The sequence below is a fragment of the Mesorhizobium sp. WSM4840 genome, assembly GCF_055811755.1.
The window spans coordinates 1-54,110 of the sequence record NZ_JBVVQD010000034.1 but is presented as its reverse complement, the minus strand read 5'-3'; the positions used below and the strand labels follow the sequence as shown (position 1 = coordinate 54,110).

General features: G+C 62.4%; 57 protein-coding genes (1 of these 57 running past the window's edge). 23 read left to right on the top strand and 34 right to left on the bottom strand.

The window, feature by feature from the left end:
• Together AC0L3I_RS30930 and AC0L3I_RS30925 are read left to right on the top strand one after the other, a co-directional pair.
• Positions 1-871 carry the 3' portion of an FAD binding domain-containing protein gene (locus tag AC0L3I_RS30930; RefSeq protein WP_473529439.1) on the top strand. 122 nt of this gene lie to the left of the window's left edge, so 871 of the gene's 993 nt are visible here — the last part of the coding sequence; the start codon falls outside the window, past its left edge; its stop codon occupies positions 869-871.
• A 779-nt stretch (positions 872-1,650) separates the two neighbouring features.
• The gene (locus AC0L3I_RS30925; RefSeq protein ID WP_473529438.1) at positions 1,651-2,916 is read left to right on the top strand and encodes an Ig-like domain-containing protein; all 1,266 of its coding nucleotides are present in this window, start codon (positions 1,651-1,653) and stop codon (positions 2,914-2,916) included.
• 248 nt (positions 2,917-3,164) lie between these two features.
• Here the strand turns inward: AC0L3I_RS30925 and AC0L3I_RS30920 are convergent, their stop codons facing one another.
• Complete coding sequence (locus AC0L3I_RS30920; protein WP_023797634.1) at positions 3,165-3,416, bottom strand: DUF6074 family protein; 252 nt, start codon at positions 3,414-3,416, stop codon at positions 3,165-3,167.
• Between the two features lie 71 nt (positions 3,417-3,487).
• Here AC0L3I_RS30920 and AC0L3I_RS30915 point away from each other — a divergent pair, with 71 nt between their 5' ends.
• Positions 3,488-3,673 carry a hypothetical protein gene (locus AC0L3I_RS30915; protein ID WP_473529437.1) on the top strand — a complete coding sequence of 62 codons (186 nt, stop codon included), beginning with the start codon at positions 3,488-3,490 and terminating at the stop codon, positions 3,671-3,673.
• Positions 3,674-3,676: 3 nt separating this feature from the next.
• Here AC0L3I_RS30915 and AC0L3I_RS30910 read toward each other — a convergent pair whose 3' ends face one another.
• On the bottom strand, positions 3,677-4,546 hold the full coding sequence (locus AC0L3I_RS30910; RefSeq protein WP_473529436.1) for a LysR family transcriptional regulator: 870 nt from the start codon (positions 4,544-4,546) through the stop codon (positions 3,677-3,679).
• A gap of 64 nt (positions 4,547-4,610) precedes the next feature.
• Between AC0L3I_RS30910 and AC0L3I_RS30905 the strand changes: the two genes are divergently transcribed.
• Positions 4,611-4,937 carry a DUF1127 domain-containing protein gene (locus AC0L3I_RS30905; protein WP_473529435.1) on the top strand — a complete coding sequence of 109 codons (327 nt, stop codon included), beginning with the start codon at positions 4,611-4,613 and terminating at the stop codon, positions 4,935-4,937.
• A gap of 11 nt (positions 4,938-4,948) precedes the next feature.
• Entirely contained in the window at positions 4,949-5,092 is a 144-nt protein-coding gene (locus tag AC0L3I_RS30900; RefSeq protein ID WP_473529434.1) for a hypothetical protein, read from the top strand.
• Between the two features lie 5 nt (positions 5,093-5,097).
• Here the strand turns inward: AC0L3I_RS30900 and AC0L3I_RS30895 are convergent, their stop codons facing one another.
• On the bottom strand, positions 5,098-6,018 hold the full coding sequence (locus tag AC0L3I_RS30895) for a LysR substrate-binding domain-containing protein (RefSeq protein ID WP_473529433.1): 921 nt from the start codon (positions 6,016-6,018) through the stop codon (positions 5,098-5,100).
• 140 nt (positions 6,019-6,158) lie between these two features.
• Between AC0L3I_RS30895 and AC0L3I_RS30890 the strand changes: the two genes are divergently transcribed.
• Entirely contained in the window at positions 6,159-7,037 is an 879-nt protein-coding gene (locus tag AC0L3I_RS30890; protein ID WP_473529432.1) for an NAD(P)-dependent oxidoreductase, read from the top strand.
• A 59-nt stretch (positions 7,038-7,096) separates the two neighbouring features.
• Here the strand turns inward: AC0L3I_RS30890 and AC0L3I_RS30885 are convergent, their stop codons facing one another.
• The 7 genes from AC0L3I_RS30885 to bglB form a co-directional block, all read right to left on the bottom strand.
• The gene (locus tag AC0L3I_RS30885; protein ID WP_473529431.1) at positions 7,097-8,179 is read right to left on the bottom strand and encodes an ABC transporter ATP-binding protein; all 1,083 of its coding nucleotides are present in this window, start codon (positions 8,177-8,179) and stop codon (positions 7,097-7,099) included.
• Positions 8,180-8,187: 8 nt separating this feature from the next.
• Entirely contained in the window at positions 8,188-9,240 is a 1,053-nt protein-coding gene (locus tag AC0L3I_RS30880) for a carbohydrate ABC transporter permease (protein ID WP_473529430.1), read from the bottom strand.
• Positions 9,237-10,262 carry a carbohydrate ABC transporter permease gene (locus AC0L3I_RS30875; protein WP_473485430.1) on the bottom strand — a complete coding sequence of 342 codons (1,026 nt, stop codon included), beginning with the start codon at positions 10,260-10,262 and terminating at the stop codon, positions 9,237-9,239. The genes AC0L3I_RS30880 and AC0L3I_RS30875 overlap by 4 nt, the downstream gene beginning before the upstream one ends.
• 15 nt (positions 10,263-10,277) lie before the next feature.
• Positions 10,278-11,540: an ABC transporter substrate-binding protein gene (locus AC0L3I_RS30870; RefSeq protein WP_473485431.1), complete on the bottom strand. Its 1,263-nt coding sequence runs from the start codon at positions 11,538-11,540 to the stop codon at positions 10,278-10,280.
• 82 nt (positions 11,541-11,622) lie between these two features.
• Positions 11,623-14,148: a hypothetical protein gene (locus tag AC0L3I_RS30865; RefSeq protein ID WP_473529429.1), complete on the bottom strand. Its 2,526-nt coding sequence runs from the start codon at positions 14,146-14,148 to the stop codon at positions 11,623-11,625.
• On the bottom strand, positions 14,145-14,981 hold the full coding sequence (gene kduI / locus AC0L3I_RS30860) for a 5-dehydro-4-deoxy-D-glucuronate isomerase (protein ID WP_473529428.1): 837 nt from the start codon (positions 14,979-14,981) through the stop codon (positions 14,145-14,147). The genes AC0L3I_RS30865 and kduI overlap by 4 nt, the downstream gene beginning before the upstream one ends.
• A complete protein-coding gene (gene bglB, locus AC0L3I_RS30855; protein WP_473529427.1) occupies positions 14,978-16,057 on the bottom strand; it encodes a beta-galactosidase BglB in 1,080 nt (359 codons plus the stop codon). The genes kduI and bglB overlap by 4 nt, the downstream gene beginning before the upstream one ends.
• A gap of 129 nt (positions 16,058-16,186) precedes the next feature.
• Between bglB and AC0L3I_RS30850 the strand changes: the two genes are divergently transcribed.
• Positions 16,187-17,230 carry a LacI family DNA-binding transcriptional regulator gene (locus AC0L3I_RS30850; protein ID WP_473529426.1) on the top strand — a complete coding sequence of 348 codons (1,044 nt, stop codon included), beginning with the start codon at positions 16,187-16,189 and terminating at the stop codon, positions 17,228-17,230.
• A gap of 38 nt (positions 17,231-17,268) precedes the next feature.
• Here the strand turns inward: AC0L3I_RS30850 and AC0L3I_RS30845 are convergent, their stop codons facing one another.
• Together AC0L3I_RS30845 and AC0L3I_RS30840 are read right to left on the bottom strand one after the other, a co-directional pair.
• Positions 17,269-17,814 (bottom strand): flavin reductase family protein, encoded by a 546-nt coding sequence (locus AC0L3I_RS30845; protein WP_473485436.1) that lies wholly within the window; start codon positions 17,812-17,814, stop codon positions 17,269-17,271.
• A 67-nt stretch (positions 17,815-17,881) separates the two neighbouring features.
• Positions 17,882-19,039: an LLM class flavin-dependent oxidoreductase gene (locus AC0L3I_RS30840; protein ID WP_473529425.1), complete on the bottom strand. Its 1,158-nt coding sequence runs from the start codon at positions 19,037-19,039 to the stop codon at positions 17,882-17,884.
• A 139-nt stretch (positions 19,040-19,178) separates the two neighbouring features.
• On the opposite strand from AC0L3I_RS30840, the gene AC0L3I_RS30835 reads away from it, so the two are divergent.
• Together AC0L3I_RS30835 and AC0L3I_RS30830 are read left to right on the top strand one after the other, a co-directional pair.
• Entirely contained in the window at positions 19,179-19,856 is a 678-nt protein-coding gene (locus tag AC0L3I_RS30835) for a GntR family transcriptional regulator (protein ID WP_473529448.1), read from the top strand.
• A gap of 9 nt (positions 19,857-19,865) precedes the next feature.
• Entirely contained in the window at positions 19,866-20,990 is a 1,125-nt protein-coding gene (locus AC0L3I_RS30830) for a Gfo/Idh/MocA family protein (RefSeq protein ID WP_473529424.1), read from the top strand.
• Positions 20,991-21,184: 194 nt separating this feature from the next.
• Here the strand turns inward: AC0L3I_RS30830 and AC0L3I_RS30825 are convergent, their stop codons facing one another.
• The 7 genes from AC0L3I_RS30825 to AC0L3I_RS30795 form a co-directional block, all read right to left on the bottom strand.
• The gene (locus tag AC0L3I_RS30825) at positions 21,185-22,243 is read right to left on the bottom strand and encodes a 3-carboxy-cis,cis-muconate cycloisomerase (RefSeq protein ID WP_473529423.1); all 1,059 of its coding nucleotides are present in this window, start codon (positions 22,241-22,243) and stop codon (positions 21,185-21,187) included.
• A complete protein-coding gene (pcaG, locus tag AC0L3I_RS30820; protein WP_192355342.1) occupies positions 22,240-22,854 on the bottom strand; it encodes a protocatechuate 3,4-dioxygenase subunit alpha in 615 nt (204 codons plus the stop codon). The genes AC0L3I_RS30825 and pcaG overlap by 4 nt, the downstream gene beginning before the upstream one ends.
• Positions 22,854-23,612 carry a protocatechuate 3,4-dioxygenase subunit beta gene (gene pcaH / locus AC0L3I_RS30815; RefSeq protein ID WP_473529422.1) on the bottom strand — a complete coding sequence of 253 codons (759 nt, stop codon included), beginning with the start codon at positions 23,610-23,612 and terminating at the stop codon, positions 22,854-22,856. The genes pcaG and pcaH overlap by 1 nt, the downstream gene beginning before the upstream one ends.
• Complete coding sequence (gene pcaC / locus AC0L3I_RS30810; RefSeq protein WP_473529421.1) at positions 23,609-24,013, bottom strand: 4-carboxymuconolactone decarboxylase; 405 nt, start codon at positions 24,011-24,013, stop codon at positions 23,609-23,611. Before pcaC ends, pcaH begins: the two co-directional genes overlap by 4 nt.
• Positions 24,010-24,810 carry a 3-oxoadipate enol-lactonase gene (gene pcaD / locus AC0L3I_RS30805; RefSeq protein WP_473529447.1) on the bottom strand — a complete coding sequence of 267 codons (801 nt, stop codon included), beginning with the start codon at positions 24,808-24,810 and terminating at the stop codon, positions 24,010-24,012. Before pcaD ends, pcaC begins: the two co-directional genes overlap by 4 nt.
• A gap of 5 nt (positions 24,811-24,815) precedes the next feature.
• Positions 24,816-26,708: a bifunctional sugar phosphate isomerase/epimerase/4-hydroxyphenylpyruvate dioxygenase family protein gene (locus AC0L3I_RS30800; RefSeq protein WP_473529420.1), complete on the bottom strand. Its 1,893-nt coding sequence runs from the start codon at positions 26,706-26,708 to the stop codon at positions 24,816-24,818.
• Between the two features lie 85 nt (positions 26,709-26,793).
• Positions 26,794-27,480, bottom strand: coding sequence for a TetR/AcrR family transcriptional regulator (locus AC0L3I_RS30795; protein ID WP_473485444.1), 687 nt, complete (start codon positions 27,478-27,480; stop codon positions 26,794-26,796).
• A 176-nt stretch (positions 27,481-27,656) separates the two neighbouring features.
• Between AC0L3I_RS30795 and AC0L3I_RS30790 the strand changes: the two genes are divergently transcribed.
• The 6 genes from AC0L3I_RS30790 to AC0L3I_RS30765 all read left to right on the top strand — a co-directional run bounded on the left by AC0L3I_RS30790 (position 27,657) and on the right by AC0L3I_RS30765 (position 32,777).
• On the top strand, positions 27,657-28,565 hold the full coding sequence (locus AC0L3I_RS30790; protein ID WP_473529419.1) for a shikimate dehydrogenase: 909 nt from the start codon (positions 27,657-27,659) through the stop codon (positions 28,563-28,565).
• Between the two features lie 48 nt (positions 28,566-28,613).
• Complete coding sequence (dctP, locus tag AC0L3I_RS30785) at positions 28,614-29,600, top strand: TRAP transporter substrate-binding protein DctP (RefSeq protein WP_473529418.1); 987 nt, start codon at positions 28,614-28,616, stop codon at positions 29,598-29,600.
• 74 nt (positions 29,601-29,674) lie between these two features.
• On the top strand, positions 29,675-30,193 hold the full coding sequence (locus tag AC0L3I_RS30780) for a TRAP transporter small permease (RefSeq protein WP_473529417.1): 519 nt from the start codon (positions 29,675-29,677) through the stop codon (positions 30,191-30,193).
• Positions 30,190-31,500, top strand: a complete 1,311-nt coding sequence (locus AC0L3I_RS30775) for a TRAP transporter large permease (protein WP_473485448.1) — start codon at positions 30,190-30,192, stop codon at positions 31,498-31,500. The genes AC0L3I_RS30780 and AC0L3I_RS30775 overlap by 4 nt, the downstream gene beginning before the upstream one ends.
• Positions 31,497-31,931, top strand: coding sequence for a type II 3-dehydroquinate dehydratase (locus tag AC0L3I_RS30770; protein WP_473529416.1), 435 nt, complete (start codon positions 31,497-31,499; stop codon positions 31,929-31,931). The genes AC0L3I_RS30775 and AC0L3I_RS30770 overlap by 4 nt, the downstream gene beginning before the upstream one ends.
• 9 nt (positions 31,932-31,940) lie before the next feature.
• Complete coding sequence (locus tag AC0L3I_RS30765) at positions 31,941-32,777, top strand: 3-oxoadipate:acetyl-CoA acetyltransferase (RefSeq protein WP_473529415.1); 837 nt, start codon at positions 31,941-31,943, stop codon at positions 32,775-32,777.
• A 243-nt stretch (positions 32,778-33,020) separates the two neighbouring features.
• On the opposite strand, the gene soxR is transcribed toward AC0L3I_RS30765, so the two are convergent.
• Entirely contained in the window at positions 33,021-33,455 is a 435-nt protein-coding gene (gene soxR, locus AC0L3I_RS30760; protein ID WP_029350281.1) for a redox-sensitive transcriptional activator SoxR, read from the bottom strand.
• 86 nt (positions 33,456-33,541) lie between these two features.
• Here soxR and AC0L3I_RS30755 point away from each other — a divergent pair, with 86 nt between their 5' ends.
• Together AC0L3I_RS30755 and AC0L3I_RS30750 are read left to right on the top strand one after the other, a co-directional pair.
• Entirely contained in the window at positions 33,542-34,264 is a 723-nt protein-coding gene (locus AC0L3I_RS30755) for an SDR family NAD(P)-dependent oxidoreductase (RefSeq protein ID WP_473529414.1), read from the top strand.
• On the top strand, positions 34,261-35,295 hold the full coding sequence (locus AC0L3I_RS30750; RefSeq protein WP_473529413.1) for an S-adenosylmethionine:tRNA ribosyltransferase-isomerase: 1,035 nt from the start codon (positions 34,261-34,263) through the stop codon (positions 35,293-35,295). Before AC0L3I_RS30755 ends, AC0L3I_RS30750 begins: the two co-directional genes overlap by 4 nt.
• Before the next feature lie 206 nt (positions 35,296-35,501).
• On the opposite strand, the gene AC0L3I_RS30745 is transcribed toward AC0L3I_RS30750, so the two are convergent.
• Both AC0L3I_RS30745 and AC0L3I_RS30740 read right to left on the bottom strand, forming a co-directional pair.
• On the bottom strand, positions 35,502-35,756 hold the full coding sequence (locus AC0L3I_RS30745; protein WP_128180888.1) for a nickel-binding protein: 255 nt from the start codon (positions 35,754-35,756) through the stop codon (positions 35,502-35,504).
• A 25-nt stretch (positions 35,757-35,781) separates the two neighbouring features.
• Positions 35,782-38,865, bottom strand: a complete 3,084-nt coding sequence (locus AC0L3I_RS30740; protein ID WP_473529412.1) for an ATP-binding protein — start codon at positions 38,863-38,865, stop codon at positions 35,782-35,784.
• Positions 38,866-38,985: 120 nt separating this feature from the next.
• Between AC0L3I_RS30740 and AC0L3I_RS30735 the strand changes: the two genes are divergently transcribed.
• Complete coding sequence (locus AC0L3I_RS30735) at positions 38,986-39,192, top strand: hypothetical protein (RefSeq protein ID WP_473529411.1); 207 nt, start codon at positions 38,986-38,988, stop codon at positions 39,190-39,192.
• A 171-nt stretch (positions 39,193-39,363) separates the two neighbouring features.
• Positions 39,364-40,302 (top strand): carbon-nitrogen hydrolase family protein, encoded by a 939-nt coding sequence (locus AC0L3I_RS30730; protein WP_473529410.1) that lies wholly within the window; start codon positions 39,364-39,366, stop codon positions 40,300-40,302.
• A 122-nt stretch (positions 40,303-40,424) separates the two neighbouring features.
• Here AC0L3I_RS30730 and AC0L3I_RS30725 read toward each other — a convergent pair whose 3' ends face one another.
• Positions 40,425-41,009, bottom strand: coding sequence for a GNAT family N-acetyltransferase (locus AC0L3I_RS30725; protein ID WP_473529409.1), 585 nt, complete (start codon positions 41,007-41,009; stop codon positions 40,425-40,427).
• Between the two features lie 460 nt (positions 41,010-41,469).
• On the opposite strand from AC0L3I_RS30725, the gene AC0L3I_RS30720 reads away from it, so the two are divergent.
• The gene (locus AC0L3I_RS30720; protein WP_473529408.1) at positions 41,470-42,189 is read left to right on the top strand and encodes a DUF899 domain-containing protein; all 720 of its coding nucleotides are present in this window, start codon (positions 41,470-41,472) and stop codon (positions 42,187-42,189) included.
• A gap of 225 nt (positions 42,190-42,414) precedes the next feature.
• On the opposite strand, the gene AC0L3I_RS30715 is transcribed toward AC0L3I_RS30720, so the two are convergent.
• Together AC0L3I_RS30715 and AC0L3I_RS30710 are read right to left on the bottom strand one after the other, a co-directional pair.
• Complete coding sequence (locus AC0L3I_RS30715) at positions 42,415-42,831, bottom strand: GFA family protein (RefSeq protein ID WP_473529407.1); 417 nt, start codon at positions 42,829-42,831, stop codon at positions 42,415-42,417.
• A 22-nt stretch (positions 42,832-42,853) separates the two neighbouring features.
• Positions 42,854-43,324 carry an SRPBCC family protein gene (locus tag AC0L3I_RS30710; protein ID WP_473529406.1) on the bottom strand — a complete coding sequence of 157 codons (471 nt, stop codon included), beginning with the start codon at positions 43,322-43,324 and terminating at the stop codon, positions 42,854-42,856.
• 106 nt (positions 43,325-43,430) lie between these two features.
• On the opposite strand from AC0L3I_RS30710, the gene folP reads away from it, so the two are divergent.
• Positions 43,431-44,264, top strand: coding sequence for a dihydropteroate synthase (folP, locus tag AC0L3I_RS30705; RefSeq protein ID WP_473529405.1), 834 nt, complete (start codon positions 43,431-43,433; stop codon positions 44,262-44,264).
• Positions 44,265-44,417: 153 nt separating this feature from the next.
• Here folP and pqqE read toward each other — a convergent pair whose 3' ends face one another.
• Genes pqqE through pqqB form a run of 4 tightly spaced genes read right to left on the bottom strand, consistent with a single transcriptional unit; the run spans position 44,418 to position 47,522 of the window.
• Positions 44,418-45,539, bottom strand: a complete 1,122-nt coding sequence (gene pqqE, locus AC0L3I_RS30700) for a pyrroloquinoline quinone biosynthesis protein PqqE (RefSeq protein ID WP_473529404.1) — start codon at positions 45,537-45,539, stop codon at positions 44,418-44,420.
• Complete coding sequence (gene pqqD / locus AC0L3I_RS30695) at positions 45,536-45,832, bottom strand: pyrroloquinoline quinone biosynthesis peptide chaperone PqqD (protein ID WP_473529403.1); 297 nt, start codon at positions 45,830-45,832, stop codon at positions 45,536-45,538. Before pqqD ends, pqqE begins: the two co-directional genes overlap by 4 nt.
• Positions 45,829-46,587 carry a pyrroloquinoline-quinone synthase PqqC gene (gene pqqC, locus AC0L3I_RS30690; protein ID WP_473529402.1) on the bottom strand — a complete coding sequence of 253 codons (759 nt, stop codon included), beginning with the start codon at positions 46,585-46,587 and terminating at the stop codon, positions 45,829-45,831. The genes pqqD and pqqC overlap by 4 nt, the downstream gene beginning before the upstream one ends.
• On the bottom strand, positions 46,584-47,522 hold the full coding sequence (gene pqqB, locus AC0L3I_RS30685) for a pyrroloquinoline quinone biosynthesis protein PqqB (RefSeq protein ID WP_473529401.1): 939 nt from the start codon (positions 47,520-47,522) through the stop codon (positions 46,584-46,586). The genes pqqC and pqqB overlap by 4 nt, the downstream gene beginning before the upstream one ends.
• A gap of 220 nt (positions 47,523-47,742) precedes the next feature.
• On the opposite strand from pqqB, the gene AC0L3I_RS30680 reads away from it, so the two are divergent.
• Complete coding sequence (locus AC0L3I_RS30680; RefSeq protein ID WP_165848570.1) at positions 47,743-47,880, top strand: hypothetical protein; 138 nt, start codon at positions 47,743-47,745, stop codon at positions 47,878-47,880.
• A 57-nt stretch (positions 47,881-47,937) separates the two neighbouring features.
• On the opposite strand, the gene AC0L3I_RS30675 is transcribed toward AC0L3I_RS30680, so the two are convergent.
• From AC0L3I_RS30675 to AC0L3I_RS30660, 4 genes are all read right to left on the bottom strand, one after another.
• Complete coding sequence (locus AC0L3I_RS30675) at positions 47,938-48,495, bottom strand: PQQ-dependent catabolism-associated CXXCW motif protein (RefSeq protein ID WP_473529400.1); 558 nt, start codon at positions 48,493-48,495, stop codon at positions 47,938-47,940.
• Between the two features lie 10 nt (positions 48,496-48,505).
• Positions 48,506-49,369 carry a quinoprotein dehydrogenase-associated putative ABC transporter substrate-binding protein gene (locus AC0L3I_RS30670; protein WP_473529399.1) on the bottom strand — a complete coding sequence of 288 codons (864 nt, stop codon included), beginning with the start codon at positions 49,367-49,369 and terminating at the stop codon, positions 48,506-48,508.
• Between the two features lies 1 nt (position 49,370).
• Complete coding sequence (locus AC0L3I_RS30665) at positions 49,371-49,895, bottom strand: c-type cytochrome, methanol metabolism-related (RefSeq protein ID WP_473485471.1); 525 nt, start codon at positions 49,893-49,895, stop codon at positions 49,371-49,373.
• Positions 49,896-50,075: 180 nt separating this feature from the next.
• Positions 50,076-51,977, bottom strand: coding sequence for a methanol/ethanol family PQQ-dependent dehydrogenase (locus tag AC0L3I_RS30660; RefSeq protein WP_473485472.1), 1,902 nt, complete (start codon positions 51,975-51,977; stop codon positions 50,076-50,078).
• Between the two features lie 674 nt (positions 51,978-52,651).
• Here AC0L3I_RS30660 and AC0L3I_RS30655 point away from each other — a divergent pair.
• Entirely contained in the window at positions 52,652-53,005 is a 354-nt protein-coding gene (locus AC0L3I_RS30655) for a hypothetical protein (protein WP_473529398.1), read from the top strand.
• A gap of 61 nt (positions 53,006-53,066) precedes the next feature.
• Here the strand turns inward: AC0L3I_RS30655 and AC0L3I_RS30650 are convergent, their stop codons facing one another.
• Positions 53,067-53,777, bottom strand: coding sequence for a quinoprotein dehydrogenase-associated SoxYZ-like carrier (locus AC0L3I_RS30650; protein ID WP_473529397.1), 711 nt, complete (start codon positions 53,775-53,777; stop codon positions 53,067-53,069).
• Positions 53,778-54,110 lie beyond the last annotated feature (333 nt).

Below are 54,110 nucleotides of genomic sequence, written 5' to 3'. Positions count from 1 at the left end.
CTTGATGAAGGAAGGGATTTTGGCGCCGGCGCGGCTTGTCAATCTGAAGACCACCCGCGGCCTCGACGAGATCTACACGGAAAACGGGCTGACGCTCGGTGCGCTGGTGACGCTCGATCGCATCGACAAGGATCCGCGGATCCACTCGCGCTACGTGGCGCTGTCGGACGCCGCCGCCCATGCGGCGACGCCGCAGGTCCGCAACGCCGCCACCATCGGCGGCAATCTGCTGCAGCGGCCGCGCTGCTGGTATTTTCGGCATGATCATTTCCATGGCGAAGGTGCCGATGAGATGGAGAGCAGCGGCGCTGACGAGAACCAGCATCATGCGATTTTCGACAATGACAAAAATGCGATGGTCCACGCCTCCACGCCGGCGACGGCGCTGGTCGCCTATAACGCGAGCGTCGAACTTGCCGGCGGCTCCAACGGCTCACGCGTCGTGAAGCTCTCGGATTTCTTGTTGCCACCCGAAATGCAACGCGCCAACGACACCAGGATCGAGTCTGGCGAAGTCATGACGCGCGTGACCATTCCGCCGTTGAGCGCCGGCGCGAAAGCCGCTTACCACAAGCAAACCGAGCGCGAGAGCTATGACTGGCCGATCTGCGATGTGGCAGTGGTTTTGACGACGGAGGGCCAGACCGTGCAAAATGCCTCGATCGTCATGGGATGGGTCGCGCCAACACCTCGTCGCGCGAGCGAAAGCGAACGTCTCCTCATTGGTAACAGGCTTACTGACGACTTGGCGCGACAGGCAGCCCATGCTGCCGTGGCGGATGCTACTCCGCTGCCTAAGAACGGCTACAAGGTGCCTGTCCTGGAGACCGTCGTTCGCCGCACGATCTTGGCTGCCGCCGCGGCGGGCTAGCTGTCTTGGGGTCGTCCAAAATGGGCTTGGAAACTTCGCAGTTGCAGCACCCGGTGCCCATGGTCTGCCGACGGCTGCGCTCCAAGGGTGCGCCGGGAACGGGTTATGGGAGCGGCGTCAGCTTCGACGCAGGCTACAGTTCGACCGCGACGTTCTGGTGTACCGCCACCGCAGGCGTCGTCGGGCCCGATGATTCCTACGTCCATCCGCACGTATGCATAAGCGCCCGGATCTGCTTCCTGAGTCCATCGGAGCAGGATCAAGTTTCATGACATCAGCGGAGAAGAAAAGGCGACAACCAGCTGTCGTAGGCATACGCCGACGACAAGCATTCCCAATATGCGGCGGCAGCCGCTAGATCTATTGGGTCACTCCCATCGACCATTCAGCGTGCATGGCGCCGCCAGAAAGTGAATTAACCACATTCGAAGAAGGCGAAGGGCGGTTGGGTTTGTCACCGATCCGTCTCGCGTAACATGTTACTGTTGGAATTGGGGGCATCCGCAGCACGTCCAGGCGCAAGGCAAGGAAGAGACAGGATGCCGACCTTAAGCAATGGCAGTGAACTCATCGTATGGAACGAACCCGAGAATCCCAATCCGACCCCTGACTCGGTCCTTTTCAGCATTACGGAAACAGACGGCGACGTAATCGGACCGATAGGCGCAAAGCGGGATTTCCCTTTCGGTGGGATCGAACTAGCTTCGGTCGATGTCTTCGACGGCTTCTTCACCATCACCAGCTTCACCCACGAGGGCAGGACCGAAACCTGGACGACAGTGGAAACGCAGGTCTTCGACAACGAAGGCAATTTTCTCCGCACCGTGTCCGACCAGGCGGCCTTCCAGTCGGTCCAGATCGTCTCGATCAGCGCCGACAGCCCCGACGACCTCACGGTGACATGGATCGGGGCGAACGAATATTTCGGCAGCGAAAACACCCAATACGGTCAGCACCAGATCATCTTGAAAGGGGGCGTGCTTCAGTCCGACACCTTCGTTAATCACGCGCCCACCGTTGCCGACCTGGACTTGTCGATTTCGCAGGCGCAATCTCTCGACGACGTCAAGTTCGGCGCGACAGATGCCGACTACGATCTCTTGAACTTTATCGTCTTGGACGGGCCGGACAGCGGCACCCTGGAGCAGGAGACGAGTTTCGACGGTAACCACTACCCGTTTCACCAGGGTCATTATGGCACTACCCTGCACTATCATACGGATTTTCTGAGCGGAAACCTGTTCGACTACACACCGGAGGCCGGCTTCATCGGCACCGACAGCTTTACGGTTTACGCTACGGACGGCCAGGGCAACAGCAATGTGGCGACGATTACGATCACCGTCACTCCGCCGGCCGAATCCATTACCCTGACCGACGCCAAAAACATCGCGAGCTACGCAAGCCATGGTCATGCCGTGCTCGTCGCCGCGCTGGGCGGGGGCGACCGCATCAGCGGCACCCCGTTCAACGATACGCTCGACGGCGGTGCCGGCCACGACCAGCTGTTCGGCGGCGCGGGCGCCGACGACATCATTGGAGGCGCGGGCACCGATTGGCTGAAGGGCGGCGCTGGCGATGACGAGATCAGCGGTGGTGAGGGCGCAGACGGCGTCCGCGGTGACACTGGCGACGACGTCCTCGACGGCGGCGCCGGCTCCGACGACATGCGAGGTGGTGCTGGCGACGACATCCTCAATGGCGGCGCCGGCCGCGACCGGCTGGCCGGCGAGGGGGGCAGGGATGTCTTCGTGTTCGACGCACTTGGGCCGGCGAACTACGACAGGATAGAAGACTTCAATGCGCTCGACGATGTGTTCTGGCTGGACAGTTCCGCATTCGTCGGGCTGTCGGCCGGCTCGCTTTCCGCTGCGGTTTTCGTCGTCGGCAAGCACGCCATGGATAACAGCGACCACATCATATACGACAAGGAGACCGGCGATCTGCTGTTCGATGCGGACGGGGCAGGAGGAGCGGCGACTGTCAAGTTTGCCGCCGTGGACCCGAGCACATTCCTCACAGTGGATGACTTCTTCGTGTTATAGGCGCGCATGGTGGGGCGCAGCCACATAGACCGGGCGTGATCACGCCCATGCGCAGGATTTCCTCCCCGATTGCGCAGTAAGGGGCGTCAGGGCTCATCCGAGCCCTTCATGACCCGACTGGCTGGTGTCTGCAACGGTGAGGCATGATTTCGACGAACGCGGCTATCTTTTCATCCGCATTGAAAAACCTTGCATTTGACGGATGCAGTGGTGCCACGCGGCAATCCATCGTCGTGAGCCAGCCGATGCTATTGTGCTAGTTTCGCCGCACTGCGGGTGGCTATATCATCCAAGACAGCATGAAGAAGGGTTCCGACTTCCTGTTCGGCCAGCCCGGGTGCAATTCCTGATTCGGATAATTGAACGAGAATTGCCTTGGCGGTGTTGCGCCAGAAGGCGTTCGCGTCCTCCCCGTTCTTGGACTCCAGGACCAGGGCGATCCCTTCGACCAATTTCCGCCGCCGATGCAGCGGAAATGCGCTTATGTTTGAATCGCACATCGATCACCTCACCCCTTCAGTCGAGCGAATAAGCATTGGCGGGTTAGAAAATTTGGTTAACCGCGCTCTTTTTGACGGTGGTCAGCCATGGAACAAAGCGTCCGCTGGGCCCGATGGTCGGTGCCGCGAATAGCGGCTGGACGCAGCGGCATGGCGAGTTCGAGTCCCTGTTGAAGTATTACGGCCTGGGCCTGACGGCGCAGGAGTCCGGCACGAGTGCCAGCATGCCGTTCAGCTGGCGGCCGATCGACGCCTGAGGCTTACCGGATCGGCGTCTCGCCGCGAAACAGCGGCTGGTGCGCCCGCATCAAGGCGGCAATCCGGTCGGCGACCTTTCGTACCGGCGGCGAGTGACGTTCCTCGTGATGGGTGACGATCCATTGGTCGGTTTCGAGTTCGGGGATAGGCTGAGCGACGCGGACCAGCCGCGGATCGCTGTCACCGACGAAGCACGGAAAGATCGAAAGGCCGGCGCCGGCGGCCACCAGTTCGCGCACCGAATGGGTGTTGTTGCCGCGCACGGCGATGCGGTCGCCGTGATGGGCTTGCAGCCAGCGCGCCGAGGCAAGGTTTGCCGCTTCGCCGGTAACGCCGACGAACAAGCCGGCAGCGATGCCGTTGATCAGGCGGCGTCCGGAATAAATGGCGTAGGCGACCTTGCCGCTCTGACGGCCGGCCAGCCACTGCTCGGTCGGGCGCTCGCTGCGGATGCCGATGTCGGCGGCACGGCGGCCGATGTCGACGCGGTCGGTGGTGGTGACGAGTTCCACCCTGATGCCGTCATCGACCGTCCAGATCTCGCCGATATGGGCGGAAACGAAGGCTGAGGTCCATGGCCCGGCCGAGACGCGGACAATGCGGTCGGGCAGGTTTCCCTCACGCCAGCGGGTCAGCGACTGCATTGCTGCCTCGACGTCTTCGGCGCGCCGCAGCAGTTCTTCACCGACCGGGGTCAGCCGGTAGCCTGTCTGCTGACGCACGAACAGCGGCTCGCCGATCTGCTTTTCGAGCGCGGTGACGCGTCGTCCAAGGGTGGCTGCGCTGAGGCGCGTGGTTCCCGTCGCTGCGCTCAAGCCACCCAGCCGCGCAACGTCGAGAAACAACCTCAGATCGTCCCAGTCGATATCCATTTTGCAGAAATGAAAAGCTCCTTGCGACCGTGGCTGTAGCGCGAAGCGGGCATCACGCGCAAGTATGCAGGCATTGGAGGCGTTGGACAATCCTGCCTGGAGCGACAGTGACAAGCGCCTCGGCTGGCCAAGAAGCCAGCGCAATCCTTGCGATAGCACAGCGCTTCGTGCAGATGCTTTGCGCTTTCGGACCAACCCAAGCGCGCCCGGAATCTGCGCGCCAAAGGAGACGATCATGTTGTATAGACTTCGACACCGTTTCGCCCGCTGGCTTGCCTATCGCCAGACGCTTGCGAGCTTGAGGCAGGCCCCAGACCGCACACTGGCGGATGCTGGCATTTCTCGCCAAGAGATCCGCGAGCATGCCCGCCACGCCAGCCTGCGTCGTTGAGAGAGGCGGGTATGCAGATGATGGAGGCCTGGGATGGCCGCTCGGTACCGCGCATCGGGATCGGGGCGGGTGGCGCCGCGCGCTGGCGTGACACCGCGACCATCTATGGCGAGGCCCAATCGACCGATATTGGCCCAGGATTCCACCATGCCTGAGTAGATCAACGTGCATTGATCAGGTCAGTACCGGGTGGCCATTGCGAGAGCTCAGCGATCAGATGGTCGGCAACGACCCGAACGGAGGGAAGCTGCCCGCGACGATGCGGCATCAGCAGAGTGGTCGCCACGCCACGCGCTGTCCAGTCCGGCAAGATGCGGACAAGCGCGCCGGATTCAATCAGCGGCGCACAGAAGCTACTCGCCAGGCAAGCCACCCCGAGCCCCGCCCTGGCGGCTTCCCGCAGGGAGACGGTTTCGTTGGCGAAATACCGCGGCGATGGCTCGATCTCGGCAACGGCGCCTTCCCCATCGTTAAGCATCCAGACCCTGTCCGACAACGATGCCATGAGCCCATCGAGCCCATTCGCTTCCTCGGGTCGAGAAGGCATGCCCTTCTCCCTGATGTAATCGGCCGAGGCGACGAGCCAGGCGGGGTCGTAATAGATGCGACGTTGCACGAGATCGGTATCCGGCAACGGGGCGAAGTGGTTGCGGATGGCGATGTCGAAGCCCTCCTGCACGATATCCACGAACCTGTCGGAGACGTCGAGCATGATGCGGATCTTCGGATGCCTGGCAGCGAGGCGCGGAAGGAGCGGCGCCAAGCGGAATTGAGTGATCGGCAGCGATGCCGTGATCCGCACGGTTCCGCTTGGTTCTGCAAGACGACCCTTGATGACATGCTCCGCCGCCTCCGCTTCGATCAGCATGGCCGCGGCATGGCGATGAAAATCGCGGCCGACTTCGGTCACGGCGAAGCTGCGCGAGGTGCGCTGGACCAGACGCACGCCAATTGCCTTTTCCAGCTCGGAGAGCCGCTTGCTCAGCGTGGACTTGGGGATGCCCAGGGCGCGCCCGGCCGCAGTGAAACCGCCGTGATCCACCACCTGAACGAAAACGAGGAGGTCGTTGAGATTCAGCATCTGGAGCTCTTATCGTTCCTAGATGTGGACGATAGGTCTACAGATAGCCCACTACTGCTTCTGCGTCCAATATCGCATCTCTTTGTAGCCGCCGCCGTAGGGGCGGGGCCGCAACTCGGAATCTAGAAGGACGCACGTGCATGGCCAATATCTCGATCATCGGCCTCGGGGCCATGGGGCAGGCGCTGACCGCCCGCTTTCTTCAACAGGGCCACACGGTCACGGTCTGGAACCGCACGCCCGGCAAGGCCGCATCACTGGTCGCCAAAGGCGCCCGCGAGATGAAGTCCGCCGCCGACGCCATCGCCGCAAGCGACGTCACCGTGATGTGCGTGCTGGACTATGCCGCGTCGGATTCGGTGATCGATGATGCAGCGTCGGCGCTCTCCGGGCGTGCGCTGGTCAATCTCACCAATGGCACGCCGGCACAGGCGCGCGCCGCCGCCGAGCGAGTGGCCGGGCTGGGCGCTGCCTATCTCGACGGCGGCATCATGGCGACGCCCCCGATGATCGGTGGGAAACACGCGCTCATTCTCTACAGCGGGTCGAAGCCGACCTTCGATGCGCATGCCGGTGCGCTCGAGGGGCTTGGCGCGGCGAACTATCTGGGTGCGGATGCCGGGCTGGCGTCACTGCACGACCTCGCCCTGCTCAGCGGCATGTATGGCCTTTTCGCCGGCTTCTTCCATGCCACCGCGCTGATCGATTCCGAAGGCATCCGCGCCGGCGCGTTTCTCAAGCTTCTTAGCCCGTGGATGACCGCGATGATGGGCGAGCTGCCCGGATATTCGGAGAAGATCGACAGCGGCAGGCACGGCGTGAATGTGGTGTCGAACCTCGGCATGCAGGCCGCCTCGCTGGACAACATCCTTACCGCTAGCCGCGAGCAGGGCGTCGCCACCAATCTGCTCGACCCCATGCTGGAACTGTTCCGCGAACGGGCCGGCGCCGGTTTCGGGGACGAGGATATCTCAGGCATCTTCGAGCTGATCCGGCGAAAGAGCGGGAAAGCGGGGTGAAGCCATCGCGGATGGCCCGCTGTCCTGTCGCAGCCGACATCACGCCTCGCAGCGACAATCTAACTCACAGCGATGCGCACGCCGGTGCTATCGAAAAGATGCAGATGGCTGGTATCGAATTTCAGATCCACCGTGTCGCCTGAAGCCACCGGAGATTGTCCGGCGACGACCGCCAGCATGGCCTGGCCGCCGCTTGTCTTGGTGTGGACGATTGTCTCGGAGCCGAGGGCTTCGACCAGCGCGACGCGCGCCGCAATGTCTCCCTTGCCAGCGTCGGCGAGGCTGATGTGATGCGGCCGCAGCCCGAGCGTCACGTCGCCATTGGCCGCGCTGACGATCCCGTCTATCTCGAATCCAGCTGAACCGTCCAGCGTGAGGCTTGACCGGCCAGTGCCTCCGGGTGCCACCTTTACCGGCAGGAGGTTCATACGCGGTGCACCGATGAAACCGGCAACGAACAGATTGGCCGGATGATTGTAGAGGTCGAGCGGCGTGCCAATCTGCTCGATACGGCCGGCGCGCAGCACGACGATGCGGTCGGCAAGCGTCATCGCCTCGATCTGGTCGTGCGTGACATAGACCATCGTCGCCGACAGCCGCTCGTGCAGGGCGGCCAGTTCGGCGCGCGTCGAGATGCGCAGCTCGGCGTCGAGATTGGACAGCGGCTCGTCAAGCAGGAAGGCGGTTGGATTGCGCACGATGGCGCGGCCGATCGCGACGCGCTGACGCTGGCCGCCGGAGAGCTGGCCGGGGCGCCGGTCGAGATACGGCGCGATTTCCAGCATCCGCGCGGCTTCGGCGATGCGCGCATCGATTTCGGCGCGCGCCATACGGGCGTTCTCCAGTCCGAAGGCCAGGTTCTGGCGCACGCTCATGTGCGGGTACAGCGCGTAGGATTGGAACACCATCGCCAATCCCCTGTCGGCGGCTGGAACGGTGGTCACGTCCTTGCCATCGATCGCGATGGCGCCGCCTGTCGGCCGATCAAGCCCGGCGATGAGCCGCAGCAGCGTGGACTTGCCGCAGCCGGAGGGGCCGACGAAGACGATCAGCTCACCGTCAAGGATATCGAGATTTATGTCGTGCAGCACACCGACCTTGCCGAATGCCCTCGATACGTCGGTGAGTGTGATCTGGCTCATGTTAGCCTCTATTTCAGACCGGAGCCGGCAATGCCGGTGGTGATGAAGCGCTGAAGGAAAATGAACACCAGCACGACCGGGATCATGGTGACGACGGTCATGGCCAGGATGTAATGCCACTGCACGTTGAGTTCGCCGGCATAGGTGTTGAGACCAACCTGCAGCGTATAGACCTCCTTGCGCGACAAAACGATCAGTGGCCAGAGGAAGTCGTTCCAGCGCCAGACGACGGAAAAGATCGCGAGTACCGCCAGCGCGGGGGCGGTCAGCGGCAGGATGATGCGCCAGTAGATCTGCCATTCGGACGCTTTGTCCATGCGCGCTGCCTCGATCAGCTCGTCGGGTATAGTCAGCATGTACTGGCGTAGCATGAAGACGCCCGTGGGCGTCGCCACTGTGGGCAGGATCACGCCCCATAGCGAATTGAATAGTCCCATTGCCGAGATGACCGAATAGAGCGGCACCAGAATGACGGAGAGCGGCACCATCAGCGTCGCGACGATGAGCATCATCACAGCCGAACGTCCCCGAAAATTGTACTTCGACAGTGCGAACGCGGCCATCGAATTGGTCAGGAGTGTAATCAGGGTGGCGACCACGGTGACGAAGACCGAGTTGCGCAGATAGAGGAAGAAGTCAAAGGCGAGGAAAGGCTGGACATAATTGTCGAGCGCGAAGGCGATGCTGCGCTTGGGCGTACGGTTCTGGATGTTGACGCGTATGATCTCGCCCGGGTTGGCGGGATCGACCATCTGCGCGACGGTGCCGAGGCGGCGCACTTCGGCGAGCACGCGCACGCTGCCGTCGTCATTGCGCACTTCGAAGAGCTGCAGCGGCTCCTCGTATTCTTCCACGATAGCTTCGGCGGTGACATAGGGCAAAACAGTCGGGGGGAACTCCGCCAGCGCGGCAGGCGTCTTGAACGACGAGTTGACCAGCCAGAGCGCCGGGCCGAACATGACAATCAGCCCGCCGATCAGCCAGAACCAGGTGAAAACGTCCGTCCAGTGCCAGCCGGCGCCGCCGCGCCGGCGAAACAGAAATTCCGCAACCCTGCTCATCGCGTTTTGCCCCGCTGCTCGTTGCGCCTTGCGATGCCCAGCTGGATCAAGGTCAGCACGACCAGCACCGCTCCCATGAGAATCGAGGCCGCGGAGGCGAGCCCCGGATTGCGCAGCAGCGAGGCGAAGCCGACCTCGTAGATGTACTGCGTGAGGAACAGCGTGCTGGTCCCGGGACCGCCGCCGGTCAGCACATAGACTTCGTCGAATATCTGCACGGCGCGGATGAGCGTCAGCACCAGCACGACCAGGAGGTTGGGCGCCAGCAAGGGCAGCGTTATGCGCCAGAAGACGCGCATGGGCCGGGTGCCGTCCATCTCGGCGGCCTCATAGAGGTCTTTCGGAATGGCCTGAAGGCCGGCGAGAAGGATCAGCGCATAGAAGCCAACATGGGCCCATACCGACACCATGATCGTGGCCGCGAAGGCCCAGTTGCGCTCCACCAGCCAGTTGACCGGGGTTCCGCCCGCCTCGAACACCATCAGGTTGAGCAGCCCCTGCCGCTGCAGGATCCAGCGCCAGATGAGACCGACCACGACCGGCGACAAAAGCACAGGGAAGAAGAACACGGCGCGCCAGAAACCGCGCGCACGCAACTCACGGTTGAGCACGAGTGCGGTGACAAGCGCTACGGCGACCATCATCGCCACTTGCAGCACAACGAAGGCCAGGGTGTTCCAAACCGCGATCCAGAACAGGTCCTCGGTGCAGCTCTTCGGATCGAGATAGCTGCCGCAACTGAACAGCCGCCCATACTGATCGGCGCCGACGAAGGTGCGGTCGCCGAGGAACAGCGCCCCGCCACCGGTCATCGAATAGAGGATGTTGATGACCAGCGGAAACAGCACGAAAATGCCGAACACCAGCATGTTCGGCGCCAGGAAGAACACGGCCATGCCATTGCTGCCCGTGCGCCGTTGCAACATGCGCAGTGGCGCATCGAAAACATTCGCAAGCCAGCCGACCGGCGCCAGGATCATGGCGCCGGCGCGGGTTGCTATGCCGTTTCGGACGTCTCCCATGACACTGCCGCGACGCTACTTCGATGCCTCGGCCACCTTTGCCTTGATGTCCTCGTCGATGCGGACGAAAGCCTCGTCGAGCTTCATCTCGCCGGCCATGACCTGACTGATGCGGGTCACCAGCGCGCCATAAACCGGAGTTCCCCATTTCCATGCCGGCAGGGCGGCGGCATTCGGCGCGATCTTGCCCGACGCCTTCAGGAAGGCTTCGAGCGACGCCTTGACGTTATCGTCATCGGTCTTGTAATCGATCTTGCCGGCGAGAACGCCCTTGTGTGCGGGCAAGAACAGGGTGCGCTCGGTGAATTCGCGCATGATGTCCTCGCGTCCCAGGAAGTCCATCACCTTGCCGACTTCAGACGCGTTTTTCGTGTATTTGATGGCGACCAGCGCGGCGCCGCCCGGCATGCCGGTGCAGGCGGCGGGGCCGCACGGCGAGCCCGTCGCCACCCAGTCAAAGTTCTTGCCGATCTTGCTGGCGAGGTTGGCAACCTGCCAGCTGCCGGAATAGTAGTAGGCAATCTGCCCATTGATGAAGTCGTCGGCCCCGGCGCGATAGGTGGTGCCCGACGCCGATACCCAGATTTCCTTGTTCATGCGGCCGTCGGCAACCCAATTGACCAGCTTTTCGGCGAAAGCTTTCGTACCGGCGTCGATCGGCGCCGGCAGTCGATCACCGCCGATGTAATTGGCGCCATAAGAGATGTTCGGCGCCGAGATACGATGGCCGCTGCGGTCGATGGCAAAGGCAGCGTTGAGCTGCTGGCTCTGCTGCACCTTGCCGGCGGCATCGATCCATTCGTCCCAGGTTGCGGTGTCGGCCGGGATCGGCACGCCGGCCTGTTCGAAAAGCGTCTTGTTGACGAAGCCGCCGGTCAGCGTGATCTGGGTCATGAAGCCCGGAATGATCTTGGAACCGTCAGGGCGCATCCAGTCGAACTGGTCGCCGAAATTCGTCTGCCAGTATGCTGGATCGGCCACCACAGGCGTCAGGTCGAGCCAATGGTCGGCGAGTTCCTTGATATTGGTGACGCGGGCGATATCGGGACCACGTCCCGCCTCGAGTTCGACCGGAAGCTGCTCCTGGACAACCTTGTAGGCGACGTTGTCGAGAATGACGTTGATGTCCGGATTGTCTTTCATGAAGCGGTTGAGCAGGTCCTGTATAACCTCGCCCTCGACGCCGTCCGAGTACCACATCACGCGAACGTCGCCTGCGAACGCGGTCGACGACAGAAGGCCCGCCGAAAGGCCCAGGATTATCGAATTCATTCTCATGGTTCACTCCTCCGCTTTTGCGGTTTTCACCGCTTGATTGTCGCTGTCCGGGCTGCTTGTCCTGCTCCTTTTGATCCGATCCTCACCTGGTTGCGATGGCGTCGGCTGTGAAGAACGTGGCTTCACCCGTGACCTGCCAGTCGGCCGGATCGATGACACGGTTCTCAGCCTCCATGCGGCCATCCGGATGGAACAGCACGTCGCCGTATTCCGGGTCATTGACATGCAGAAGGTCGTTTTTTCCATGGCCGAGCGCGAGCTGAGAAAACTGCGCCTCGAATTCGTCCAGCGACCCGTATTGCCGGCGCCGGCCCAAGCGGATGATCCATGCGGCTTGATGGCCCGGCACGCGCAACTCGTTTCCAGCTGTCGGCCCGCGGCCGACCAGCTCGAAGGCGCTGTCGGCCTTCAGCATCGCGAACCCATCGCCGCCGCGCGCCGAAGCGATATTTTTCTTGACCCACGCTTCATCGAACGCGCTCTGTGGGAACCAGGCATGGGTAAAGTCGGGTTGCTCGGCAGCGCAGCTGAACAGCACAACGGCCAGGTCGCGGTATTGATGCACGCGCGGCAGAGATCCGGAGCCGCCCCAGTAGGACGGCCGGCCATAGCCCGAATGAATTGTCTCGCCCGGATGGTTGATCCATATCTGCGCGTCGGGATTGCCGCCGAGGCGCAGGTGCAGCACCGTTTCCTGATAACCCCATTCGTTCCAGCGATAGGCTGCTGCGCTTCCCATGGCGAAATCGCGGGTCTTGTAGTGGTAGAGCTTGGCGATCCGGTTCTGGCCCTGCGCGAAGCGCCATTCCTGTGCGTCGTCGCCCGCCATGCAAGCGATGCCGGTCAGCTCTTGCGGGACGTGGAGGCCATGGTCGCGCAGGCAGAGCGCAAGCTGCGGCAGGGCATGGAAGCGCATGCCGTAGAAACCTTTGCCCCACAGCATGCGTGCAATGCCGGAAAGTTCCAGCGAACGGGCGGCGCGCAGCGTGTGTTCGTAGGAGCGCCCCTGCGCGCCGGTAAGCATGCCCTGCTGAGCCGAGCGGGCGACGATCTCGAGCAGGCGGTTGATCGCAGCCCCGGCGCGCCGGCGGACGTCGGCATCTGGCCCAAGCGCGTATAGGATCGTCAACCCCTTGAGATCGATTGGGAAATAAGGGGCGGAGTTGAATTCCGCCATTTCGCATTCCTCGAAATGATCGAGCCAAGCGCGCACGCGCGCAAGGCCCACGGTCGACTGCTCCGCGCCGGTGCGCCCCGAGCGGACAAAGCGGGCATCGGGCAAGAGATGGCCGCCGAGATAAGCCGCGGTGTGAAACAGAAGCGCATGGTTTTCGGAGAAGTACCACTGCACGTCGTTGCCCGGCTCATCCATCCAATAGCGGTAATTGAGGATCGCCTCGTCAATGCGGTGACGGAGACCGGCCGCGATCGAGTCGCCATAGGCACGACGGCACCAGAGCAGTGGAGCCAGGATGAAATCGGCGCAGTCGTGGCAATCCTCGATCGCCGGCAGTGCAGCAGCAATGATGGCGTCGGTTTCGGCTCCGCCGCGGCCCGTCGCCAGCCGCGCCAGGGCCCGCACGGTATCGGCCTCCGCGAAATTGGAGACCTGTTCCAGGGCTTCGCCGATCCTGTCGGCAAGGATGGCAGGAGCGCGACCCTGACGCGCCGCATGACAGATCTCCACGCCGAAGACCCGTTGGGCAACAAAGCCTGAAGATGAGAGCGATACGGCAAAATGCCGGAAGTCGGCGGGAAGGTCTTCCGTGGCGGCAATAGTGATGCGCCTTGCCCCCGCTTCGATGCGGCGGCGGAAGATCACAGGCGCTTCGATCGACATGAAGTCGCCCTCGATCACGATCGCTACGTCCACCGCAACCGGCAGCCCGACATCCGTCACCAGCGCCACTTCGCCGCCGGAATAAAATGGACGCTCGAAATGCATCGCGTCGAGAGCGGCTTCCATGGCCGCCGCGACGTCGCCTTTGACGGTCGTGGGCAAGACCTGTTCGGCAGTTGGGCCCGACAGATAGTCGAGTTGGAAGAAGTAGCGTGCGTCACGCTCGGCGAGATCGTCGAACCAGATGCTGATCTCGTTGGCGCCGGCGACGAGATCGACCTCGAAATCCTGAGAAGCCTCGAGATTGCGCCCGTAGGGCGCCATCCAGCCGGCCTCTATTCCGTTGACGAACAAAACGGCGCCGCCGCAGGTGCGCAGCCGCAGCCGCGCCCGGCCGTCCGAGACTGCGTCGAGCACGGTACTTGCCCAGGTGGCGACCACGGTCGGGCGGAACCAGAAGCCCGACAGGTCAACGCGTGGCGAGCCGAACGGAAGCCAAACACGGTCCGGCTCAAACACGCCCTGCGGCTTGGGCCGTTTCCCGCGGCGTTCGGCGGCAAACTCGGTTCGGCAGGGATATTCGTGCGGGATGAAATTCTTGTGCTTGGTCAGGAAGAAGAAGGGATCCATCTCCCCTTGCATCGGCTGATCTGCAACATCGTAGCGCTGCTCAGACGTCGGGCCGATGAGCCAGTAAACGACGGGGCCGCCGAGCGCGAGCGGCCGGCGCAGCGTAAGATCGTGCTTGATCGGTTCCACGGTGTTCATCGCAGCGTCTCAACAGGCACGGGCGACACGTCGTTATAAGCCTGGTTCTCGCCCGTCATGCCCCAGACGAAGGCGTAGGGGCCGGTTCCGCTGCCCATATGGATCGACCAGGCCGGCGAGATGACACAGTCGCCATTGGCCACGATCAGATGGCGGGTATTGTCCGGCCGTCCCATCAGATGGATCACTCGATCTTCCGCCGCGAGGTCGAAGTAGAGATAGGCTTCCATGCGCCGCTCATGCAGGTGAGGGGGCATGGTGTTCCAGACGCTGCCCGGAGCGAGATCCGTGATGCCCATCAGCAGCAGACAGGAAGGCGCGACTTCCGGATGGATGTACATGCGCAATGTGCGCTTGTTGGCGCGTCGCTCCTCGCCGAGTTCAAGCGGCTTCGCCTCGGATTTCGCGATCAGCCGATGCTTGATGTCTGCGCCGGCCGGAACCGAGTTCATATAGAACCAGGCGGGGTGCGCGGCGCTGTCGCTTTCTAGCGTCACTTGTTTAGCGCCGCGCCCGACATAGAGCACATCGCGGTTGGCGAGCGCGAAGCGCTGCTGGTCGACACTGACCGTTCCTGCGCCGCCGAGATTGGCGATGCCCATCTCGCGCGCGGTGAACAGATGAGGCGTGCCGACGTCCGCGCCATCGCCGAAACTCAGCGGCTCTCCGGTTGGGCATGCGCCGCCGACGATCATGCGGTCGACATGGGTGTAAGCGAAGGCGATGCGGCCGGGCTCGAACAGCCGCTCCACCAGAAACTCGGCGCGTAGCCGCTCCGTCCCGTAGCCATCGATGTCGCCCGGACCGGCGCCGAAGAGAACGCGCATCGTCATGCCGCCGCCTCGGCAGCTTCGGCATGGATCATCCCCTCTGTGAGGCAGAGGATCGCCAGGGCCTGGCCGTAGCCGGTAGGCTGAATCGGGATGTCGCGGTAGAACTGGAGATCATGGCCCATGCGGGTGCCATAGGAAACGTTTCCGAGCACGCCGTTCTCGTCGATGCTGGCCAGCACCGCGTCGAGTGCGCGTCGGCCCGCCGGGCCGCACTCCTTGGGCCCGAAGCCTATGCGCGCAGCTTTCATGAGACCATAGCCGATTCCGGCGGTGGCCGACATCTCCTCATAGGAGGTCGGGTCATCGAGCAAGGTGTGCCATGCTCCCGATGGCGCCTGCAGGCGCAGCAGCGCTTCGATCTGCGCTTCCAGCACGCCGAGAAGATAGGCTTCGACCGGCTTGCCGATACCGCCATTTTCGATCAGGTCGAGGATGCCGACTGTGATCCAGGCGTTGCCGCGGGCCCAGAGAGCGCGGGCAAAATTATGTCGGCCGGCAAATGTCCAGCCATGGAACCACAAGCCCGTTTTCGTGTCGGCGAGATAGCGAGCATGGACGAGGAACTGGCGAACAGCCTCGTCGATGCAAGATTGCCGGCCGGCCGCGCGTCCGTGGAAAGCGAGGAACAGGCCAGCCATGAACAACGTGTCGTCCCACAATTCGTCGTCGTTGATCTTGTCTGAGACATTGTGCTGGAACCCGCCCTCGGGCGTGCGAGGCATGTCGCGAAGCAGCCTTTCGGCCCATTGGCCGAGAGGCGTTTCCCAGCGCGGATCGCGTGTCTCGCCCCAGAGCAATGCCAGTGCCATCATCGGAGCGGTGGTGTTGATGTTCATCGGCGGCAGGCCCGCCCTTAAATGGCGCTCGTACCAGTCTTCGATTGTCTTCAAAAGCTTCGGGTCGCGATTGTGCCGCCAGAGGCAAACGAGGCCGTAGAGCCCCACACCCTGTGGCCATTCCCAGGAATCGAAGCTGATGTAGTCGCCGGCCGTGCCGTCGAGGTTGGGCTCGTCGAAACGGCCGTCATGGCGCAGGCCTGTCATGCCGCGCACGAGAAGGTCGAGCTTTGAGCGCATATCTCTCGTTGACGACGCCACTACTCCTCCCAGGTTTTGCGCGATGCCGGCCAAATGGGTGCCACAGGCATTTTTGTTGCGCAATCTGAAATTTTTTTGCAGCATGAAGGTCTGGTGAGGAAACAGCCGATGGTCGTGAAGGTCGAAAGCGGGAAGCGCGGTACGCTCAGCCGGCGCGTGCGGCTCGAAGACATCGCGGCGCGCTGTGGCGTTTCCGTCAGCACGGCGTCGCGGGCGCTTGCCGGCGGCAAGGGCGTGCGCGGCGACCTTCGGTCAATGATTATCGAAACCGCCAAAAAGCTGAACTACACGGTCGCGACTTCGATCGCCGGCCGCAAGGTGATCCTCGCCGCAAGCAACGCTGCCAGGATCGACTATGGCCGCAACCAGTTCACCTTCTATGTGCTCGACGGACTGAACGAGCGCGCAAAAACTCTCGGTGTCGAGCTGGTGTCGCGCTCGATCGCCGACGCCGGTGAGCAGATCGCGCTGCTCAATGAGGCCAGGCAAGACAAGAGCGTCGTCGGCTGCTTGTTTCTGACGGTTGACGACGAGGCGGTGCTGACGCTGACCGGCGGTTTCGGCAAGCCGATCGTGCTCATAAACGGCGACGACCCGGCGATGCACCATTCGAGCCTGACGCCATGCAACCGCTCTGCGGCGCATCTCGCGACGCAGCACCTACTCGACCTCGGCCACCGGCGCATCCTGTTCCTGATGCGGCGCGGGCGGCGCACGATCGAGCGTCGCTTCGAGGGCTGGCAGGACGCACTGCGAGAGCGCGGCCTGGCGGCCGGCGACCTGGCTGTGGAGGTGGCGGATTGGCTGCCGGACCTTGCGGCGGAAGCGATCGCGCGGCGCATCGAGGCTCGTGGCCTCGACTTCACAGCTGTGCTTGCCGCGGGCGACAGCCTCGCTATCGGCGCGATGATGGCGATCCGGAAGTCGGGTTACGAGGTGCCTGCCGACGTGTCGGTCATGGGCATGGATGACCTTCCGCAGGCGGCTTTCCAAAACCCGCCTCTCACGACGATGCATATCCCGATGCGCGAGATCGGCGCGGCGTCGCTCGACCTCCTGCTCGCCGATCTCGGCGGGGACCTGCCGCCGCGCCGTATCGAATTCGCCTGCCATATCGTGGAACGCCAGTCGACCGGCCCGGTTCGCGCCTGAGACGTATGGTTCACACCGCTGTGCGGGCCAGGCCATCACTACATCGATGGGGTCACGCTCGAACCGTCTTCGAAGCGCCCGTAACCTCCGCCGAAGAAAAGCAGGGGTTCGCCGTCTCGCAAGGTCGCGGCGGTTACGCGGGCAACGACGATCAAATGGTCGCCGCCCTCATGCCCGGAGATCCGCACGCATTCGAACCGCGACAGGCAGCCACCCAGCAGCGGCACGCCGGCATCGTTCAGGTCGTGCGGGAGGCCGTCGAAGGCTTGACCGACGCGAGCAAAGCGCTGGCTCAGCTCCATCTGCTCCGCGCCCAAGACATGAACCGCGAAATGCTCGCAACCTGCGAAGGCGGCAAAGCGCCTCGAATGCCGGCCGATCGACCAGAGCACGATCGGCGGGTCGAGGGACACCGATGCAAAGCTGTTCGCGGTGATGCCGACGGGACCATCAGGCGTCATCGTGGTGACGACGGTGATACCAGTCGCAAACCGGCCGAGCGCGTCGCGGAACTCGCGCTTGCGGTCGGGGTCGGGCACGAAGCTTTTCATCGGTTGCTGCTCGGGGTTGAGGAAGTGGTACATCAGGCGCCCTCCTGGCCAAGGGCTGCGGTGGAAGCTTCAATCTCGTTGAGGCGCATTCGCAGCATCATCATCGCCGCTCCCCGGTTCCGAGCGGAGTCGGCGGGGTGATCTCCGGCACCCGGCCATAGGCATGCGGCAGCGAGCAGGTGTTGATGTTCGGCAGCACGCGCTTGCCGAAGGACAAGGCCTCGTCGAGATGCGGATAGCCGGAGAAGATGAAGGCGCGGATGCCCATTTTCCGGTATGCCTCGATCTCGCACATGACTTGATCGGTCGAGCCGACGATCGCGGCGCCGCAACCGGAGCGTGCGCGGCCAACGCCGGTCCACAGATGCCGCTCGGCATAGCCTTGTGCGTCGGCGCCGGCGCGGTTCTTTGCCTGGTGCGCGACGCCCAGGGATGTCGCGTCCAGTGCGCGGGCGCGGATAACTCTGCCCTGCTCGTCGTCGAGTTTCGAAACCAACTCCTCGGCATATTCGCGGGCTTCGGCTTCGGTGTCGCGCACAATCACGTGGACGCGCAGGCCATAATCCAATGTGCGGCCATGGGCGGCTGCACGCTCGTGAACGTCACGCATGCGGTGCGCCAACACGTCCTTCGCCTCCGGCCACATCAGATACACGTCACACTGTGCGCCGCACAGTTCGAGCGCGTCGGGCGAATAGCCGCCGAAATAGAGTAGCGGCCCGCCATTCTGTTGGTAGGGCTTTGCGGGGTCGGCGGTTACTTTCCCGAATTGGTAGACTTCGCCCTGATGGTTGATTTCGTCGCGCGTCCAGGCCTGACGCAGGATCTCGATGACCTCGCGCGAACGCTGATAGCGGAAGCGGCTGTCGGCGAGTTCGCCGGGAAAGTCGGAAGAGATGACGTTTATAGTCAATCTGCCCTTTAGCATGTGGTCGAGCGTTGCGATCGTGCGCGCCAGCATGATCGGTTGCATTTCGCCGCAACGCACCGCCGCGAGAAGGTTGATCGTCGAGGTTATCGGAGCGCAGCCCGCCACGAAGGACAGAGTATCCTGGCCAACCTGATAGGACGAGGGACACAGGATATTGCGAAAGCCCAGTCCTTCGGCTGTCTTGACGATATCGGAGCAGTGCTCCCAACTCGACCGCAGCGCGCCATCCGGTACGCCGAGATAGCGGAAATCATCGGAGCACAAAGCGGAAAACCACGACACTTCAGCAGCGTCGAGATCAGCGGACGTCACCGGAACGACCGTCAATGTCCGCACTCCTTTCGTAAATTGCTGCCGCGACTGTCTTTCCCTGTTGAATATCATTCGTTTTTGTGTAGATCAATAGTGTATCAATTTTCCGTTTGGAGACAATTTGAGCACGTCCAGAAACGCCTACGCGCTTCCGATGCATCAGCAGGTCAGCGAAATGCTCATCCGCGAGATCGCGGCTGGGCGGATGATCGAGGGCGAGAAGCTTCCGCCGGAGCGCGACATGGCTGCGGACCTCGGAATAGCGGTCGGTACATTGCGCAAGGCGCTCGGCGATCTCGAGCGCAAGGGCTTGCTCAGTCGCATCCAGGGTTCCGGCAACTACGTACGTTCGCAACCCGACGTGGCCAGTGTCTATTCCATGTTCCGGCTGGAACTCCTGGAGGGAGGCGGGCTGCCGACGGCGCGCGTTCTGTCAGTCGATCGGCTGGCGAAACCGATGGACCTGCCGGTGTTCGGATCGAGCGGCGAGGCCCATAGAATAAGGCGGCTGCGGAGCCTCGGCGGCAAGCCGGCGGCGCTGGAGGAGATCTGGCTCGACGGTTCCCGTGCGGAGACGGTCGCTATCGAAGAACTGTCGGATTCGCTCTATCTTTACTACCGCAAGGCGCTCGGCATCTGGATCTTGCGTGCAGAGGATCGCGTCGGGGTCGGCCAGGTGCCGGGATGGGCGCTGCCTGAGTTCGGCCTTGCGCCGGGCGCCGCCGCCGGCTTCATCGAGCGTACCGGCTGGATGCAGGACGGCGCCAGCGCGGAGTTTTCCAGGACCTGGTTTGATCATGGCGTCGCGCGCTATGTCGCGCGGCTGCGATAGGGAACCGATATGGCGAAGCACATTTCCTACGGCATGATCGGCTGCGGCATGATGGGGCAGGAGCATCTTCGCAATATCGCGCTGCTGCCCGATGTCGGCGTCGCGGCGATCTTCGAGCCCGACGCGACGATGCGCGCCCGCGCGGCAGTCCTCACCCCGCAAGCGTCGATCGCCGGCTCGGTCGCGGAGGTGGCGGCCGATCCGCGCGTCGACTGCTTGCTCATCGCCAGTCCGAACTATGTGCATTTCGCGCAGCTAAAGGAAATCGCTGCTATCCGTGCGCTGCCTATCCTGGTCGAGAAGCCGCTTTTCACCGACCCGGTCGACGCAGCCGCGGTGAAGGCGTTCGCCACGACCTATACCGCGCCAGTCTGGGTGGCGATGGAATACCGCTATATGCCGCCGGTCGCTCGATTCATCGAGCAGGCGCAGAACGCCACCGGCGGCATCCGGATGCTGACAATCCGCGAACATCGCTATCCGTTCCTGGACAAGGTGGCCCACTGGAACCGCTTCAACCGTCGATCGGGAGGCACGTTCGTCGAAAAATGCTGCCATTTCTTCGATCTCATGCGGCTGATTCTGAAATCGGAACCGGTAAGGATCATGGCGTCGGCCGGACAGGAAGTGAACCATCTCAACGAACGTTATGATGGCGAGACACCCGATATCTGGGATTGCGGCTACGTCCTGGTCGATTTCGCCAGCGGCGCGCGCGCCATGCTGGAACTATGCATGTATGCAGAGGGCAGCCGCTATCAGGAGGAGATCAGTGCCGTCGGTGCGCGAGGTAAAGTCGAATGCCTGGTGCCGGGTCCCGGCCGCTTCTGGCCAACTCATCTCGGCGCGGCGCCGACGCCGCAGTTGATCGTCAGCCCGCGCTTTCCGCAGGGACCGTACACCGTCGAGATCCCGGTCGACCCGCAATTGTTGACGGCTGGCGATCACAACGGCTCGACTTTCTATCAGCATCAGCGGTTCTGCACCGCCCTACGAGGCGAGGGGCGGGTTGAGGTGACGCTGGACGATGGCTGGAAGGCTGTCGCCATGGGTATGGCCGCACAATTGTCGGCAAACCAGGGCACGGCCATTTCCAACCCGCTCGATGCCTGCGAGAGCGCTCAGTGGGGCTGATGGTAGCTCGGGTGACCGCTTGATCTTACTGACCAAGTGGTAGCGGAGACGGCTAAATCGCAAGATCCACGCGTGAGCCGCCTAAAGCATTTTGCAGCCAAGTGGAATCACTTGGCGTCGCAGAAAATGCGGCTAAAACAAATAGATAGAGCGGGATGCCTAGTTCAATTTGAACGCATCCCGCTCTAGTGGGATCAGTCAACCTTGCCTCCGATTGCCGCTATGGTTCGGACCAGCCTGTGCGCGACACAGGTCGATGCTCCAGCCGCCATGAGCATCTGCGGCAAGATCAACCATTCCAGCGTCCAGGCTGCACCAGAGCGCTCTTGCTCATGGATCAGCGTATGATGCATTCCCGACAATTGGACTGCGTTGTAGCGGGCAAGCGTCACCAGCATCTCGGCGTCGATGGGATTGCGCTTGTGCGCCATGGCGGACGATGAACCGCCGCCCGCCCGTTGCAGCTCGTCGCCTGCCTGCGCCATCAGCGCAATGTCCTGCCCGAACTTGCCGAGGCCGCCCGTCACAAGCGACAGCCAGTTGGCCAGCTCAGCGATGCGGTCGCGCTGGCTGTGCCATTGCGGCGCGTCGCCAAGGCTTAGCCGCCGGGCCAGCGCGGCACGGATGGCGGCGCCCTTGGCTGCGAACTTCTCGAGTGTCCCGACGGCGCCGCCGAACTGGATGACGAGAACCGATCCTCGCACCGATTGAAGCCGCTCGTGGTGGCGCACCAGCGGTTCGCGCCAGCTTGTGACGCGGTCGGCTACGGAAATCGGAATCGCTGCCTGCATTCGGGTTCGGGCCATCAGCGGGCGATTGCCAAACCGATGGCCGAGATCGGCGAAGGCGACCACCAGAGCCGAAAGCCGTTCTTCCAACAGGTCGATACAGGCGCGAATTCTCAGGATCATGGCCGTGTCGATCACGTCCTGGCTAGTCGCACCGAAATGCACATGCTCCGAATGCGGCTCTCCCACAGCATGCCTGATCTGCCGCACGAGCTCCGGCACCATGACGCCGTCGCGCGCCGTCGCGTCCCTCAGGGCCTGGATTTCCGGCCGGAAGTTGTCGAGGACACGTCCGATTGCGCTTGCTGCAGCCGCCGGGACGATGCCGAGCGCAGCTTCTGCGTCGGCGAGCGCTTTCTCGAATTGCAGCATCGTCGCAAGTTCGGCCTCGACGCCGAGCAGCGTCGCCATCTTCTCATCGCCGAGAAGCCCGGACAGGAGGGGATTGTCGAATGCTGCGATCATATGTCGAAGAAGACCGTCTCGTTGATGCCCTGGAGATGAATGTCGAACTTATAGATGTCGCCATCGCGCGGCGCGACCAGCGTTGACACCCGCTCTCTTTGCTCAATGCGCATCAGGACGGGATCCTCGGCGTTGGCGGTTTCCTCGTCGCTGAAATACATGCGGGTGTGAAGGCCAATGTTGATTCCACGCGCGACGATCCAGACCGTCAAATGCGGCGCCATCTTGCGGCCGTCGAAAAAAGGCACACGGCCGGGTTTGATGGTCTCGAACATGCATTCGCCCGTCGTCATGTCGGTGGGCAGCCGGCCCCAGCCGGTAAAATTGGGGTCGGCGGAGCCGCGCAGATCCGAGGGCGAATTGTAGATGCCGGCAGCGTCCGCCTGCCAGATCTCCACAAGCGCGTCCTTCAGCGGCGAGCCGGCGCCGTCGATCACCCGGATGTTGACCCTGATGCGTTCGCCCCTGGTCTTGTCGTTGACCATCGCGGTGCCAAGGTCGCGTTCATAGACGCCCGAAATACCGGCAAAGTTGGGCGTCAGCCCTATATGGACGTAGGGTCCCGCGGTCTGCGAGGCGCTTTCCTTCAGCCGACCGAGAGCCTGGACCATCAGCTGCCCTCGATGCGGTTTTCGAACAGCGTCGAGCGGCGGCCGCGCAGTACAATGTCGAATTTGTATGCCCGCGCATCCATCGGTATCGTTGCCTCCATATCGAGCGCGGCGGTGAGGCCTTCAATAGCGCGGCGGTCGTTGATGGTCCGCACGATCGGGCACCTCCAGATCATCGGGTCGCCCTCGAAATACATCTGGGTGATCAAGCGCTGCGCGAAGCCGTGCCCGAAAATCGAGAAATGGATGTGAGCTGGACGCCAGTCGTTGGGTCCGTTGGGCCAGGGATATGGCCCCGGCTGGATCGTGCGGAAACAATAGGAGCCATCCTTGCCGGTGATGGTGCGGCCGCAGCCGCCGAAGTTCGGATCGAGTGGCGCGAGATAAGTCTCCTTCTTGTGTCGATAGCGTCCGCCGGCGTTGGCCTGCCATACCTCCAGCAGCGCACCGGCGACGCCGATGCCGCGCTCGTCGAGTACGCGGCCATAGACGAGGATGCGCGGCCCGATCGCGCTTTCGCCCGGCCCGGCAAAATTGTGTATGAGGTCATTGTCCAGTTCACCGAGAATATTGTGGCCGAAGACCGGCCCCGTAAGCTCCGACAGGGTGTTGTCGAGGGAAAGAAGCGGCCGTTGCGGCGAGCGCAGCACGGAAGTCTTGTAGGCTGGCGTGAAGGCCGGCGGATGCCAGTTGCGGTCGCGCTGAAAGAAGGTGCCGATTTCCGGCGTGCGGTTGGCGGGAAAGCGCGAGTTGGTCATGATTTGCCGGCTTGAGCGTCCATTTCGTCGAACGTCTTCCTGGCGATCTTCATCGCATGATTTGCCGCCGGTACCCCGGCATAGATTGCCACATGCAGCAGCGCCTCGCGTATGTCGTCGCGCGTCGCCCCGGTATTGACGCTGGCGCGGATATGCATCGCAACCTCTTCGTCCTGCTTCAGCGCGGCGAGCAGCGCGACGGTGATCATGGAACGCTCGCGCTTGGTGATGTTAGGCCGCGACCAGACGTGGCTCCATGCAGCCTCCGTGATCAGTTCCTGGAAAGGAATGTCGAATTCGGTCTTGGCCGCCTCTGCGCGGTCGACATGGGCGTCACCCAGCACCGAACGGCGCGTCGCCATCCCTTCGACGTATCGGTCTCCGCGTTGTGACTTGCTCATTTGCGCTCTCTTCGCATGTCGTTCAGGAAGCCACGGATCAGCCCGGCGAGCCTTTCCGGCTGCTCGACGCATGGGATGTGGCCCGCACCGGCAATGACCTCGAACCGTGCGGCGGGGATTGAGCGGGCCAGCGATTCCACCAGTTCAGGCGGCGTCGATCCGTCCTGATCGCCGACAATGCAGAGTGTCGGCACTTTGATCGCGGCGGTCGTAGCGGTGAAATCGGCGTCGCGGATAGCCGCGCAGGCAGCAGCGTAGCCGGCCGGATCCTGGCGCGTCAGCATCGTTTTATAACCCGCCAGTTCCTCGCCGCGATTCTTATGGAAATCCGGTGTGAACCATTTTCGCATCACGTCGTCGGCAAAGCTCGCGATGCCCTCCGACAGGGCCGCGTTGATGCGCCCGTTCCACATCTCGGCCGTACCGATTTTCGCTGCCGTATCGCATAGGATCAACCCCTCGATCAAATCCGACCGCGTCTTGTAAAGGCATTGCGCAATGACGCCGCCGATCGAAAGCCCGCAGATCACCGCGCGCTTTACGCCAAGATGGTCGAGCAGCCCTGCAAGGTCCGTCGCATGGGTCTCGATTGTTTGCGGCGCGCCACCCAGTTCGCTCAGGCCGTGTCCGCGTTTGTCAAACGCAACGAACGTACAGTCGTCGGCGAGCCTTCGCTCGACCTCGTTCCAGATGCGCATATCCGTGCCGAGCGAGTTCGCGAAGACGACCGTCGGCCTGCCGGCTGTGGGACGATGCCGGTAGTGGATCGTCGCGCCATTAATGCGAGCAAAGTTCATACCCGTCATACCTTTGGCATTCCTTTGGGCCGCATCAGCCGTTTTTGCGCGGCGATGCGGAATGGTGCGTTCGGCGCACCATATCCTGCATAAGCGCCGCGCCGTTCAACGAACTCGATAATGAACCCCTCTCCGAAAGTCGGCGCATAGAGCTGGAAAAATTCGCCGTTGTCGTCGCGGTCATAAAGGATGTTGGCTGAGCGTAACCGATCGGCGACCTCCGGATCCAAACCGAAGCGCGCTTCTACGTCGTCGTAGTAGTTCATCGATATCTGAAGTGGTTCGAAGCCGTTGGCCTGCAGCTTCGCCGCCGTCGCAAAGATGTCATCCGTTGCGAATGCCAGATGCTGGACGCCGGAACCAAAGGTTTCTGCGATGAAATGGCCGGCCAGCGTGCGGTGACTCTCGGCGCCGTTCAGCGTCAGGCGGAAGCGCTTGTCCAGACCTTCGATCACCTGGCTGCGCACGAGGCCGGCCGGATCGACGATGTCGACCATAGGGGTCTTGGCCGTCCTGAAGATCGAGACATAGAACAGCAGCCAGCTCGGCATCTCCTCCTGTGCCATCGTCTGCCCGACATGATCGATGCGGGTGAGGCCGACGCCATTGCCGGAACTTGCCGACGTGACCGGCGTGAACTCTATATCCCAGACCTTCGCCAGGTCGGTCTTGGCATCGAGGAAGTAGATCAGTCCGCCGCCGACGCCGCGGATCGCCGGGATCGACAACTCGCCGGGCCCGACCCGCTGGTGAAAGATCTCCGCGCCCAGCGCCTCGGCGCGCGCAACCGTGGCGGCGGCGTCCTCGACCTTCAGGCCCATCGCGTATGCCGACGTGCCATGGACAACAAAGGAAGAATGGGCAAAGCCCTGCCGCTCGGTATTGATGACAATGTTGATCTCGCCCTGGCGGTAGAGCGTGACGTCCTTCGAGACGTGCCGACCGGCCTCGACAAAGCCGAGCATGCGCAACAGCGATCCAAGCTGTCCAGCGTCCTGGCGATCGGCCGCGAACTCGATGAACTCGACCCCTCCAACCCCGATGCGGTCGGGCATGGGCGGGATGGCCATCTCAAGTGCCGGTTCTTCGCGCCGCACCTGATCCATCAACCATACGAGCGAACGCCGTCCGTCGACGGAGATCGCCTTTGCCGACCCGCCACGGAACTGGTCGTTGAAAATCTCGAGCGACAGATAGCCGTCATAACCGGTTGCTGCGACCGCCTGCATGAACTGTCGCACCGGCAGATCGCCTTCGCCTGGCATGTTGCGGAAGTGCCGGCTCCAATAGAGCAAGTCCATTTCGATCAGCGGCGCGTCGGCGAGTTGGACAATGAAGATCTTGTCAGCGGGTATCGAACGGATGGAGCCGAGTTCAATCCTGCGGGCCAGCGTGTGGAAGGAATCGAGAACCAGCCCGACGTTCGGATGGTCAGTCCTGCGCACGATTTCCCACGCATCGCGATGATCGTTGACGTGACGCCCCCAGGCCAATGCCTCGTAGCCGACGCGCAGACCGCGCTTGGCGGCGCGCTCGCCAAGCTCGTGAAAATCCATGGCCGCCCGGTCGATCCCGCCAAGCGAGACCGGCGACACCGACGAGCATACCAGCATCAGGTCGGTGCCGAGTTCCTGCATGACGTCGAACTTGCGCTCGGCACGATCAAAGGCGCGGTTGCGCTGGGGCTCCGGCAAACCCTCAAAATCCCTGAACGGCTGGAAGAGCGTTATGGTCAGACCTGCGTCACCAGCCATTCGGCCGACGTCGCGGGGTGAGCCGTCAAAGGCGAGGAAATCGTTCTCGAAGATTTCAACGCCGTCGAAGCCCGCGGCGGAAATTGCCGCGAATTTCTCCGCCAGGTCACCGGCGATCGACACCGTCGCGATCGAAGTCTTCAAACGCGCCTCCTCCCTGGTTTGTTGTGAACGAACCAGTTCGTACATAACTAAGGCAACACTGGCAGCACCGCAAGTTTCGGCGCGCTCAGCGTTCTGCGGGAGCTTCGTCCTTCGCGACAAAACGCAACAGCATCTCCACGCTGTTGCGTTTGAGCCGCTCGAGTTGTGCCGGCGCACCGAAGTCGCGTCCGAAGATCATCGAAAAGGTGGTGCGGTTGGAGACGTTGAAGAAGCACAGCGCGCTTACTTGCCAATGGAGTTCGACCGCGTCGAGTCCCGGCCGGAAGACCCCCTCTTCGACACCGCGTGAATAGATGCGAGAGATATGGTCGATCGCAGTCACGTTCAGTTCGCGGATCGCATCCGATTGTTCGAGGTATTGGCCGTGATGGATGTTCTCGATCATCACCATGCGGATGAATTCCTCGTGTCGGTGATGGTGGTCGAACGTGAACTCCACTAGGCGTGCCAGTGCCGCCACGGGGGGCAGGCCTTCGATATCAAGTTGAGCCTCGCCCTCGCGCACCTGGCGATACGCGTTCTCGAGCGCGCGCAGGTAGAGGCCTTCCTTGTCGCCGAAGTAGTAGTAGATCATGCGCTTGCTGAAGCGTGTGCGCGCTGCAATCTCGTCTATGCGCGCGCCCGACAAGCCGTTGAGGGCAAACTCCTTGGAGGCGATCTCCAGGATGTTGCGGCGCGTGCCCTCAGGGTCCTGGATACGCGTCGTGCTCGCGTCCGGCTTCGGCTTTCGTTCTTTCTTGATAACGGCCATGCAGTTTGAGTTCCCGCCCCGGCGCAGCCGGCATTTGACTAAACTAACCAGTTAGTACATCATTCGCAAATCGCGACGGACTCATTTACCGGCGCGTTTAGCGTGAACACAAGGGCGATCCAGGAATTGCCGCATTTGGGCTGGGAGGCGGCCCGCCACAGGGAGGAATTTCGGAGATGGACGACAGCCTTGTCGATCTCCTTTGCCGTCTTGCGGACGAGCATAAGGGCGCCGCCAGCGGCGACAGCGAAAAGGTCGTGATTGGCCTTGTCGGACGCGGCATTCAGTCCTCGCGCACTCCCGGCATGCACGAGCGTGAAGCCCGGCGCCTCGGCATCGGCTATTCGTACCTTTTGCTCGATTTCGACCGGCTCGGATTTCCCGACGCGGCGATCGGCGACTTGATCGCGGCGGCGGAAATTGCAGGCTTTCACGGCCTCAATGTCACTCATCCGTTTAAACAGGCTGTTATGCCCGTCCTGGATGCGCTGTCGCCCGCAGCGCGCGCAATAGGCGCGGTGAATACGGTCGTCTTCGCTGGCGGACGCAAGGAAGGCCACAACACCGACAGCTGGGGTTTCGCGGAGAGTTTTCGCGAGGCGATGACAGGTGCATCGATGGGCTGCGTCGCAATGTTCGGCGCCGGCGGAGCGGGCGCCGCAGTCGCAAACGCGCTGATGGAAATGGGCGTTGGCCGGCTGTTCGTCCTCGACAGCCAACCCAGTCGCGCCTCGGATCTTGCGTCGCGCATGGGCGCCTTGTTCGGCGGTCGCGTCGAGACGTGGCCGGACCCGGCCGCAGCCGTGTGCATGGCAAACGGCATCGTCAACACGACCCCGGTGGGCATGGCGAAATACCCCGGAACACCGTTCGACACGGCTCTTCTGACAGCCGAAAAATGGGTCGCCGACATAATCTACTTTCCGACCGAAACAGAGTTGTTGGTCGCGGCCCGTACGATCGGCTGCAGAACGCTGCCGGGCATCGGCATGGCGATCTATCAGGCCGTCCGCGCGTTCGAACTCTTCACCGGGCGCAAGGCCGACCGCCGCGCCATGGCAGATCATTTCGAGGCCGCCGCATGAAGGCAATGACGCCTATAACCATATGAAGACCATAGGGAGGAAATCGACATGAAAGCTGAAATGAACCGACGCCTGTTTATGGTCGCCGCCGGCGCACTCGCCGCCGGGACCGCCGTTCCCGCCTTCGCGCAGGACAAACCGAAGCTGCGTTTCTCGGCCGTGTTCTCGGAACAGGACATCCGGGCCGAGATGATGAAAATGTTCGCCGACGCCATCAAGGACGACTTTGCCTTCGAGGGTTATTACGGCGGGAACCTGTTCAAGCAGGGCACCGAACTTGTCGCCATCCAGCGCGGCAACCTTGAGATGGGCAACGTTGCCCCGCAGGACATCTCCAAGCAGATTCCGGCGTGGTCTATCGTCACCGCCGGCTACCTGTTCCGTGACGCCGCGCACGTGAAGGGCTTCTTTGCCAGCGATGCCGGTGCGGAGCTGAAGAGGATGACCGAGGACCAGCTCGGCGTGAGGGTGCTCGGCCCCACCTATTTCGGCCTGCGCCAGGTCGGTCTGAAGCCGGACAAGGAAATCAAGACTCCCGCCGACATGGCCGGCATCAAGCTGCGTATGCCGGGTGGCGACGCCTGGCAATTCCTCGGCCAGGCGCTCGGCGCGAACCCTACGCCAATGGCATACGCCGAGGTCTATACCGGCCTGCAGACAGGCGCAATCGACGGGCAGGACAACCCGTTGCCCAACGTCGAGAACATGAAGTTCTACGAGGTCATGTCGCAGATCGTGCTCACTTCGCACCTTGTCGGTTTCGACCTTCTCAGCATCTCGAAAAAGGTATGGGACGAGATGGGGGCCGAGAAGCAGGCAAAGGTCCAGGCCGCGGCGGACAAGGCGATCGACTTCTCGACAGAGAAACACCTGACGCGCGAGAAGGAACTCGTTGAAACATTCAAGGGCAAGGGCCTGAAGATCTACGAGCCCGATGTCGCAGCATTCCGCAAGCATGTGCAGGAGCAATATCTTGCCTCCGACCTGGCCAAGGAATGGCCTGCCGGGATGGTCGACAAGATCAACGCGCTTTGACCCGACAAAACTCGCCGGCCGGTCCGCTTGCGACCGGCTGGCCGGTTTGGCCAGGCGCCCGCCAGGGAGGCATTATGAACCCGGGATTGAGAAAGGTCGGCGGCTGGCTCTACCGGCGCGCCGAGAACGCCATCGCCATCGCAATCGGCGCTATGTTCGCCGCGTTTCTGCTGCAGGTTGCTTTTCGCTACCTTCTCAACTGGCCGACCGGCTGGAGCAACGAGCTCACCGTCGTGCTCTGGATCTGGGTTGTGCTGTTCGGCGCAGCGTTCGTCGTTCGTGAAGAAGAGGAAATCCGTTTTGATCTCCTCTACGCCGCAGTCGGTCCGGACATCAGGCGGGTAATGACGCTTGCCTTCGCAATCGCTCTCGTCGCGCTCTATGGCTGGTCCTTTCCGGCCGTCTTCAGCTACGTGACCTTCATGAAGGTCGAGAGCACCGCCTACCTCAAGATACGCTTCGACTGGCTGTTCTCGATCTATCTCGTCTTCGTGGTCGCCGTGATCACCCGCTACCTGTGGCTGGCGTGGCGTGCTCTGCGCGGCGAAGCACCGGCGGAATTTGACCCCACGAAAGCGAGCTCCGGCGTATGAATCTCGCGAGTCCCTTTTCGCTGTCAGTCGTTGCGATCACAGCGCTGGCCTTGCTTGGCCTGCCGATCGGTCACTCGATGATCGCCGGGTCGATCCTCTATCTCTGGCTTGCAGGGCTCGACATGGGCACCTCCGCCGAGCAGCTCCTCAACGGGCTCTACACAAGCTACATTCTGCTTGCCGTACCGATGTTCATTCTCGCCGCGGAGTTGATGAACGCCGGGACAATGACCGACCGGCTGCTGCAATTCTGCAACGCTGTCGTCGGCCGTTTCCGCGGCGGCCTGGCGCAAGTCAACGTGCTGCAGTCGATCATCTTCGCCGGCATGTCCGGCTCGGCCATCGCCGACGCCGCGGGCACCGGCAAGATGATGCAGCAACTCATGACTAAGGATGGCAAGTACCCGGCGAGCTATGCCGCTGCGCTGACAGCCGTCACCTCCGTCATCGGCCCGATCATTCCTCCGTCAATTCCGCTGGTCATCTACGCGCTAATCTCGGATGCATCCATCGGCTACCTCTTCATTGCGGGTATCGTGCCGGGCCTTCTTCTCGCCCTGACGCAGATGATCATCGTCGCCATCGACGCGCGCCGGAAAAACTTTCCGGTCGAGAAGCCGGTGCCGCTCAGGGAACTTCCGGGGATCACCTTGCGCGCATTTCCGGCGCTGATGCTGCCGGTCGTTCTGCTGGTCGGCATAAGGGGCGGCGTGATGACCCCGACCGAGGCTGCGGCGGTTGCCGCCGGCTACGCGCTGCTCATTTCGGTCGCGATCTATCGCAGCGTGACGCCGGGTCAGCTCTACCATGCGCTTCTCAACAGCGCCCGCACCACGGCCTCGATCGGCATGCTCATCGCCGGCGCCCTGGTGTTCAACTACGTCGTCACGGTTGAGAACATTCCGCAGTCCCTGTCTGTGATCCTGCAGTCCTGGGATCTTTCGCCGATGGGTTTCCTGATCCTCGTCAACATCCTGCTGCTGATACTGGGCTGCGTGCTGGAGGGGACGACTATCCTGCTGGTGATCGTGCCGGTGTTGATTCCGACGGCGAAGGCGCTCGGCGTCGACATGGTGCATTTCGGCGTAATGGTCGTCGTCAACATCATGCTCGGGCTCGTCACCCCGCCCTACGGGTTGCTGCTGTTCATCATGACTCGTATCGCAGAGGTATCGCTGCGCGACCTGGTGCACGACGTAATGCCGTTTCTCTACGCCATGATTGCCGCCCTGATGCTGATCACCTTCTTCCCATCGCTGGTGCTGTGGCTGCCGCGCCTGCTGGGCTATCAAGGAATAGGACCATGACCAAGCCAATCTTCGTCCTCAACGGCCCAAATCTCAACCGGCTCGGCATGCGCGAGCCGGAGATCTATGGGAGGACCACACTCGCAGAAATCGAGGGGATGTGCCGCGACGCCGCCGGCGACCATCCGATCCGTTTTCACCAGTCGAACATTGAGGGCGAAATCGTCAACTGGGTCCATGACGCGATCGACGAAGGCGCGGGCATTCTGATCAATCCCGCGGGTTTGAGCTTCATTTCGATCCCGGTGCTTGATGCGCTCAAAATGTTTCCGGGCCCGATCGTCGAACTGCATATCTCGAACATCCATCGCCGGGAGGAGATCTATCATCGGTCGCTGGTATCGAAGGGCGCCACCGGCGTGATCGCCGGACTTGGCGCCGAGGGGTATCCGCTCGCGATCCGCTGGCTTATCGACCAGGTCGACCGATAGTGTATCGCCATGCCTGAACCCTGTATCATCGCCGTTGCGATCACCGGCTCGCTGCCTCGCAAGGATGACAATCCTGCGGTGCCAATCAGCGTGGCCGAACAGATCGAGTCGACCCAGGAAGCCTTTGAAGCAGGTGCGTCACTGGTGCACATCCACGTGCGCAATGACGATCAGAGTTCATCGTCTGAACCAACGCGCTTCGCTGCCGTTCAGGCGGGGGTGCGTAGGCACTGCCCCGGCATGATCGTCCAGTTCTCGACCGGCGGGCGCGGTCGCGATCCTGCCGCGCGTGGCTCGGCGCTATATCTGAAGCCGGACATGGCCTCGCTTTCGACCGGTTCGGTCAACTTCCCATCCATGGTCTACGAGAACCATCCCGCCCTGATCGGTGATCTCGCAACCGCGATGAAGGCAAATGGCGTGCTGCCGGAGATCGAGATCTTCGACCTGTCGCACCTTCACACTGCCAGGCGGCTGGCCGACGGGGGACCTATAGGTGAGCGCCCGCACATCCAGTTTGTCATGGGCGTGCAAAACGCACTGCCTGCGGAGGAGAGATTGCTCGATGTGCTCCTAAGGGAAGCGAAACTCCTGTTTCCACAATCCACCTGGACAGCGGCCGGAATAGGCCGCAACCAGACGATCGTGATGCAATGGGCGTTGGCGCGCGGAGCAGACGCAGTGCGCACCGGACTTGAGGATAATATCAGGATCACCAGGGAACGCCTGGCGCGCAGCAACGCAGAACTCGTCGAACTCGCGGCGGCCTCAGTCGAGAAGTTTGGCCGGCGTGTGGCCACCGTCAACGAGGCGCGCCAAACGCTTGGTCTGCCGTCAGGATCGTAATTCCCGGCCGCAGCTTCGCGCCGCGCTGTCGGACCTGTTGCGCCTTGGCAACGTCCTCGTCGATCCTTCAGACATCGCTATCTGCGACAAGGAGGAAGCTCGACATCCTGGCGCACCCGGACATCAATAAGGCCGGCACCGAGCATGGCAAAAAGTGCACTGTCGCCGTAATTCCGTAATTCAAACGCATCCGCGAACTGCCCATCACACGGGACAAGCGGCTCTGACAGGCACACCGCCAACTTATCCCAGCCAATACCTCGGCCCCGGCCCCTTGCGACCTGCCATATCGGCAGGGTTCGCAAGGCTACACCGGTCGATCGACAGGCAGCCGCAACCGATGCACTCGGTAAGCCCGGACCTCAGACGCTGCAACTCGGCGATGCGCTGGTCGATGCGCTTGGTCCACCGGCCCGACAAACGCGACCAATCCCGACGCGACGGCACGCGATCGGCTGGCAATTTGGCGAGCTCGGCGCCAATCTCCTCAAGCGTCAGCCCAATTCGCTGCGCGAAGACGATGAAGGCGATCCGGCGCAGCACCGAGCGCGGATAGCGCCTATGCCCCGAGCCGGCCCGCTCGGAAGCGATCAGCCCGCGCTCCTCGTAGAAACGCAATGCCGATGAGGCGACGCCGCTGCGCCGCGACACATCGGTGATGGTCAGCATGGATTCCATGCATGAACGAAAGCACAATTCCCGCTTGACTTCAAGTTAACTTGAACTTGTAGCAACGGGCAGTGCAGATTGAAGGAGCACCGGCAATGCAGACGAATATCGATCTTCAGGGACTTCGCGCGGCGGTCACGGGCGGCACGTCCGGCCTCGGACTGGCGCTTGTGCGGCAGCTTGCCGAGCAGGGTGCGTCCGTCGCCTTCGTCGCCCGCACCACCGCGGACGTCGAACGCATCGCCGACGAGACCGGCGCGCACGGGATTGTCGGTGACGTCGGCAAGAAGGAAGACATCTACCCGATCGCGTTGCAGGTCACCGCCAGCCTCGGCGGGCTCGACGTCCTGATCAACAATGCGTCGAGCCTTGGACCAGTTCCTCTGGCGCTTCTTGCCGATACCGAGTGCGAGGAGTTGGAAAAAGCGCTCGCGGTCAATCTCGTCGGCGCGTTCCGGCTGACGAAAGCCCTGTTCGGTGCGCTTGCCGCGTCCGCACGCGAGGGCCGTGGCGCGCTGGTGATCAACATCTCCAGCGACGCAGCGGTGAACGCCTATCCCGGCTGGGGCGCCTATGGCGCGAGCAAGGCCGCTCTTGCCCATCTCACGGCGATTTGGGACGAGGAGGCGAAAGCCGACGGCATCCGGCTCCTCGCGCTCGATCCCGGCGATATGGACACCCCGCTGCACGCGCTCGCACTTCCTGACGCCGATCCGGCCACCTTGAAGCGCCCCGAGCTGGCTGCTGCCGAGATCATCGAAAAGATGCTCGACGCGTTGCCGGTCAGCACAACGACTCTCGCCGGGACACGCGGATGATTGCCGCCGACCGTCCCGATCGGCGCTCCGCCAGGCTGTTGGTCGTCGAGGCAGACGGCACGATGCGCGACCTGCCGCGCGCTGGACTCGCGATGCTATTCGATCCCGGCGATCTGGTCGTCGGCAACGACGCCGCGACCTTGCCTGCCAGCTTGCACGGAACGCATGTCCCCAGCGACGAGGCTGTCGAGATTCGCCTGGCAGGTTGGCTGTCACTTCCCGATCCAACCCGCTTCGTGGCTATTGCCTTCGGCGCGGGCGATCACCGCACGCGCACGGAAGACCGGCTGCCTCCGCCGCCGCTGTCACCAGGTGACCGCCTCCGGCTCGGCCCACTGGAAGCCGTCGTAGAGCGCCTTCTCGACCATCCTCGCCTTCTCGAGCTGCGCTTCCCAGGCAACCGCACAGTGGTGCTTGCAGGCTTGGCGCGGCACGGCCGGCCGATCCAATACGCGCATGTTCCCGAACCGCTGGCCCTGTGGGATGTCTGGACGAAGATTGCCGCCGGGCCGGTCGCGTTCGAGGCGCCATCGGCAGCCTTTGCACTCGACTGGCGCACGCTCCAAGCCTGGCGTCGGCGCGGCGTCGGCTTCGCAACAGTCACGCATGCCGCGGGCGTTTCCTCCACCGGCGATCCCGCGCTCGACCTGCGCCTCCCTTTCGACGAGCCGTACCGCATCCCTGAGCGCACCGCGGCACAGGTTGCGCGGGCGAAGCTCCGCGGCGGCCGGATCATCGCGATCGGCACGAGTGTAGTGCGCGCGCTTGAGGCGGCCGCCAATCCCGCCGGGAATGTGCGTGCCGGAAATGCCATTGCGACAGGGCGCATTGCGCGGGACACGCGGCTTCACGTGGTCGATGCTATTCTCACAGGCGTCCACCAGCCCGGCGAAAGCCATTTCGAGCTCCTGCGTGCCTTTGCCGACGATGCTCTGCTCGCCAAGGCCTCGGCAGCCTTCACCGCGCACCGATACCGCACGCATGAATTCGGCGATTCCATGCTGCTCAATCGCCAACCGCTGCATCTATAGCGCGAACAGGACCGGGCCGCCTCCTCCCTGACATGCGTCCATCATCGGTCATGGAAGATTGGCGCACCGCCTCCACGGTGGCACGCCTGGACGCTGCATTCGGCGAGGCGCAGTTCGATCTGGAGATGAGCGGTTGCCTGCTGGCTAGGTTCCGACACACAACGACGGCTTGCAACTTTCACCCGTATCAGCCTGACGACTGGATCTCACGGCTCGCCCAGCACATCGGCAGCCCAGGCCCGCTCAAACCTGGCTTCGGCCTCGTGCTGGACGTTTCGAACGCTGGCGATATCAGCGGCTTCGTATTCGCAGATCATGCGCAGCCGGTCGGATGACCAGTAGCTACGGATCCAGCGGACATCGTAGAGGTCGAGGCACGGTGCCATCCGCGCCTCCACCGCGTCGAGTTCTTGCTGGGTGAACGGGGCTTCAAAAGTCCGCTCGACGATTATGCGAGGCATGGTGCTCTCCTGTTCGATGGCTCGTTCAACTCTGAAGGCCTGGCGTGGGTGCGGCCGTTGGAACGCTGCGCGCCGGTTCGGCAGGATGGCGCAAAACTGCTCGCGCCCTCGCGCTGAAATCCGCAAGCTCGATCGACGCCCGGCAATCATCGTCGATTTCCGGTGCCGAAGAACTGTTGGCGGCCGCGCTGAGCAGGGCCCTCGCAATGGCGATCTCGCAGCGCCGGCGGATCTTGGAGGCGACTGTCAGTGCCTCGCTGGCGTGGAGTCGGACTTGCTCCGTTCGGCCGGCACGACAGTAGAAACTCGCCGCGCTGTTGAGAGCGTAAGCCAGGTAGGACTTGTCGTCGGCGGCACGAAGCCGCGCCAAGGCGCTCTCCAGCGCCTCGTCGGCTGCATCATCCGCCGTCATGAGGGCAGCAAGCGCCTGCAGGGCATCGACGAAAGGCGTCTCCTCGCCAATCCGTGCGGCAACCGACCGCAGCTCCTCACAGCGGGCGCGCATGTCGGCATATCGTGCCATTTCGAAATGAAGCGTCGCCAGCCAGGTCAGGCATTTATACTCGCGCCAGCGGTCTTCGCTTCGGCGCGCCAGGGCAAGAGAGTGAGCAAGATACACGGCGGCTTGATCCTGCCGACCGTCCCATCGCTCCAGCAGCCCGCTGGCCCAATGCAGTTCGCACAACTCTGTACCAAGCGACTGCGCGATATCGCCGGCCTCCGCGATCAATTCGCGCGCGCGCGCGATTTCTGTCTCCAGCTCAAGCAGGCAGCGAGCCGTGTTGGCGAGCTGATGCGCCTGGATCTTGCGGTCAGCGTTGCGCCCTATCTCGGCCGCACGAAGCGTGCTGGCCTCGGCCTGCTCTATTTGTCCGGCCTGCTGATGGAGAATGGAAAGCAGATAGTGCCCTGTCGCCGCGGCAGCCTGCAGCCCTTGTTCCTCCGCTGCGGTGGTCGCGTCGGCGATCGCGTCTTCAATGGGAGGAAGTGATCGCAATCCGGGACCAGTCGCGGCAAGAACGCGGATCTTGAGCAGCGCAATCCGGGAAACCAGCTTCTCCGGCGCTTCCGGCAGCCGCGCGACATACCGCAGCCCTCGTTCGGCCAAGCCGGCGGCCTCGGCATTGGCGAAGAGCCGAAGGGCCCGCTCGCCGGCGACGATGCAAGCTCGTGCGGCCATCTCGTCATCCTCGGCGAGCACGGCGTGATGAACGAGATCGGCTGCGGCGTCACCGCCGCGCTCCGCCGCCGCCCGAAGCGCGCGCGCGATATGCCGGTGCAACAGCTTGCGCCTGGGATGGGACAAGCTGCGGTAGGTGACTTGCCGGACGAGGTCGTGGGTGAAGTCATAGGCGTCGCCGCCTGCCGGCCGCACCAGCCCGCGCCGCTCAAGCTCCCCCAGTGCCATCAGCAGCCCGGCAGCATCAAACGGCGCCAAGCGCGCGAGATCCTCCGGCGTGAAGGTGCGGCCATGCGCTGCAGCCCAGACCAGCGTTTCGCGCACCTGGTCGGTCAGCCCAGCCAGTTGTCCTTCTATCAGGGCTTTCACGGTACGGCCGGGGCCGGGATCTCCACGCAGGTGAGCGCGGGCAAGTTCAAGCGCAAACAGCGGATTGCCATCGCTCGCAGAGATGATTTGAGCCGCGTCGAGAGCCGGGTCGAGCCACCGGACGAGCTCTGCCGTGTGCTCGGCGCTCAACGTATCGAGCTCGATCTCCGTCAGTCGGCCATCGCGGGCGAGCGAGCGCAGCACCCGCGATACCGCGATATTGTCTTCGACTTCTCCAGAACGCGCTGCGCAGGCGATGACAAGACCGGGGGCTGCCTCGGTCCGGCGAGCAACATAGTGAAGCAGCGACGCGGACGCGTCGTCGATCCACTGGACGTCGTCGAGGGCAATACCCACCGGCTCGTCGGCGGCGAGCCCGTGAAGCACGTCGACAATGGCGTCGAACAGCTGAGTGCGATCCCCGACCCCGCCTTCGCCGCCTCCAAGCTCGGGGAGCAGCGGGCCGAGAAGCGAAGGCAATCCATGGCGCGGTCGCTGCCGCTGGACCGAGCGCAGGAGATCGATCCAGATGCCATAGGATCGCGCCGTCTCGGCTTCGAATGCGCGCGCGCTGAAGACGCGCCCGCCGGCAGCGGCCATCCGTTCGCTGAAATAGCCGAGCATGTGGCTCTTGCCGATGCCGGGCTCCCCAGTCACGAGGATGACGTCCGGGCCGCTGTCGGCTGCCATCCCGACGAGGCGATCGATGGTTGTGCGCTCGGCGTCGCGCCCAACCATGGGCCCGGAAGCCGCAGGCCGCGGAGCGTCGTCCAGGGTTCCCCTGGCTGCACCGGAAGGTGCGGCTCGGGCAACTGCGATTGGGCTCGGTCGCAGCGCCTGCCTCGCCGCCTTCAGTTCCTCGCCTGGCGGCGCGCCAAGTTCGGCTTCGAATATGCGATGCGCCCGCTCGTAATGAACGAGCGCGTCGTTGGTCCGGCCCATCTTCCCAAGCAGCCGGACCACCGCAGCATGACCGGTTTCGGATAGCGGGTCGGCCGCAACAAATGCGTAGGCATAGGGCAGGGCATCCGTCGGGACGTCTTCCAGTCGCGCGATAAGCGCGGCGAGAACCCTGAACCGGAGCTGGCTCATCGCCTCCCGCTCCGCAACGCACCATTCCTGGTAGCGGTAACAGAGCGGCAGATCGAGCCCGTCGAGGAACTCGCCTCCAAACAGCGCCACAGTCTCGGTCAGCACCTCGGTGGTCGCGGCGGCGACGCTGCTTGCGGCAAGCGAGCGCACGACCGCATGGTCGACCAGCGCATCGCCAAGCTCGATGCCGACCCGCTCGCGATCCGCCACAAGCCGAGCTCTGCTGCCGTCGCCGAGCAGCGCGCGGATCTTGCTGAGGCTCCAGCGCAACTCGGCGCGCGGATCGTCCGGTCCGTCCCAGAACAGATCGCAGAGCCGTTCACGCCGGTGCACCTGACCGGTGGCAATGAGATAGCCAAGAAGCGCGCGCGTTTTGCGGGAGGCGGGTAAAGCAAGCGCCTTCCCGTCGGCGCCGACAAGCTGGAGCTCGCCGAGCAGACGTACCCGGAGCGGGATAGGACGTTGCATTCCTGGCCTGCCTGCTCTGCCTCGAGATAATTCGACGCCGGTTTCCACGGGCGCTCCCACGATTGTCGGCAAGTTTAGCCGTGAACACGGTCTTGCGAAACAGCCTTGAGGAGCCGGCCGATGACAACGACGACGGCGACGAAACCATTCGATCCTGCCCAATACAAGGAGACGACCCTCGACCAATGCCGGGCTGCCGCCGCCGCCAGCCGCGAAGCCACCATCAACAAAGCGATCGAAGCCGCGAATGTGGCGCCGCACTGGTCGTCTTTCCCTAAGCATGGATACCGGGATGTCCGACTGGGGTGTCGAGGCTGGGGAGACTGAACATGCGATCATTCGCATCCGCCATCGCATTGACGGTTGCAGAAGCTGCTGCCGTCGCTGAAAGCCGGCGGCTATGTCCTCATGTTACGACACACCGACAGAAGTGCTCACAAGAAAACCATTGCAGCTGAAGTGTAGTGGGAACGTGCATTGGGAGTAGAGGAAACCGCCATGCAAGCAAAAATTGCCGTCGTTCAGAAGCCGCCGGTCTTTCTCGATCGCGAGGCGACCATCGCCAGAGCCGTCGAGGCGATCAACGAAGCCGCCGATGCCGGCGCCACCCTGGTGATCTTCCCTGAAGCCTGGATACCGGGATATCCGACGTGGGTCTGGCGGCTGAAGCCCGGCACGGATATGGCGTTGTCAAGCGAGCTTCACGCCAGGCTGCGCAGCAACGCCGTCGACATCGAGCGAGATGACCTTGAGCCTCTGCAGCAGGCCGCCAGCCAGCGTGCGGTGACGATTGTCGTCGGCCTGAACGAGATCGATAGTCGATTCTCGGGCACAACGCTGTTTAACACCGTGGTCGTGATTGGACCGGATGGCACGCTTCAAAACCGACATCGCAAGTTGATGCCGACCAACCCCGAGCGCATGGTCTGGGGGACGGGCGACGCGAGCGGCCTCAGAGTTGTCGACACGCCGGTCGGCCGCCTGGGGTGCCTGATCTGCTGGGAAAGCTATATGCCGCTTGCGCGCTACGCTCTCTACGCCCAGAACATCGACATTCTCGTCAATCCGACGTGGGACAATGGTGAACTCTGCCTCGCCACATTGCGCCACATCGCCCGCGAGGGCGGATGCTGGGTCATCGGCACGGCGACGGCCATGCAGGGCAGCGATCTGCCGGCCGACTTTCCCGATCGCGACCGACTGTTCAAGGCCGATGAGTGGATCAACGACGGCGACGCCGTCGTCGTGAAGCCGGGCGGCGCAATCGCGGCCGGACCGCTGAACCGCGACAAGGGAATCCTTTTCGCCGAAATTGATCGGGAGGCGGTCGGCCGCGCCCGGCGGTCGCTTGACGTCGCTGGGCACTATTCCCGGCCGGATATTTTCTCGCTGTCGATCAGCCGCAAACCGCTTACACCCGTCGCGTTCACCGACTGAGCCGGCTGACGACCGCGCCGGCGGTGGGCGGAAGCCGGGAGCCGGAATGTCGTGGAGCGCGTCCCATGACGCCGTACAGTTAGCCGGGCGGGATAACGCTTCGCTCGTCTGCCCTACCTGGCTCAACGCGGTCGCCGCAGCATTGGGACGAGCGTCGGCGATGAACCGATCTGGATCGCGCCGAGCGGTTCGAAGCCGTGGCGCCGGTAGAACGGGATGTTGCGCGGGTTCGAGGATTCCAGATAGGCGGGCGCGTGATCGCGATCGCACTGCGCGAGCGCGTATGCCATCAAGGCTTCGCCGAGACCTTCGCCCTGATGCGCCGGGTCGACGCCGATCACGGGCAAGTACCAATGCGGTTCGGCCGGATGGTACTTGGCCATCTGCTCGAATATAGCGGCGACTTCAGGGGCAAGAGAGGGCGCAACCGTGCTCTCGACAACCGCACCAAGCCCTTCCTCGTCGGGATGCACACCGGGCGACAGCCACAGCGCCGTCCCGGCGTAGCCATCGGTGCAAAAGGCGCTTCCGTTTGAGAATGCCCTGGCCCCGAACGCGCGGACCAGTCGCGGCATGGCGGCAAGGTACTGGTGTGCATGCGGCCAGGTCCATCGCGCCATGGGATCCTCTGCAAAGGCCAGCACGATTGTTCCGACCGCCGGATCTTCATCGGCCGCGGCCATAACTCTCACTGTCGGCGATTTCATGCTGCCCTCCAAGTGACGCAGGTGGTTCGACGAGGCGCCCGCGTCCTCAACTGGCTCCGCAACAAGCGGGCAGGAGTCCCCTCAGGCAAATTGCGCCGCTCCCCCCGTGTTCGCTTGATGAACTCCATCAAGAGGGAGGGCGCCGGTTCGACGTGCGTCTCAGCAGGAAATGCCCGCCGCGAGGGAACATCAGCACGCTCGCCTTGTGACTCCGTCCTGCTTTTTCAGCCTGCGGTCTGCAACGCACCGAGCAGAGGTGTTCGAGCGGGAGCGCTATCCATTTCCAGCTTGTAGTCTTCGAAGGCCAAGGTGACATCATTGGCATCCGTGATCAGGGAGTCCATCGGAAACCCGCCCACATCTGGCTACCATGTTTCGCCTCCGGCGTTAAGTTTATCTCCTGACGCAACAAGTTGTTTCGAAAAACGGAAAGGAAACCCCGAGGAAGGAGATAGGAGCGATGACGAAACACAAGACCGGAACACGCGTGGAATGGCTCGGAGCGCGGCTCGCACTGCTCGAGGCGGAGAAACGGCTCATGCGGCAGAGCGACGAACTGGCGCGACAGCGACAGGAGCTGCCGTGGGTTCGGATCGATAAGGCGTATCTATTCGAGACCGAGGAGGGAAGCGCCTCGCTCGCCGACCTCTTCCAAGGACGCTCGCAACTCTTCGTCTATCATTTCATGTTCGGCTACGGATACCGGCTCACCGATGAGCGCCAAGGATGCACCGGATGCTCCTTGATCGCCGATCACTTCGACTGCGTCATCCCCCACTTGAACGGCCGCGACATTACCCTCGTTTGCGAATCGATCGCCCCGTTGCAGGAGCTCCAGGATTACAAGCAGCAAATGGGCTGGCGCTTCCCGTGGGTTTCGTCGCTCGGGAGCGATTTCAAATACGACTTCGGCGCCGCCTTCACCGAAGAGCAGCAGAGAGACGGCGCCGACTACAACTATCAGCATGTCGACAGGGCCGAGCCGCAGAAGGAGGGAATGAGCGTCTTCGCGCTCCAGGACGGTGCCGTCTACCACACCTACTCCACCTACGCCCGTGGCACCGAGGTGTTTATGGGGGTGTACCGTTTCCTCGACTTGGCTCCGTGGGGAAGGAACGAGAACGGGCTCGAGTTCCCCCAGGCGTGGTGGCGCCGCCACGACGAGTACGGCAATCGCTGAGCGGTGAGTGTCATGGGCACAACCGCGAATTACGGTGGCAGCGCACTATTTTCCTTTCTGCTGCCGTGCCTTCCCGATTTCCAACATAGCGACAGCCAAGCACGGCAAAAAGTGCACTGTCACCATAATGCACGCGAAACCACGTCAGCCGACCCGCGCCCGCGGTGGGCGCAGGTGATCCGCTTCCTGAAGATAGGGAGCGCGTCGGCTATGCCGCCGGGCCGGTTAGCCTGATGGCATCTTCTCGAACGTGGTCAGCCCGGTTTCCATCTTGTCCCAGGGGAGGGCTCGGGTACCGTAGGTCACCACGGTCGGATTGAACCGGCCTGGATCGTCAAGGCTTGCGGCATGGACCGTGATCACGTCCGGCATGGCGGCGTATGTCAGGTAGACCGGCGTTCCGCAGACCGGGCAGAAGGAATGGATTTTGACATTTCCGTTGTCCGCCGTGACACGCCAGTCCGTCGTCGTGCCGGTGATGGCCACGTCCGCTCGCGACGGAAACGTCAGATAGGATCCATGACCGGTGCCGCTTCTTTTCTGGCAATCACGGCATTGGCAGTGGTTTTCGAAGATCGGGGCTGCCTTTGCCTCGTAGCGGACCGCGCCGCACGCGCATCCGCCGGTGTAGAGAGTGCTCATCTGCTCGGTCCTTTGTCCTGGGTCAGGCCGCCAGTTCGGACGCGCGCGGCTTGGCGAAGACGTCGATCGCCTGACCCGTTTCGAGGAAGGATTTCAGGCTGGAGAGGACGATCGGCCAACCCTTTTTGATGCCGTTCGCCATCCCGCTGCCGGCTTCGAGTTCGTCATGGGTGACGGTCAGCCGGACCATGGCCTCGTATTCCTCGAGCTCGAAGGTCACCCGGCTGTAGCTCGCCGGATCGGACGCCTGCGAAGCGTTTGCCCAGGTGATGACGAGACGGGTCGGCGGCGAGACCTCGACGACCTTGCCGACGAGTTCGACGGTCCGTTCATCATTGGCGCGGACATGCTCCCAGTTCGAGCCGGGCTTCCAGTCGGAGACGTTTTCGTGGCCCCAGTAGCGCCGTGCGAGGTCCGGTTTGGTGATGGCTTCGAACACCTTTCCCGGTGTCGAGACAATATAGGTCGTGTAGATAAAGCTTTCCTTGGTCATTGCTACGCTCCTTGTTGTTTCGCGAGCATAGGTAGATGGGGAAACCGGACGCGTGTGAGTGACAATCGTGTCGCGAATGGCATCTGATATGAAAAAAGGTTGACGCATGACGCGCTGGCAGCTTGCTCATGGACGGCATCTCGATCTTGGCGCGAAATCGTTGCTGATGGGGATTTTGAACGTCACGCCGGACAGTTTTTCCGACGGCGGAGAATTCGACCGGCCGGAACTGGCGTTCCAGCAGGCGCGGCGTATGATCGGCGAGGGCGCGGCGATCATCGATGTCGGCGGCGAATCCACCCGGCCCGGCGCCGGCGCCGTTTCGGCGCGCGAGGAACAAGCGCGCATCCTGCCGCTGATCGAGGCGCTGTCGTCAGACGGCGGCAGCGTGGTTTCGGTCGACACCTACAGGGCCGAGACGGCGCGTCTGGCGGTCGCGGCGGGCGCACATATCGTCAACGACGTGCATGGCCTGCAGCGCGAACCCGACATCGCCCACGTCGCGGCGGAAACCGGCGCCGGCCTCGTCATCATGCACACCGGGCGCGACCGTGAAAAACTGGCGGATGTGATCGCCGACCAGTTCCTGTTCCTGAACAGATCGCTGGAGATCGCGCGCGACGCCGGCATCCCGGATGACCGGATCGTGCTCGACCCGGGCTTCGCCTTCGCCAAGGACGGAGAGGAAAACCTTGAGCTCATGGCTCGCTTCGGTGAATTGCGCGCGCTCGGTTTTCCGTTGCTGGTCGGCACGTCCCGCAAGCGTCTTGCCCGTCACCTGGTCGGCGGAACTGACGAGGGGCGGGACGTCGGCACAGCAGCGACCAGCGTCATCCTGCGGCTGAAGGGTGCTTCGATCTTTCGCGTGCACAATGTCGCGGTCAATCGCGATGCACTGGCTTTCGCCGACGCGGTGCGCGAGCGCGAGACGGTGGAATAATGCATGTCGCCCAAAAGCATGCCCTCGGGCTTGAACCGAGGGTGCGCAGCGGTTTTGGGATAACGACACGCATAAAAACAAGAACTTAAAGCGCGTCGCATGAATCCATTGAATCCGTTCAAGCGATTCGTGCGACGCGCTTTAGAAGGCGCGTCAGGCGGGCTCGGTGACGACGCCGATCCGCCGGTAGACGAATGGTTCGTCGTGCGAGGGAACTGCCGCAGCACGCTGGGCTTCGTCGATCAGCATGGCCATGCGCGCATGGATCGGCGATTTCGCGCAAGCCGGGTCCGTGGCGGCGGCATCCCCGGCGATCGCCATCGCCTGGCAGCGGCAGCCGCCCCAGTCGATCTCACGCCGTTCGCAGCTGCGACAAGGTTGCTGCATCCAGTCGGTGCCGCGAAAGGCGTTGAATGCCGGCGAATCCGTCCAGATCTCGGCCAGGCTGCGCGGTCCGAAACGCTCAAAACTGAGCGACGGGATGGTCTGTGCGGCATGGCATGGCAGCACGGTGCCGTCCGGCGTCACCATGAACGCGTCGCGCGCCCACCCGCCCATGCACGGCTTCGGATAGATGGCGAAATAATCCGGCGGGACGAAATCGATGTTCATGATGCCGGTGAGCCGTTCGCGCGCCGCCGCGACGATCTCCGCCTGCCGGTCGACTGCAGCACGCTCTGGCATCAGTTGATCGCGATTGGTCAGCGCCCAGCCGGCATACTGCACGTTGGCGATCTCGAGCCGCTCCGCGCCCAGCGAAAGCGCCAGACCGATGAATTCCGGCACCTCCTCGATGTTGTGGCGATGGATCGGTGCGTTGATGGTAAGCGGCAGGCCGGCCGCGCGCGCGCGGCGTGCCGTCTCCAGCTTCTTTTCGTGGCCGCCTTTGTGGTTGCCGATGCGGTCGGTGGTCGCCGGACGTGCGCCTTGAAAGCTCAGCTGCAGATGGTCGAGCCCGGCTTCGGCAAACGCCTCGATGCGGCCTTCGGCAATGCCGACGCCGGCGGTGATCAGGTTGGTGTAGACGCCGCGCGCCGAAAGCCCGGCGATCAATTGCTCGAGATCGCGGCGCAGCGTCGGTTCGCCACCCGACAGGTGCACCTGGAGAACGCCGAGATCGGCCGCCTGCAAGAACAGGTCGAGCCAGGTCTGTGTATCGAGTTCGCGATTGGCCTTCAGCAATTCGAGCGGATTGGAGCAATAAGGGCATTGCAGCGGGCAGCGATGCGTCAGTTCCGCCAGCATGCCGATCGGCGGGAGAAGGGGCTCGCTCATAGCTTCACCAGCAGCTTGTCCGACCATTCCTGCAGGAAGGCGACGACGTCGGCGGCCACGGCCTCCTGTTCGGCGTCATAATCCGCGGCAAGGTCGGCAATGATGTGGCCGACGGTGGACCGTCCATCGCAGCGGCGCAATATATCGAGGCTGATATCGTTCGGCCAAAATACCTTTTCGGGCGAAAGCACGGCGAACGCCTGCCGCACGGGGTCGTATTGTATGCGCACGTGCTTCGGCAGCGATGGCACCGACTGCGGCGACACCAAGGCTCTTTCGCGCAGCGCCATCATCGGGCTGCCTCCGGACGGAAGGCGCCAGGCGGTACGTTTCCCGGCTCGGCATAAGCGTGTTGAAGCGCGTCGAGCATGGCCCACAGTATATCGCATTTGAACACCAGCGCATCGATCGCCTGCTGCTGGCGTTCCGCCGTGTCGGCATGGCCGAGCACGTAGGCGAGGGCGAAGTCGGCGTCGCGCGAGGCCTGTTCGGGCCGTCGGCTGAAATAGGCCAGCGTATCCTCGGTGATGTAATCGTATTTGGCCAGCATGGCCGGGACCCGCTCGCCGATGATGAGCGGCGAGAACATCTCGGTCAGCGACGACGCGACCGCCTCGAACAGCGTCCGGTTCGTGCAAAAGGAGAGGTAAGCGCCGACCGCGAAACGTGTCGCCGGCAGTGCCAGCCTTTCGCTCTTCACGTCATCGGGATTGAGGCCGAGCGAGGTCGCCAGATGCAGCCAGCGCGCGATACCGCCGCTCCAGCCGTCCTTGCCGTCATGATCCTCGATGCGTTTGCGCCAGGCGGCGCGAAACGCCGGATCTTCGGCATGAGCAAGGATCATGGCATCCTTGCGCGGGATGACTGCCTGGTAGCAGTAGCGGTTCAGCGCCCAGGCCTGCATCTCGGTCCTCGACAGCGCACCGCTGGTCATCTTGTGATGGAAAGGATGGCGGTTGTGATAGCGCTCGGCACCGATTTGCCGCAGCACGGCTTCGAGCTCGCTGGAGGACAGGCCGTTCCTGGCTGCGTCGTGGAAATCACTCAAAATTCCATCTCCATCCCGTCGCGGGCGACTTCCCAGCCGGCCGCTTTCACCGCTGCGTGTTCGGTGGAATTCTCGTCCAGAACGGGGTTGGTGTTGTTGATGTGGACGAAGACACGGCGGCCGACACTTACATCGGCCAAGCCGGCGATCGAACCCGCGTCTCCCGACATTGCCAGATGCCCCATGCGCGCCCCGGTTTTTTGGCCGACGCCGGCAGCGATCATCTCGTCGTCGGTATAGACCGTGCCGTCGAACAGGAGGCAGGCGGCATCGGCTAGACGCGTGCGCAGGGTCGCATCGATGCGCGCGCAGCCCGGGATATAGAAGACGGAGCCGCGACTGCCGGCGCCAGTGATACGGACGCCGATCGTGTCGCCGGACTCGGAGCTGAAATTGGCATCCGGCTGGCTTCTTTCCTCGAGATAGAGCGCTATCTTTCCGGGCACGGGAAAGCTCTCGACAATCACGCCGGTTTCGTTGCCGTCTGCATCGCAGATCGCCAGTTCTTTCGCCGGCGGCAAGATGCGTCGCGGCACGAGCGCCGGATCGAGAACATTGAAAATCGAATTCGCCTCCAGCGTCGCCAGAACCTGTGTCGTTGCGTAGATGGCAAAAGGCTGCCGCTCACGCAGGCTGAGCAGGCCGGCGACATGATCGACATCGGCATTGGTCAGCACCACCGCACGGATAGGCGTCGAACGCAGCGGCGCATCATGCGCGGGCTGCAATTCAGGCGTTTGCGCAATCTGCTGGCGAATATCGGGCGAGGCGTTGAAGAGCACCCAGCCGGCCCCATCCACTGACGCGGCGATGCTTGATTGGGTTCGCGAATGCACGCAAGCCATCCCGGTGCGAGCCGCGCGGCTCAGGCGATAGTTGCAATTCCATTGCGGAAAGCCGCCGCCTGCCGCTGAGCCGATGATTTTCAAGCGCATTGCAATGCCCGCTCTGCGGCTTGTTCAACCAACAACAAGTTTTGGACCGCGAATGGCTTCGCGCCCGTATTGAACGCGGCAAAGCCTTTCCCGAAAACCTCGCGCGGCAACGCAGTGCGTGTCCCCGTTGCCAGGGACACGCACCACTGCGGCCTACTTCTTGGGAGGAATTTCAGCAGGCAGATACCGCGAAATTTCGAAGCCCGCAGCAACCTGGCACATGGTCGGTTTCGTCCAGCTCTTCTTCATGGCATTTCTCCTCTTCTACCAGCCCGAAGGGGCCGATCTTTTTCTCAGTCAACCATTGCTGGGCACCATTGCAATGGCTCGTCCATCAGCTCTCAAAATGGACAAATGAAACGGTAGGTTCTGAAACTCGAAAAACAAGACGATCGAAAATAACAATGCTCATGCTTCAATTGCTGATCACGTAAGGCTTCTTCTCCTCCAGCGGAAGGTTTGCACGCTCCCATCCATCGGCGCCGGGCGGATACCAGATCACCGAACTGTAGCCCCACTCGACTGCCCGTTTCGCGGCATTCCAGGACATCCAGCAATTCGTCATGCAATAGAACAGAATAGCGCGCGATTTGTCGGGACCGGCTTCCGCCGCGAGGCCTTGGCGAAAATAGCTGGCGGTCTCCTCGGAGATAGCGCCGTAACCGACATTGGCCAGCCAGGTGCTGCCTGGGATATCCTTTCTGATCGTGTCTCTCCAAATCGTTCCTGCCGGCAAATTGGCCGGCTTCGGCGTGTTCGGCATGACGTCGAAGAACACCGCCTTCTTCTCCCGCCACAGCGCCTCCGCCTCTGCCGTCGTCACCACGCTTGCGCCCCGCAGCGTCTGCGGCACCGGCGCCCGATATTCGTCCATCCGGTAGCCGCCGGGCTCGGCGACATCGCCAGCCCACATCGGTTGGGTCAGACCCAGAAGGCCCGCAGCGACCAGCAAAATCGTCTCCTTTCCCGTCATAACGGTTTCGTCATTGCGTGATCGGATTATCGTGTTCGTCGATCAGCGGCACATTGTAGTCCAGCAGGATTCTGTTGATCTCCGCCTGGTTTTCCCTGATCACCCGGTTGAGTGTCCGCTTCCATTCCTGGTCGGATGGACGCACGCCCATGGTGATGCGGTAGGACATGCGCGAGCCGGTTTTTTCCTTCACCAGCGGAACGATCGTGAGATCGGCGCCGAGTTCCTTGGCATAGTAGCCTGCCATCGGTCCCCACATGACAGCCGCATCGATCTTGCCGGCGAGCATGTCCTTGATCATGACCTCCCCCATGGAAGCGGTGAGGCGCGTATCCACCGCCAGCGGATAGATCTTTGCCGTTCGCAAGAGCTTGTTGGCGGCCATGTTGGCAGTCGGCGGCGTGCTTTCGACGACACCGATCCTCTTGCCGGTGAGTTTCGGATCCTCGATCGTCTCGACGCCTTCCATGCCGTTGCCCTTCGGGTGCACCAGCACATAGGAGGAGCGATAGTAGGCGTTGGTGTTCTGCACCAGTTCATCGCCCTGAGCGTAACCCATGATGATGTCGCATCGGTTGGCCGCCAGCGTGTTGCGCACGAAGCCAGCGACAACAGGAAACCATGTATAGGCGACGGACTTCCGGCCGGTTTTCGCGGCAACCAGTTCGGCCAGCCTGTTTTCGAAGCCTTCGCCGCTCTCGTCGGTGAAGGGCATGTTCGAAGGATCGGCGCAGACGCGCAGAATGTCGGGGTCGACCAGTTCTCCCGCGGCACCAAGGCCGGCGTCCTGCGCCTGAACGTTCGAAGGCAGCAAGGCGAGTGCGCCGAGCATCGGCAGGACAAAACGCAGCTTCAACGCATCACGGCCAAACATATCATCCACCCATACAGGATGCTTCGGCATCCTTCGCTGCCTGTGGCTTGTTTGATTTCTTCGGCGGCCTGCCGCGGGGCGCCGCACCGTCGGCGCGGGCACGCAGATAGACGTAGAGATCATCCATGTAGCAATAGACGTTCTTGTTGTCGCCAAAAGCGGGCATGACATTCTCCTTGCCGCCGCCGACATTCTTGCGGCCTTCGGCGACGATCGAGAGGAACGTGGCGTAATCCATGGTTTTCAGGCTGTTGACCAAGGCCGGCGCATAGCTCGAACCTGTGCCGTCCGGTCCGTGACAGACATGGCAATCGGAGTGGTACCGGCGGTAACCGCTGAACGTATACCAATCGACGGTCCCTTTTTCGATCTTGTAGGTCGGATTACCCTCCGCATCCAAATGCTTGCCGTCCTCTTCCGTCACCGCCTTGGCTTTTTCCGCGCTGTCCGAGGCCTGCGCGAGACTTGAGCTTGCCAGAGGCAGCAGAGCCAGAGCGAGAGCGGCAATTACAATGCGAACGGACATTCAGACTCTTCCTTCATTTGCCACGGACACGGGTTTGCAGTCGTGAAGCGGCATTGATCGATGTTTTGGGTGCGCGGCGAAATCGAGAGCCCGGTCCTGGCTTCCCGGTGATCCGGGCTCTCGCTTTTCAAGCCTTGGTCTTTTTCACAAGACCCGAGGCGTGCCTAAGGTTCCCGTGTATCAGTCCGGGAGACCGAAGACGGTGAGCTGGCCGCCCAGCGTCGTGTAGTCGGCAAGTGCTGCGTAGCCACCGACCGCTCCCAGACCAGCAGTCCCAACGACCGCGGTCTCGTCGCCTTGCTCACGACCCTGATCGACGGCGCCATGCCAGGCAGCGGCGTTATCGGGCGAAAGCAGTCCACCTGCCAGACCGATACCGGCCCATCCGCCGACGCCGGACAGAACGGCGATGTACTGCTTGCCGCCATGCTCGTAGGCCGTGATGTTGCCGATGATGCCGGACGGGGTCTTGAACTTGTAGAGTTCATTCCCGTCATGATCGACCGCCTTGATGTAGCCCTCGAGCGTGCCGTAGAAGACGACGTCGCCGTCGGTTGCCAGCGCGCCCGACCACACCGAGAACTTCTCGGGCTTCGACCAGACGATCTCGCCCTTGGCAGCATCCCAGGCAATGAAGTTGCCCATGTTGCCGTCACCACCAGGGGGAGGATACATCGACACGGTGGCGCCCACATAAGGCTGGCCGGCAGTGTAGCTCACCTTGTAAGGCTCATAGTCCATGCAGACATGGTTTGTCGGCACGTAGAACAGCCCGGTCTTCGGCGAATAGGCGGCCGGTTGCTGGTCCTTGGTTCCAAGCGCTGCCGGGCAGATGCCCGTCGAGTTGGTGTCTTCGCCGTTCGCCTGGGTCGAATATTTGGCCACGACCTGCGGGCGGCCATACTGGTCGCTGTTGGGGTCCATGTTGACTTCCGTCGCCCAGTTCACTGCCGGATCGTATTTCTTGGCGACGAGAAGTTCGCCACTGGCGCGATCCATGGTGTAGGCAAAGCCATTGCGGTCGAAATGCACCAGCACGTCGTGCTTGGCGCCGTTGACCTCCATGCCGTCGACGAGAATCATCTCGTTGACGCCGTCAAAGTCCCACTCGTCATGCGGGGTCATCTGGTAGAGCCATTTGGCAACACCGGTATCCGCATCGCGAGCCATGATCGTCATCGACCAGCGATTGTCGCCTGGGCGCTGGACCGGGTTCCATGTCGAGGGATTGCCGGTACCATAGTAAACCAAGTTCAGCTTGGGATCATAGGAATACCATCCCCATGTCGTGCCGCCGCCTGTCTTCCACTGCTCGCCTTCCCAGGTGTTCGTGCCGGAATCCTTTCCGACAGGCTTGCCGAGATGGGTGGTCTTCTCGGGATCGATCAGGGTTTCTGCGTCCGGACCTTCCGAATAGGCTTTCCAGGCGAGCTTGCCATCTGCCAGATTGTAGGCGGCCAGCCAGCCGCGAACGCCGAATTCAGCGCCGGAGACGCCGACGAGCACCTTGTCCTTGACGACTACGGGTGCTGACGTACCGGATTCGCCCTTTCCGCCGTCGGTCTGGTCGCCGTTCTTGACTGACCAAACGACCTTGCCGGTCTTGGCGTCGAGTGCGACGACGGTGGTGTCGGCCTGGTTGAGAATGATCTTGCCATCACCATAGGCGACGCCACGATTGACCGTGTCGCAGCACATGATTCCAATGACATTCGGGTCTTGCTTGGGCTCGTATTTCCAGAGGATCTTTCCGTCATTGTTGAGATCGAGAGCATAGACGGTGTTCGGGAACGGCGCGTGGACGTACATCACATCGCCGATGATCAGCGGCCCGCCTTCATGGCCGCGCAGCACGCCAGTGGAGAAGCTCCACTTGGCCTGCAGGTTCTTCACATTGTCCTTGGTGATCTGGTTTAGCTTGGAAAAGCGGGTGTTGGCGTAGTCACCCGTCTGCATCACCCAGTCCTTGGGGTTTTCGGCCATTTTCATCAGTTCTTCATTGGCCGACGTCATGTGGACCGCGCCGAACGACATGAGCGCCGCGGTCGTTAGTAGGTAGGCAGTTTTCGCAAGTACACGCATCAAAGTCCTCCCAGGGTTCACAATGACGAATCGTCCGTCGAGCCCACGAGGGCTTGCCCAAGCGATTCATGTGGGGGAAGTATTTCCGGCAGCGTGTCACGACCTAAGCCGAATGAGCAGAGGGCACCGTTACTGCCCATCCCACTTGGCCTACGAAAGACTGTCGCCGCTCCCTAATGACGGTGACGCCCTTGAAGCCGGAAACAGGATGAAGCTATGTCATCCCCAGGCGGAAGGCAAGAAAAATCACTTCCGTCTATGTTGCACTGCAATATAGAGAAATAGATATGAAAAAACCCATACAGAAAGCTATTGATCGACTGTGAACCAGGCCGGATTTATATAAGTTCCCCAATTTTGCGTATTTTTTGGGCGGAATGTATTGATTTTTATTTAATAATATTCATTGGGTCGAGTGACATTAAGTATGCGCGCGTCGCTCCGGGTGCCGATAGTGAAGGAGACATGAAATGAAGGTCAGCACCGGGATTCGGAAGGGATAATCGTGCTGTCTGGGAGGCTTTTTGCCGGCCGGTGCGGCCCTGCTCCTTTGGTACTATACGGTGAGCATGAGAACTTGACGGGCGTGGTGGCACGAGGCCAACTGGTGCGGTGATCCTGTCTCGATCCATCGGGCTCGATCTATCGCGTCCAGGCCAATCGGAGGGTTCCCCATGATCAGATATGTCGGGTTTTCGGCCTTGCCGCTGTTGCTCACATCGGCCCTGGCATTCGCAAATCCGGCCGGCGCCGCCGGAGATTATCCGACGGCGACGGTTGTCGACTATGTGCTCGGCTGCATGCAGACGAACGGCCGGACACGTCAGGCGCTGGAGAGCTGTTCCTGCTCGATCGACGTCATCGCCTCGATCATTCCGTTCGAGCATTATGAAAGGGCCGAGACCTTCAAGAGCATGTCCCTGACGACAGGGGAGCGTTCGGGACTGTTTCGCGAAAGCGCGCCGGCGAAAGCCGCAAGCACGGAACTGAAGCGCGCGCAGGCGGAAGCCGACGTGCGCTGCTTTTAGGCGATACCCCGCTAAGAGCGCAGACGGCGGCGGGACAACCGCTGCATGTGGTTTCGAGGCTTCAGAGTCCCGTAGCCTCCAGTGGCCATTGATTGTGAAATATCTTGCCATCCGTATCGATCGCTTCGACCTGGATATCGCCAGTGCCGTGCGCGGTGAAATCGAACCGGAAATTGGGGTCTTCCGAAATCGATATTCCACCTTCCATCGAGAGGATCGGCCGGTCTGCCTGCGAGATCGACAGTTTCTGAACAAAATGCGCGGGGATGAAATACTGGGTCAGCGGATTGCGCTGCAGGCCCGAATTGTTCGGGTGCCGGATCATCAGCTGCAATTCCTGCGCCTTTGTCATCGTCTCTTGAGGCGGGAACTGGCGCAGCTTCATCTGCCCCATCGTCGCCATCGCCTCGTCCTGGTTCTTGACTGCCGGGGCGGAGCATCCGCCTGACGCCTTGACGAAGGTCTGAGCCATGTGAAGTTCGCCGCTCTGCGTTTCTGCTATGGCACGCAAATAGGAATAGTCGTTGACGCGCACGCGCGTCGACAGATGTGTCACGCCGGCGTCCTCGCCGATCTGGAACGTCGCCGCCACCGGTGCCGGATTGACGTCGATGATCAATGTGACGGATTTGATGCCGTCGGGCGCCTTGGCGGGGTCGATATAGATGTCGACGGGCACGATGGCGGCATCCTGCGCCCGCTTCGGCGCCTCGACCCTGACGACGCCGCTATCGATCAGAATTGCCCGATCGCCGAACACGTCGCCTTTCAAATCCTGCCAGATCCTGCCAGATCCTGTCCGAAGATGCGGTTGTCTGCTGCGCGTTGGCGGCTCCGGACGAGCCAAAGAGCGTGCCGACGGCCAGGATGATCGCGACAAGGATGGCTGCGAGCGGCAAGACGAGCTGCCGGCTCCGGTAAGCGTGATCTTGCATTCGATGCCTCCACCAATATCAGAGAGGTGGTGCCCAGGCGATGTCCAGGATACGCCTTTGACGATGCGTTTGGCAAATCGATCCACCTGATAGCAGGGCAACGAGTTCAGGTTAACGACGGCGTGTAATTTGTGGCCCGCCGCAGGTTAGCGTGATTCAAAGAGGCTTCC

What these genes read in the sequence shown, in the direction of transcription:
- AC0L3I_RS30920 (WP_023797634.1), bottom strand. Translation starts at nt 3,416, where the DNA reads ATGTGCGATTCAAACATAAGCGCATTTCCGCTGCATCGGCGGCGGAAA.
- AC0L3I_RS30910 (WP_473529436.1), bottom strand. Translation starts at nt 4,546, where the DNA reads ATGGATATCGACTGGGACGATCTGAGGTTGTTTCTCGACGTTGCGCGG.
- AC0L3I_RS30905 (WP_473529435.1), top strand. Translation starts at nt 4,611, where the DNA reads ATGCAGGCATTGGAGGCGTTGGACAATCCTGCCTGGAGCGACAGTGAC.
- AC0L3I_RS30900 (WP_473529434.1), top strand. Translation starts at nt 4,949, where the DNA reads ATGCAGATGATGGAGGCCTGGGATGGCCGCTCGGTACCGCGCATCGGG.
- AC0L3I_RS30895 (WP_473529433.1), bottom strand. Translation starts at nt 6,018, where the DNA reads ATGCTGAATCTCAACGACCTCCTCGTTTTCGTTCAGGTGGTGGATCAC.
- AC0L3I_RS30890 (WP_473529432.1), top strand. Translation starts at nt 6,159, where the DNA reads ATGGCCAATATCTCGATCATCGGCCTCGGGGCCATGGGGCAGGCGCTG.
- AC0L3I_RS30885 (WP_473529431.1), bottom strand. Translation starts at nt 8,179, where the DNA reads ATGAGCCAGATCACACTCACCGACGTATCGAGGGCATTCGGCAAGGTC.
- AC0L3I_RS30880 (WP_473529430.1), bottom strand. Translation starts at nt 9,240, where the DNA reads ATGAGCAGGGTTGCGGAATTTCTGTTTCGCCGGCGCGGCGGCGCCGGC.
- AC0L3I_RS30875 (WP_473485430.1), bottom strand. Translation starts at nt 10,262, where the DNA reads ATGGGAGACGTCCGAAACGGCATAGCAACCCGCGCCGGCGCCATGATC.
- AC0L3I_RS30870 (WP_473485431.1), bottom strand. Translation starts at nt 11,540, where the DNA reads ATGAGAATGAATTCGATAATCCTGGGCCTTTCGGCGGGCCTTCTGTCG.
- AC0L3I_RS30865 (WP_473529429.1), bottom strand. Translation starts at nt 14,148, where the DNA reads ATGAACACCGTGGAACCGATCAAGCACGATCTTACGCTGCGCCGGCCG.
- kduI (WP_473529428.1), bottom strand. Translation starts at nt 14,981, where the DNA reads ATGACGATGCGCGTTCTCTTCGGCGCCGGTCCGGGCGACATCGATGGC.
- bglB (WP_473529427.1), bottom strand. Translation starts at nt 16,057, where the DNA reads ATGCGCTCAAAGCTCGACCTTCTCGTGCGCGGCATGACAGGCCTGCGC.
- AC0L3I_RS30850 (WP_473529426.1), top strand. Translation starts at nt 16,187, where the DNA reads ATGGTCGTGAAGGTCGAAAGCGGGAAGCGCGGTACGCTCAGCCGGCGC.
- AC0L3I_RS30845 (WP_473485436.1), bottom strand. Translation starts at nt 17,814, where the DNA reads ATGTACCACTTCCTCAACCCCGAGCAGCAACCGATGAAAAGCTTCGTG.
- AC0L3I_RS30835 (WP_473529448.1), top strand. Translation starts at nt 19,179, where the DNA reads ATGCATCAGCAGGTCAGCGAAATGCTCATCCGCGAGATCGCGGCTGGG.
- AC0L3I_RS30830 (WP_473529424.1), top strand. Translation starts at nt 19,866, where the DNA reads ATGGCGAAGCACATTTCCTACGGCATGATCGGCTGCGGCATGATGGGG.
- AC0L3I_RS30825 (WP_473529423.1), bottom strand. Translation starts at nt 22,243, where the DNA reads ATGATCGCAGCATTCGACAATCCCCTCCTGTCCGGGCTTCTCGGCGAT.
- pcaG (WP_192355342.1), bottom strand. Translation starts at nt 22,854, where the DNA reads ATGGTCCAGGCTCTCGGTCGGCTGAAGGAAAGCGCCTCGCAGACCGCG.
- pcaH (WP_473529422.1), bottom strand. Translation starts at nt 23,612, where the DNA reads ATGACCAACTCGCGCTTTCCCGCCAACCGCACGCCGGAAATCGGCACC.
- pcaC (WP_473529421.1), bottom strand. Translation starts at nt 24,013, where the DNA reads ATGAGCAAGTCACAACGCGGAGACCGATACGTCGAAGGGATGGCGACG.
- pcaD (WP_473529447.1), bottom strand. Translation starts at nt 24,810, where the DNA reads ATGAACTTTGCTCGCATTAATGGCGCGACGATCCACTACCGGCATCGT.
- AC0L3I_RS30795 (WP_473485444.1), bottom strand. Translation starts at nt 27,480, where the DNA reads ATGGCCGTTATCAAGAAAGAACGAAAGCCGAAGCCGGACGCGAGCACG.
- AC0L3I_RS30790 (WP_473529419.1), top strand. Translation starts at nt 27,657, where the DNA reads ATGGACGACAGCCTTGTCGATCTCCTTTGCCGTCTTGCGGACGAGCAT.
- dctP (WP_473529418.1), top strand. Translation starts at nt 28,614, where the DNA reads ATGAAAGCTGAAATGAACCGACGCCTGTTTATGGTCGCCGCCGGCGCA.
- AC0L3I_RS30780 (WP_473529417.1), top strand. Translation starts at nt 29,675, where the DNA reads ATGAACCCGGGATTGAGAAAGGTCGGCGGCTGGCTCTACCGGCGCGCC.
- AC0L3I_RS30775 (WP_473485448.1), top strand. Translation starts at nt 30,190, where the DNA reads ATGAATCTCGCGAGTCCCTTTTCGCTGTCAGTCGTTGCGATCACAGCG.
- AC0L3I_RS30770 (WP_473529416.1), top strand. Translation starts at nt 31,497, where the DNA reads ATGACCAAGCCAATCTTCGTCCTCAACGGCCCAAATCTCAACCGGCTC.
- AC0L3I_RS30765 (WP_473529415.1), top strand. Translation starts at nt 31,941, where the DNA reads ATGCCTGAACCCTGTATCATCGCCGTTGCGATCACCGGCTCGCTGCCT.
- soxR (WP_029350281.1), bottom strand. Translation starts at nt 33,455, where the DNA reads ATGGAATCCATGCTGACCATCACCGATGTGTCGCGGCGCAGCGGCGTC.
- AC0L3I_RS30755 (WP_473529414.1), top strand. Translation starts at nt 33,542, where the DNA reads ATGCAGACGAATATCGATCTTCAGGGACTTCGCGCGGCGGTCACGGGC.
- AC0L3I_RS30750 (WP_473529413.1), top strand. Translation starts at nt 34,261, where the DNA reads ATGATTGCCGCCGACCGTCCCGATCGGCGCTCCGCCAGGCTGTTGGTC.
- AC0L3I_RS30745 (WP_128180888.1), bottom strand. Translation starts at nt 35,756, where the DNA reads ATGCCTCGCATAATCGTCGAGCGGACTTTTGAAGCCCCGTTCACCCAG.
- AC0L3I_RS30740 (WP_473529412.1), bottom strand. Translation starts at nt 38,865, where the DNA reads ATGCAACGTCCTATCCCGCTCCGGGTACGTCTGCTCGGCGAGCTCCAG.
- AC0L3I_RS30735 (WP_473529411.1), top strand. Translation starts at nt 38,986, where the DNA reads ATGACAACGACGACGGCGACGAAACCATTCGATCCTGCCCAATACAAG.
- AC0L3I_RS30730 (WP_473529410.1), top strand. Translation starts at nt 39,364, where the DNA reads ATGCAAGCAAAAATTGCCGTCGTTCAGAAGCCGCCGGTCTTTCTCGAT.
- AC0L3I_RS30725 (WP_473529409.1), bottom strand. Translation starts at nt 41,009, where the DNA reads ATGAAATCGCCGACAGTGAGAGTTATGGCCGCGGCCGATGAAGATCCG.
- AC0L3I_RS30720 (WP_473529408.1), top strand. Translation starts at nt 41,470, where the DNA reads ATGACGAAACACAAGACCGGAACACGCGTGGAATGGCTCGGAGCGCGG.
- AC0L3I_RS30715 (WP_473529407.1), bottom strand. Translation starts at nt 42,831, where the DNA reads ATGAGCACTCTCTACACCGGCGGATGCGCGTGCGGCGCGGTCCGCTAC.
- AC0L3I_RS30710 (WP_473529406.1), bottom strand. Translation starts at nt 43,324, where the DNA reads ATGACCAAGGAAAGCTTTATCTACACGACCTATATTGTCTCGACACCG.
- folP (WP_473529405.1), top strand. Translation starts at nt 43,431, where the DNA reads ATGACGCGCTGGCAGCTTGCTCATGGACGGCATCTCGATCTTGGCGCG.
- pqqE (WP_473529404.1), bottom strand. Translation starts at nt 45,539, where the DNA reads ATGAGCGAGCCCCTTCTCCCGCCGATCGGCATGCTGGCGGAACTGACG.
- pqqD (WP_473529403.1), bottom strand. Translation starts at nt 45,832, where the DNA reads ATGATGGCGCTGCGCGAAAGAGCCTTGGTGTCGCCGCAGTCGGTGCCA.
- pqqB (WP_473529401.1), bottom strand. Translation starts at nt 47,522, where the DNA reads ATGCGCTTGAAAATCATCGGCTCAGCGGCAGGCGGCGGCTTTCCGCAA.
- AC0L3I_RS30680 (WP_165848570.1), top strand. Translation starts at nt 47,743, where the DNA reads ATGGTCGGTTTCGTCCAGCTCTTCTTCATGGCATTTCTCCTCTTCTAC.
- AC0L3I_RS30675 (WP_473529400.1), bottom strand. Translation starts at nt 48,495, where the DNA reads ATGACGGGAAAGGAGACGATTTTGCTGGTCGCTGCGGGCCTTCTGGGT.
- AC0L3I_RS30670 (WP_473529399.1), bottom strand. Translation starts at nt 49,369, where the DNA reads ATGTTTGGCCGTGATGCGTTGAAGCTGCGTTTTGTCCTGCCGATGCTC.
- AC0L3I_RS30665 (WP_473485471.1), bottom strand. Translation starts at nt 49,895, where the DNA reads ATGTCCGTTCGCATTGTAATTGCCGCTCTCGCTCTGGCTCTGCTGCCT.
- AC0L3I_RS30660 (WP_473485472.1), bottom strand. Translation starts at nt 51,977, where the DNA reads ATGCGTGTACTTGCGAAAACTGCCTACCTACTAACGACCGCGGCGCTC.
- AC0L3I_RS30655 (WP_473529398.1), top strand. Translation starts at nt 52,652, where the DNA reads ATGATCAGATATGTCGGGTTTTCGGCCTTGCCGCTGTTGCTCACATCG.